This window comes from Streptomyces sp. NPDC059852 (assembly GCF_042731455.1).
Lineage (GTDB): Bacteria > Actinomycetota > Actinomycetes > Streptomycetales > Streptomycetaceae > Streptomyces.
In genome coordinates this window covers 114,555-168,207 of record NZ_JBHWJK010000015.1, presented here as the reverse complement: position 1 = coordinate 168,207, position 53,653 = coordinate 114,555, and the positions used below count along the sequence as shown (strand labels likewise).

The 53,653-nt window shown below is 72.1% G+C and carries 59 protein-coding genes, 1 tRNA gene and 4 pseudogenes (2 of these 64 only partly in view); 30 read left to right on the top strand and 34 right to left on the bottom strand.

Translation table 11 applies throughout. The features are described 5' to 3' along the window. The 4 genes in view from ACFV46_RS20795 to ACFV46_RS20780 are tightly spaced (at most 59 nt apart) and all read left to right on the top strand, a layout consistent with a single transcriptional unit that may run on beyond the window. Positions 1-1,019, top strand: partial view of a transcriptional regulator gene (locus tag ACFV46_RS20795; RefSeq protein ID WP_385499124.1) — the 3' portion only. The gene continues 85 nt to the left of window position 1, outside the view; the window shows 1,019 of its 1,104 coding nt (coding positions 86-1,104); the start codon falls outside the window, past its left edge; its stop codon occupies positions 1,017-1,019. 59 nt (positions 1,020-1,078) lie between these two features. Further along, positions 1,079-2,563 (top strand): PLP-dependent aminotransferase family protein, encoded by a 1,485-nt coding sequence (locus tag ACFV46_RS20790; protein ID WP_385499122.1) that lies wholly within the window; start codon positions 1,079-1,081, stop codon positions 2,561-2,563. Further along, a complete protein-coding gene (locus tag ACFV46_RS20785) occupies positions 2,560-2,847 on the top strand; it encodes a hypothetical protein (RefSeq protein ID WP_376727635.1) in 288 nt (95 codons plus the stop codon). The genes ACFV46_RS20790 and ACFV46_RS20785 overlap by 4 nt, the downstream gene beginning before the upstream one ends. A gap of 58 nt (positions 2,848-2,905) precedes the next feature. Further along, positions 2,906-3,646, top strand: a complete 741-nt coding sequence (locus tag ACFV46_RS20780; protein WP_385499121.1) for a hypothetical protein — start codon at positions 2,906-2,908, stop codon at positions 3,644-3,646. A gap of 55 nt (positions 3,647-3,701) precedes the next feature. Here ACFV46_RS20780 and ACFV46_RS20775 read toward each other — a convergent pair whose 3' ends face one another. Then, on the bottom strand, positions 3,702-4,388 hold the full coding sequence (locus ACFV46_RS20775; protein WP_385499119.1) for a DUF4232 domain-containing protein: 687 nt from the start codon (positions 4,386-4,388) through the stop codon (positions 3,702-3,704). Positions 4,389-4,833: 445 nt separating this feature from the next. Further along, positions 4,834-5,196 carry a hypothetical protein gene (locus ACFV46_RS20770; protein ID WP_385499118.1) on the bottom strand — a complete coding sequence of 121 codons (363 nt, stop codon included), beginning with the start codon at positions 5,194-5,196 and terminating at the stop codon, positions 4,834-4,836. A gap of 233 nt (positions 5,197-5,429) precedes the next feature. Between ACFV46_RS20770 and ACFV46_RS20765 the strand changes: the two genes are divergently transcribed. Continuing rightward, entirely contained in the window at positions 5,430-6,188 is a 759-nt protein-coding gene (locus ACFV46_RS20765) for a DUF6928 family protein (protein WP_385499117.1), read from the top strand. Positions 6,189-6,312: 124 nt separating this feature from the next. On the opposite strand, the gene ACFV46_RS20760 is transcribed toward ACFV46_RS20765, so the two are convergent. Further along, positions 6,313-6,669, bottom strand: coding sequence for a hypothetical protein (locus ACFV46_RS20760; RefSeq protein WP_385499116.1), 357 nt, complete (start codon positions 6,667-6,669; stop codon positions 6,313-6,315). A 349-nt stretch (positions 6,670-7,018) separates the two neighbouring features. Here ACFV46_RS20760 and ACFV46_RS20755 point away from each other — a divergent pair, with 349 nt between their 5' ends. Both ACFV46_RS20755 and ACFV46_RS20750 read left to right on the top strand, forming a co-directional pair. Continuing rightward, the gene (locus ACFV46_RS20755) at positions 7,019-7,315 is read left to right on the top strand and encodes a hypothetical protein (protein WP_385499115.1); all 297 of its coding nucleotides are present in this window, start codon (positions 7,019-7,021) and stop codon (positions 7,313-7,315) included. Between the two features lie 139 nt (positions 7,316-7,454). Continuing rightward, positions 7,455-7,750: pseudogene (locus ACFV46_RS20750) on the top strand (site-specific integrase); the annotation flags it as partial. Positions 7,751-8,224: 474 nt separating this feature from the next. Here ACFV46_RS20750 and ACFV46_RS20745 read toward each other — a convergent pair. Then, positions 8,225-8,794 carry a hypothetical protein gene (locus ACFV46_RS20745; RefSeq protein WP_385499113.1) on the bottom strand — a complete coding sequence of 190 codons (570 nt, stop codon included), beginning with the start codon at positions 8,792-8,794 and terminating at the stop codon, positions 8,225-8,227. A 316-nt stretch (positions 8,795-9,110) separates the two neighbouring features. On the opposite strand from ACFV46_RS20745, the gene ACFV46_RS20740 reads away from it, so the two are divergent. Beyond that, positions 9,111-9,311 carry a hypothetical protein gene (locus tag ACFV46_RS20740; RefSeq protein WP_385499111.1) on the top strand — a complete coding sequence of 67 codons (201 nt, stop codon included), beginning with the start codon at positions 9,111-9,113 and terminating at the stop codon, positions 9,309-9,311. Between the two features lie 95 nt (positions 9,312-9,406). On the opposite strand, the pseudogene ACFV46_RS20735 reads toward ACFV46_RS20740, so the two are convergent. The 3 genes and pseudogenes from ACFV46_RS20735 to ACFV46_RS20725 form a co-directional block, all read right to left on the bottom strand. Continuing rightward, positions 9,407-9,550, bottom strand: a pseudogene (locus ACFV46_RS20735) (IS5/IS1182 family transposase); the annotation flags it as partial. Positions 9,551-9,698: 148 nt separating this feature from the next. After that, entirely contained in the window at positions 9,699-10,727 is a 1,029-nt protein-coding gene (locus tag ACFV46_RS20730; RefSeq protein ID WP_385499110.1) for a pentapeptide repeat-containing protein, read from the bottom strand. A gap of 225 nt (positions 10,728-10,952) precedes the next feature. Continuing rightward, positions 10,953-11,330, bottom strand: a complete 378-nt coding sequence (locus ACFV46_RS20725; protein ID WP_385499108.1) for a hypothetical protein — start codon at positions 11,328-11,330, stop codon at positions 10,953-10,955. Positions 11,331-11,573: 243 nt separating this feature from the next. Between ACFV46_RS20725 and ACFV46_RS20720 the strand changes: the two genes are divergently transcribed. Beyond that, positions 11,574-11,903, top strand: coding sequence for a hypothetical protein (locus ACFV46_RS20720; RefSeq protein ID WP_385499107.1), 330 nt, complete (start codon positions 11,574-11,576; stop codon positions 11,901-11,903). A gap of 337 nt (positions 11,904-12,240) precedes the next feature. Then, positions 12,241-12,528, top strand: a pseudogene (locus ACFV46_RS20715) (site-specific integrase); the annotation flags it as partial. A gap of 49 nt (positions 12,529-12,577) precedes the next feature. Here ACFV46_RS20715 and ACFV46_RS20710 read toward each other — a convergent pair. Next, positions 12,578-12,651, bottom strand: a tRNA-Gly gene (locus tag ACFV46_RS20710). A gap of 526 nt (positions 12,652-13,177) precedes the next feature. Here ACFV46_RS20710 and dcd point away from each other — a divergent pair. Both dcd and ACFV46_RS20700 read left to right on the top strand, forming a co-directional pair. Next, positions 13,178-13,753, top strand: coding sequence for a dCTP deaminase (dcd, locus tag ACFV46_RS20705; RefSeq protein ID WP_055621172.1), 576 nt, complete (start codon positions 13,178-13,180; stop codon positions 13,751-13,753). Positions 13,754-13,760: 7 nt separating this feature from the next. Beyond that, positions 13,761-14,273, top strand: coding sequence for a phosphoribosyltransferase (locus ACFV46_RS20700; protein ID WP_385499105.1), 513 nt, complete (start codon positions 13,761-13,763; stop codon positions 14,271-14,273). Between the two features lie 166 nt (positions 14,274-14,439). On the opposite strand, the gene ACFV46_RS20695 is transcribed toward ACFV46_RS20700, so the two are convergent. The 5 genes from ACFV46_RS20695 to ACFV46_RS20675 all read right to left on the bottom strand — a co-directional run bounded on the left by ACFV46_RS20695 (position 14,440) and on the right by ACFV46_RS20675 (position 20,321). Next, positions 14,440-15,432: a Yip1 family protein gene (locus tag ACFV46_RS20695; RefSeq protein WP_376727626.1), complete on the bottom strand. Its 993-nt coding sequence runs from the start codon at positions 15,430-15,432 to the stop codon at positions 14,440-14,442. A 54-nt stretch (positions 15,433-15,486) separates the two neighbouring features. Next, positions 15,487-16,941: an FG-GAP repeat domain-containing protein gene (locus ACFV46_RS20690; RefSeq protein WP_376727625.1), complete on the bottom strand. Its 1,455-nt coding sequence runs from the start codon at positions 16,939-16,941 to the stop codon at positions 15,487-15,489. A 91-nt stretch (positions 16,942-17,032) separates the two neighbouring features. Continuing rightward, on the bottom strand, positions 17,033-18,466 hold the full coding sequence (locus ACFV46_RS20685) for an FG-GAP and VCBS repeat-containing protein (RefSeq protein WP_376727624.1): 1,434 nt from the start codon (positions 18,464-18,466) through the stop codon (positions 17,033-17,035). Between the two features lie 59 nt (positions 18,467-18,525). Beyond that, complete coding sequence (locus ACFV46_RS20680) at positions 18,526-19,932, bottom strand: hypothetical protein (RefSeq protein ID WP_361929244.1); 1,407 nt, start codon at positions 19,930-19,932, stop codon at positions 18,526-18,528. A 191-nt stretch (positions 19,933-20,123) separates the two neighbouring features. Then, positions 20,124-20,321: a hypothetical protein gene (locus tag ACFV46_RS20675; RefSeq protein WP_385499102.1), complete on the bottom strand. Its 198-nt coding sequence runs from the start codon at positions 20,319-20,321 to the stop codon at positions 20,124-20,126. A gap of 284 nt (positions 20,322-20,605) precedes the next feature. Between ACFV46_RS20675 and ACFV46_RS20670 the strand changes: the two genes are divergently transcribed. Beyond that, complete coding sequence (locus ACFV46_RS20670) at positions 20,606-20,944, top strand: GYD domain-containing protein (protein WP_376727621.1); 339 nt, start codon at positions 20,606-20,608, stop codon at positions 20,942-20,944. A 2-nt stretch (positions 20,945-20,946) separates the two neighbouring features. Here ACFV46_RS20670 and ACFV46_RS20665 read toward each other — a convergent pair whose 3' ends face one another. Beyond that, entirely contained in the window at positions 20,947-21,159 is a 213-nt protein-coding gene (locus tag ACFV46_RS20665; protein ID WP_385499100.1) for a DUF4287 domain-containing protein, read from the bottom strand. Between the two features lie 173 nt (positions 21,160-21,332). Here ACFV46_RS20665 and ACFV46_RS20660 point away from each other — a divergent pair, with 173 nt between their 5' ends. Further along, positions 21,333-21,878: a tellurite resistance TerB family protein gene (locus ACFV46_RS20660; protein WP_385499098.1), complete on the top strand. Its 546-nt coding sequence runs from the start codon at positions 21,333-21,335 to the stop codon at positions 21,876-21,878. Positions 21,879-21,892: 14 nt separating this feature from the next. Here ACFV46_RS20660 and ACFV46_RS20655 read toward each other — a convergent pair whose 3' ends face one another. From ACFV46_RS20655 to ACFV46_RS20630, 6 genes are all read right to left on the bottom strand, one after another. Beyond that, positions 21,893-22,378, bottom strand: coding sequence for a universal stress protein (locus ACFV46_RS20655; protein ID WP_361929256.1), 486 nt, complete (start codon positions 22,376-22,378; stop codon positions 21,893-21,895). Between the two features lie 5 nt (positions 22,379-22,383). Then, positions 22,384-23,643, bottom strand: coding sequence for an SLC13 family permease (locus ACFV46_RS20650; RefSeq protein ID WP_361929575.1), 1,260 nt, complete (start codon positions 23,641-23,643; stop codon positions 22,384-22,386). A gap of 166 nt (positions 23,644-23,809) precedes the next feature. Continuing rightward, positions 23,810-24,349 (bottom strand): hypothetical protein, encoded by a 540-nt coding sequence (locus tag ACFV46_RS20645; protein WP_376727619.1) that lies wholly within the window; start codon positions 24,347-24,349, stop codon positions 23,810-23,812. Further along, on the bottom strand, positions 24,333-24,824 hold the full coding sequence (locus ACFV46_RS20640) for an RNA polymerase sigma factor (RefSeq protein WP_376727618.1): 492 nt from the start codon (positions 24,822-24,824) through the stop codon (positions 24,333-24,335). The genes ACFV46_RS20645 and ACFV46_RS20640 overlap by 17 nt, the downstream gene beginning before the upstream one ends. 116 nt (positions 24,825-24,940) lie before the next feature. After that, positions 24,941-25,570 carry a class F sortase gene (locus ACFV46_RS20635; protein ID WP_385499096.1) on the bottom strand — a complete coding sequence of 210 codons (630 nt, stop codon included), beginning with the start codon at positions 25,568-25,570 and terminating at the stop codon, positions 24,941-24,943. Beyond that, positions 25,567-25,914, bottom strand: coding sequence for a sortase-dependent protein (locus ACFV46_RS20630; protein WP_376727616.1), 348 nt, complete (start codon positions 25,912-25,914; stop codon positions 25,567-25,569). The genes ACFV46_RS20635 and ACFV46_RS20630 overlap by 4 nt, the downstream gene beginning before the upstream one ends. 277 nt (positions 25,915-26,191) lie before the next feature. On the opposite strand from ACFV46_RS20630, the gene ACFV46_RS20625 reads away from it, so the two are divergent. Then, complete coding sequence (locus ACFV46_RS20625) at positions 26,192-26,650, top strand: VOC family protein (RefSeq protein WP_385499094.1); 459 nt, start codon at positions 26,192-26,194, stop codon at positions 26,648-26,650. 31 nt (positions 26,651-26,681) lie between these two features. After that, complete coding sequence (locus ACFV46_RS20620) at positions 26,682-27,044, top strand: DUF6479 family protein (RefSeq protein ID WP_361929270.1); 363 nt, start codon at positions 26,682-26,684, stop codon at positions 27,042-27,044. 32 nt (positions 27,045-27,076) lie between these two features. On the opposite strand, the gene ACFV46_RS20615 is transcribed toward ACFV46_RS20620, so the two are convergent. After that, positions 27,077-27,565 carry a hypothetical protein gene (locus tag ACFV46_RS20615; RefSeq protein ID WP_361929273.1) on the bottom strand — a complete coding sequence of 163 codons (489 nt, stop codon included), beginning with the start codon at positions 27,563-27,565 and terminating at the stop codon, positions 27,077-27,079. Between the two features lie 186 nt (positions 27,566-27,751). Here ACFV46_RS20615 and ACFV46_RS20610 point away from each other — a divergent pair, with 186 nt between their 5' ends. Then, positions 27,752-28,219: an FxLYD domain-containing protein gene (locus ACFV46_RS20610; RefSeq protein ID WP_376727614.1), complete on the top strand. Its 468-nt coding sequence runs from the start codon at positions 27,752-27,754 to the stop codon at positions 28,217-28,219. Between the two features lie 31 nt (positions 28,220-28,250). Here ACFV46_RS20610 and ACFV46_RS20605 read toward each other — a convergent pair whose 3' ends face one another. Further along, a complete protein-coding gene (locus tag ACFV46_RS20605; RefSeq protein WP_361929278.1) occupies positions 28,251-29,006 on the bottom strand; it encodes a carboxypeptidase regulatory-like domain-containing protein in 756 nt (251 codons plus the stop codon). A 221-nt stretch (positions 29,007-29,227) separates the two neighbouring features. After that, positions 29,228-30,892: a glycoside hydrolase family 13 protein gene (locus ACFV46_RS20600; protein ID WP_385499092.1), complete on the bottom strand. Its 1,665-nt coding sequence runs from the start codon at positions 30,890-30,892 to the stop codon at positions 29,228-29,230. 248 nt (positions 30,893-31,140) lie between these two features. Here ACFV46_RS20600 and ACFV46_RS20595 point away from each other — a divergent pair, with 248 nt between their 5' ends. Continuing rightward, entirely contained in the window at positions 31,141-32,079 is a 939-nt protein-coding gene (locus ACFV46_RS20595) for an LAETG motif-containing sortase-dependent surface protein (RefSeq protein WP_361929284.1), read from the top strand. Positions 32,080-32,172: 93 nt separating this feature from the next. On the opposite strand, the gene ACFV46_RS20590 is transcribed toward ACFV46_RS20595, so the two are convergent. After that, entirely contained in the window at positions 32,173-33,144 is a 972-nt protein-coding gene (locus ACFV46_RS20590; protein ID WP_376727612.1) for a nucleoside hydrolase, read from the bottom strand. 285 nt (positions 33,145-33,429) lie between these two features. On the opposite strand from ACFV46_RS20590, the gene ACFV46_RS20585 reads away from it, so the two are divergent. After that, complete coding sequence (locus tag ACFV46_RS20585) at positions 33,430-34,188, top strand: hypothetical protein (RefSeq protein WP_361929290.1); 759 nt, start codon at positions 33,430-33,432, stop codon at positions 34,186-34,188. 19 nt (positions 34,189-34,207) lie between these two features. Here ACFV46_RS20585 and ACFV46_RS20580 read toward each other — a convergent pair whose 3' ends face one another. From ACFV46_RS20580 to ACFV46_RS20570, 3 genes are all read right to left on the bottom strand, one after another. Beyond that, a complete protein-coding gene (locus tag ACFV46_RS20580; protein WP_376727611.1) occupies positions 34,208-34,486 on the bottom strand; it encodes a ribosomal protein L7/L12 in 279 nt (92 codons plus the stop codon). A gap of 32 nt (positions 34,487-34,518) precedes the next feature. Continuing rightward, positions 34,519-35,202: a GAF and ANTAR domain-containing protein gene (locus ACFV46_RS20575; RefSeq protein ID WP_376727610.1), complete on the bottom strand. Its 684-nt coding sequence runs from the start codon at positions 35,200-35,202 to the stop codon at positions 34,519-34,521. Between the two features lie 193 nt (positions 35,203-35,395). Further along, on the bottom strand, positions 35,396-36,745 hold the full coding sequence (locus ACFV46_RS20570) for a helix-turn-helix domain-containing protein (RefSeq protein ID WP_385499089.1): 1,350 nt from the start codon (positions 36,743-36,745) through the stop codon (positions 35,396-35,398). Positions 36,746-36,843: 98 nt separating this feature from the next. On the opposite strand from ACFV46_RS20570, the gene ACFV46_RS20565 reads away from it, so the two are divergent. Beyond that, positions 36,844-37,014, top strand: coding sequence for a hypothetical protein (locus tag ACFV46_RS20565; RefSeq protein ID WP_361929297.1), 171 nt, complete (start codon positions 36,844-36,846; stop codon positions 37,012-37,014). Positions 37,015-37,049: 35 nt separating this feature from the next. On the opposite strand, the gene ACFV46_RS20560 is transcribed toward ACFV46_RS20565, so the two are convergent. Both ACFV46_RS20560 and ACFV46_RS20555 read right to left on the bottom strand, forming a co-directional pair. Further along, positions 37,050-38,114: a hypothetical protein gene (locus ACFV46_RS20560; RefSeq protein ID WP_385499088.1), complete on the bottom strand. Its 1,065-nt coding sequence runs from the start codon at positions 38,112-38,114 to the stop codon at positions 37,050-37,052. 69 nt (positions 38,115-38,183) lie between these two features. Then, positions 38,184-39,380 (bottom strand): PP2C family protein-serine/threonine phosphatase, encoded by a 1,197-nt coding sequence (locus ACFV46_RS20555; RefSeq protein ID WP_385499086.1) that lies wholly within the window; start codon positions 39,378-39,380, stop codon positions 38,184-38,186. A gap of 143 nt (positions 39,381-39,523) precedes the next feature. Between ACFV46_RS20555 and ACFV46_RS20550 the strand changes: the two genes are divergently transcribed. The 3 genes from ACFV46_RS20550 to ACFV46_RS20540 all read left to right on the top strand — a co-directional run bounded on the left by ACFV46_RS20550 (position 39,524) and on the right by ACFV46_RS20540 (position 42,030). Continuing rightward, positions 39,524-39,964, top strand: a complete 441-nt coding sequence (locus ACFV46_RS20550; RefSeq protein ID WP_361929306.1) for a hypothetical protein — start codon at positions 39,524-39,526, stop codon at positions 39,962-39,964. Positions 39,965-40,076: 112 nt separating this feature from the next. After that, positions 40,077-40,991 carry a hypothetical protein gene (locus tag ACFV46_RS20545; protein ID WP_376727606.1) on the top strand — a complete coding sequence of 305 codons (915 nt, stop codon included), beginning with the start codon at positions 40,077-40,079 and terminating at the stop codon, positions 40,989-40,991. Positions 40,992-41,052: 61 nt separating this feature from the next. Beyond that, positions 41,053-42,030 carry an endonuclease/exonuclease/phosphatase family protein gene (locus ACFV46_RS20540; RefSeq protein WP_376727605.1) on the top strand — a complete coding sequence of 326 codons (978 nt, stop codon included), beginning with the start codon at positions 41,053-41,055 and terminating at the stop codon, positions 42,028-42,030. Between the two features lie 70 nt (positions 42,031-42,100). Here ACFV46_RS20540 and snpA read toward each other — a convergent pair whose 3' ends face one another. Continuing rightward, complete coding sequence (snpA, locus tag ACFV46_RS20535; protein WP_376727604.1) at positions 42,101-42,766, bottom strand: snapalysin; 666 nt, start codon at positions 42,764-42,766, stop codon at positions 42,101-42,103. A gap of 172 nt (positions 42,767-42,938) precedes the next feature. Here snpA and ACFV46_RS20530 point away from each other — a divergent pair, with 172 nt between their 5' ends. Beyond that, positions 42,939-43,886: a LysR family transcriptional regulator gene (locus tag ACFV46_RS20530; protein ID WP_361929317.1), complete on the top strand. Its 948-nt coding sequence runs from the start codon at positions 42,939-42,941 to the stop codon at positions 43,884-43,886. A 17-nt stretch (positions 43,887-43,903) separates the two neighbouring features. Here the strand turns inward: ACFV46_RS20530 and ACFV46_RS20525 are convergent, their stop codons facing one another. Next, positions 43,904-45,973, bottom strand: coding sequence for a PhoX family protein (locus ACFV46_RS20525; protein WP_385499083.1), 2,070 nt, complete (start codon positions 45,971-45,973; stop codon positions 43,904-43,906). A 265-nt stretch (positions 45,974-46,238) separates the two neighbouring features. On the opposite strand from ACFV46_RS20525, the gene ACFV46_RS20520 reads away from it, so the two are divergent. Together ACFV46_RS20520 and metG are read left to right on the top strand one after the other, a co-directional pair. Next, positions 46,239-47,753 carry a VWA domain-containing protein gene (locus ACFV46_RS20520; RefSeq protein ID WP_385499082.1) on the top strand — a complete coding sequence of 505 codons (1,515 nt, stop codon included), beginning with the start codon at positions 46,239-46,241 and terminating at the stop codon, positions 47,751-47,753. 156 nt (positions 47,754-47,909) lie between these two features. Further along, positions 47,910-49,619, top strand: a complete 1,710-nt coding sequence (metG, locus tag ACFV46_RS20515; RefSeq protein ID WP_361929325.1) for a methionine--tRNA ligase — start codon at positions 47,910-47,912, stop codon at positions 49,617-49,619. Here the strand turns inward: metG and ACFV46_RS20510 are convergent. Both ACFV46_RS20510 and ACFV46_RS20505 read right to left on the bottom strand, forming a co-directional pair. Then, positions 49,592-49,816, bottom strand: a complete 225-nt coding sequence (locus ACFV46_RS20510) for a DUF397 domain-containing protein (RefSeq protein WP_086871341.1) — start codon at positions 49,814-49,816, stop codon at positions 49,592-49,594. The genes metG and ACFV46_RS20510 overlap by 28 nt on opposite strands. After that, a complete protein-coding gene (locus tag ACFV46_RS20505; RefSeq protein WP_376727599.1) occupies positions 49,813-50,664 on the bottom strand; it encodes a helix-turn-helix domain-containing protein in 852 nt (283 codons plus the stop codon). The genes ACFV46_RS20510 and ACFV46_RS20505 overlap by 4 nt, the downstream gene beginning before the upstream one ends. Positions 50,665-50,820: 156 nt before the next feature. Here ACFV46_RS20505 and ACFV46_RS20500 point away from each other — a divergent pair, with 156 nt between their 5' ends. The 4 genes and pseudogenes from ACFV46_RS20500 to ACFV46_RS20485 all read left to right on the top strand — a co-directional run bounded on the left by ACFV46_RS20500 (position 50,821) and on the right by ACFV46_RS20485 (position 53,074). Further along, positions 50,821-51,366, top strand: coding sequence for an ATP-binding protein (locus ACFV46_RS20500; protein WP_376727598.1), 546 nt, complete (start codon positions 50,821-50,823; stop codon positions 51,364-51,366). 364 nt (positions 51,367-51,730) lie between these two features. Next, positions 51,731-52,207 (top strand): hypothetical protein, encoded by a 477-nt coding sequence (locus tag ACFV46_RS20495; protein ID WP_361929337.1) that lies wholly within the window; start codon positions 51,731-51,733, stop codon positions 52,205-52,207. Next, positions 52,207-52,293: pseudogene (locus tag ACFV46_RS20490) on the top strand (PH domain-containing protein); the annotation flags it as partial. The gene ACFV46_RS20495 and the pseudogene ACFV46_RS20490, both read left to right, overlap by 1 nt. Positions 52,294-52,312: 19 nt before the next feature. Next, complete coding sequence (locus ACFV46_RS20485; protein ID WP_385499079.1) at positions 52,313-53,074, top strand: hypothetical protein; 762 nt, start codon at positions 52,313-52,315, stop codon at positions 53,072-53,074. A 73-nt stretch (positions 53,075-53,147) separates the two neighbouring features. Here ACFV46_RS20485 and aspS read toward each other — a convergent pair whose 3' ends face one another. Then, positions 53,148-53,653 carry the 3' end of an aspartate--tRNA ligase gene (gene aspS, locus ACFV46_RS20480; protein WP_361929342.1) on the bottom strand. It continues 1,258 nt past the right edge of the window, so only the last 506 of its 1,764 coding nucleotides appear in the window; the start codon falls outside the window, past its right edge — the gene reads right to left on this strand; it ends in the stop codon at positions 53,148-53,150.

Below are 53,653 nucleotides of genomic sequence, written 5' to 3'. Positions count from 1 at the left end.
ACCATCTGATCAGGCTCCGGGACCGAGGATTCCTCGACCAGCCCGTCGAGCGCGTACCGATCGCACGACTCGTCGTCGACTTCGAGAACTTCTCGCCCCGCAGTGAGGGCGAGGACGCCGACTACGTACGGATGCTCGCCGAGACGGAGGCGGACTTCCCGCCCATTCTCGTGCACCGCTCCACGATGACCGTGGTCGACGGCGCGCACCGGCTGCGGGCCGCGGGTCTGCGCGGGGCCGAGCACATCGCCGCCCGCTTCTTCGACGGGGACCTCGCCTCGGCCCGGTTGCTCGCCGTGGCCACCAACGTCACCCACGGCAGGCCGCTGACGACGGACGACCGCGTCGCCGCCGCCCGGCGCGTCCTCGCCGTCCACCCGTGCTGGGCGGACCGGGCCGTGGCGTCGCTCACCGGTCTGTCCGCCAAGAAGGTGGCGCAGCTGCGCACTGCCGCCGACACGCAGGCCGGAACGTCCAGGATCGGCCGCGACGGGCGTTGGCGCCCGGTCGACCCGGCACGCCGCCGTGAACTGGCCGGTGAGCTGATCAGAAACAATCCGGACGCCTCCCTGCGGCAGATCGCCGCGTCCGCCGGCCTGGCACCGGCCACCGTCGCCGACGTCCGCGCCCGGATCCGGCGCGGCGAGAGCCCGGTCCCCGGGCGGGCCGGCGACGACCGGGCGGCGCCGCCGCCGCGCGCGGCCGTGGCCCCCGGGCAGCGCCGGGTACCGCCGGCGAGCACGGGCCGGCCCCTCGCGGACAACGACGTGCTGCGTCTCTTCGACGCGCTGCGGCGTGACCCGTCCCTGCGGTTCAGCGACACCGGGCGCAGCGTCCTGCGGATCCTGGACGCCAGCGCCCTGATCGCCCGTGAACGCGACCGCATCGCCGCGACGGTACCGCCCCACTGCCGCGAATCGCTCGCCCAACTCGCCCATGGATACGCCGGGTTGTGGAACGCGCTCGCCGACGATCTGACCGGCGGAGGGAGCGGACGCACCGCGTCACTGGGAGCATGACCCGGCGCGCGGCGCAACGGGTGGACGGGCACGACGACGTGGTCAGGAGGGGGACCGGCGTGGACAGGACGCGGCAGACCGCCGTACCCGGGCTGGCGTCACTGCTCGGCGAATGGCGCGACGGCGACGGCGACGGCAGCGTGTACCGGCAACTCGCGGGAACCCTGCTCGGGCTGATCCGCGACGGCCGCGTCCCGCCCGGCACGCGGCTGCCAGCCGAACGCCGGCTGGCCGCCGACCTGACCGTCAGCCGCACCACGGTCACCGCCGCCTACCGGCTCCTGTGCTCCACCGGTCACGCGGAGAGCCGCCACGGCTCGGGCACGTACACGATCCCGTCGTCGGCCGCACCGCCGCCGCACCACGGCACGGCGGCCCCGTGTCCACCGCCCGGCCGGCGCCGGGCGCGGCCGGGCACCGAGGGACCGGACGACGGCGGTGTCATCGACCTGGTGACCGCCACGCCGCCCGCGCCCGAGCCGTGGCTGTCGGCCGCGGTGGACGCGGCGGCGCGAGAACTCGGACGGCACGCACACGGACACGGCTGTTTTCCGGCGGGGCTGGCCGAGTTGAGGGAAGCCGTCGCCGCCCGGTACACGCGACGGGGTCTGCCCACGGACCCCGGGCAGATACTCGTCACGAGCGGGGCCGCGGACGCCCTCGCACTGGTGCTGCGGGAGCTGGCGGACCCCACCGACCGGGTGGTCGTCGAATCGCCCGCGGACCCCCACCTGGTACGGGCCGTGGAGGCGGCCGGCGCTCACCCCCGCCCCGCCCCGCTGGGCGACGACGGATGGGACATGCCCGCGTGGAACAGCGCGCTGCGCGCCGCCACCCCTCGACTGGCCTGCCTCACCCCCGACTTCCAGCGACCGACCGGCCTGCTGATGCCCGAGGAGCAGCGCCGCGCCCTCGTCGACCTGGCCGCGTCCAGCGGTGTGACCCTGCTGGTGGACGAGACCCTGGCGGACACGTCTCTCGAGCCGTCGGCCCCGGCACCGCCGCGGCTGGCCGCGCTCGACGCGGGCTCGACCGTGATCACCGTGGACTCCGCGACCACCCTGTGGTCAGGACTGCGCGTCGGCTGGCTCCGCGCCACGCCCGAACTCGTCCGCACCCTGGCCGCCCGACGCGCGGGCATCGGCCTCACACCCCCTGTCCTGGAGCAGCTGGTCGTCCGCCGGCTCCTCGACGAGTGTGTGTACGCGGAGATCGTCGCGGCCCGGCGCACCCGCGCCCGTGCCTCGCGGGACGCCCTGGTGACGGCCCTGCGCACCGACCTGCCCGACTGGACCTTCCGCGTCCCGGACGGCGGACTCAGTCTCTGGGTTCGCACCGGAGGCAGAGCGGTACCCGAGGTCGTCGCCGGCGCGGAACGCGACGGCGTGCGCCTGGCGGCGGGCCCCGGCTCGGGCACCGACCGCTTTCTCCGCCTTCCCTTCGTCCTGCCCCCCGAGGCCCTCGCGGAAGCAGTACGCCGTATCGCCGAGCACACGCCCCGCACGAACCCGACCACACCAGGAACATCAGGAGGACCGTCATGAAACCGCAGTCCCGGACCACCACCCGGCACGAGATCTCCGGTGTCGTCGACGCCCTGGTCACCGCCAACCAGGACGCCGAGGGCGGTGTGGCGTTCCACCTGGTGGTCGGTCCCACCGACCGCCCCTCGGAGTGCGACCGCATCGAGTTCGCGCTCGACGCCGAACACGCCGCCGCCCTCTTCGGCACGTCCGCCGCCCGCCCCGCACCGTTCTCCGGCGCGCTGCCGCCCGTACCGTGCCGAGTCGGCGTCGAACTGCACTCCGGATCCCCCGGGCGCCGCTGACGGCGGCCGTGCGCCCTCGCCCATCCGCACTGTCCGACCCACCTGCCATGATCGCCCCATGCCGCTGAAACCGGTGATACCGGGATACGAGGACGGCCCCCTGGTCGAGGGGGACGGCCACCTGGACGATCCCCTCTTCTGGCCGGTGCACCTCGGGAGCTGCCTGCGGGACGAGGCCGCCGAGGAGGCCGCGTTCGGTGCCGACTGGGACGCGGCCATGGAGCTGTACCGCACCCTGTCCGCGGAGCACGCGTGGCCCGTGTTCGACGTGCCGCTGCGCTCGGGCCACACCGTCCACGTCGTCTACCGCAACCTCGACGGGGAGCGGGGCGTGGACTACCTGATCCATCACCCGTCCTGGCCGGCGGCCGAGACGCTCGCCGTGGACGACGGCCACTTCATGGGGCCGGGGACGGCCTGGCACGAACTGGCGGCGGTCGCCGGCCAGTCGACGGCGACGGGCGTCACCGACGCCGACGCCCGTCTGCTGCTGCTCTTCCCCACCCTGGGCGACACGAGCCTCCCCGGCGACGCGGCCCCCCGACTCACGGCCGCGCTCGACGCCCTCACCGCGATCGAGGAGCCCGCCGACGTGGCGGCCATGCTGCTGGAGCACCAGGGGCAGTGGGAACCCGCCCACTGGAGGCGCAGGGACGGCGTCTGGATCAACGACGGCGGCCACTCCTACCGCAACCCGGGCAACCCCTTCGCGCTGCCGGGCGGACGGCTGCGGGAGATCAGTGCCGCGCTGAACGGGGAGGACCGCTCGCGGCGGAGGAGCGGGAGGGTGCCCGCGTGAACGCGGAGGGGGCGGGCCGGTCACCGGCTCGCCCCCGTAGCTGTCGCGGTTCGGTTCAGCTGAACGGAACCGCGTCCTTCGGCGCCGTGTGCCAGTTGGTGACGATCGCCTTGTCGACGGTGATGGTGCCGACCTTCAGGGAGACGGGGTTCGCGTCGGAGTCGTCGACGGCGACGATGATGGAGTCCAGTTCCTTGCCGTCGTTCGTGTTGGTGGTCTTCGGGTTCACCCCGGCGTAGGCGGTCGTGCCCCCGGACAGCTTGATCGGCTCGCCGACGGCCTGCTCCGCGGGGCCCGCCTCGGTGCCGTCGGACCCGAAGGCCACGACCGGGTGGGTGCCGGGCAGGTAGCAGGTGATCCCCGGCTTGGCCTTGGCCATGACCAGGATGTAGCCGCCCGCCTGGCTCTCGGACCGGGTGCTCCATGTGATGTCGTTGGCGCCGCATCCCTGCTCGACCGGCACCCGCGTGCCGTCCCCGGCGTCCACTCCGGACCCGGCACCGGCCGGGTCTCCGTTCCCCTTGCCCTCGCCGTCGCCCTTCGCACCGGAGTCCTTGCCACTGCCCGCTCCCGCCGAACCGGACGGAGCGGCGGACGCACCGGCGCTCGACGCGGGCGCGGAACTCCGCGCGGCACCGGTGTCCTTGGCGGCGTCCCCGTCCTCGCAGGCGGTCATCAGCAGGGTCCCGCCGACGAGGGCGGCGGAGACGAGAAGGGCCTTGCGGTGGTGGGTGCGGAACATCGGATCCCCCTATATGAACAGTGGTCGGTGCGAGTCAGGAAGCCGCTTCCGGCGGCTGCGTGGTCACTCGATCACTATGAGGGCCCCCGGAGCCGGAAGGCTCCGCTCGCGGTCGTTCCAGGACACCGTTGTCACAGACTGCGGACATCGTGAAGGCGAGGTGCGGGAACGTGCCCACCGCGCTGGGGAAGCTGCCGGTGGCCGTTGTGTGTCGCCGCCGTCCGTGCCGTTGATGTCAGGCGTGGATGTCAGCGGAACAGTTCCGGCACCGGGCAGGCCTCGAAAGGCTCGTCCGGCCGGTCGGCCCACTTCCACCAGACGTGCCCACCAGCGCACCTCCACAGCGACCGGCACGCCCGCCGGCCGTCGTCCTCCCGCCGTGAGAGCACAAGGCCATCAGACTTCATGGACTGGCCGCACCCGGGACAGGCCTCGGCACGGCTGATCATGCGGCACCCATGAGATCCATCGCGCCCAGCACGAGACACACCGTGCCGAAGAGAAAGAAGCAGCCCACGACCATCATGACGGCCCCGAGCCTGACGACGCCGACACTCTTGTGCTCTGGCGCCGACAGTGAGCCTGAGATCTTCTGCCCGAGATCCAACATCCCTGGGAGCCGCCCGTTCCGTCGAAGCATCAGTCCGACGCTGATGAGCGCCACGCCGAAGATCAGGGTGAGCGCGCTCGTCCGAAGCTGGTAGACCGGGTCGTAGGCCTGCGAAACCGCGATGATCAATGAAACCCCCCAGATGCCGGGCAGAGTGATGCCCGAGGCAAAAAGCACCCCATCTTGCCGCACCGCCACCCGCGTGCGGAAACGCGTGAGGTCAGGACGCTCTGACTTGGGGTTTCGTGGATGGCGACTCCAACTCGACTGTCACTGTCGGTCGTCCTTGGGCGGCCGCGGGCGCCCTCGCACGGCCCGGAGACGGCGACCCGGAGACGGCCCAGCCGGGCAGGCGAAATGGGTCACCTCCGTTGTCAGAGCGTGTCGCTATGGTGCGTCCGCCATCAAGGGCAACGCTTCGGGGAGGGGCTTTGGGAGCCAAGACGGGACTGCTGGTGTACGCCGACAGCGACGTGCCGGGGTTGCTGCGACGCGTGGGGGCGGCGGACCCTGATCGGACGGTCACGATGATGCGGCGGCTCTACCCGGGCTGGGAGATCGAGGAGTGCGAGGGCTCGACCCTCTGGGATGGCGTGTACCCCCCGAAGGGGACGGCGTACGCGGCCAGCTGGCCCGGCGTGGACGTCGTCGGTGATCAGAGGGTGATGATCGACGCCCCCTCCCAACTCCCCGAGCACCTCGTGGCGGCAAGCGCCGGCCGACGGCTCGTCCTGCACGCCATGCACAGCGTCGTCGACTGGCTGGCATTCGCCGTGTGGGAAGACGGGCGTCTCGTCCGTTCCCTGAGCCTGTCTCCGGACAGCGGCATCATCGAGAACATCGGCGAACCGCTCCCCTTCGAGCTGCCCTACTGGGCCGGAGACCGCCCAGCCGACGTCATCCCCTGGCCGGACGAGGACGAAGAGCCGTACCCGTTGCCGTTCCACCCCTTGGAACTGGGCGAAGACGCACTGCGGGCGCTCTGCGGCTTCATCCAGGAGGGCCACCCCGAGCCGGACGACGTCGACGCAGAGAACATCCGACTGCACGGCTTCCAGGTGCGGGACCCGCACCGCCCTGATCCCGCAGAGCAGGAAGCGCAACTGCGAAGGGCCATGGAAGCCATGGGACCACCACGCGTGTACACGTTCGGCCCCGACGGCTCGCTGATCGAGCAGGACGGCCTTTAGCCCACGACCTCTTGGTCCGGTAGCAAGACGGACACCACGGCCGCTGAGGTCTTCTCGGCCGGTCGGTCGGCCGCTGGGAGCCGCTGACGGTCGGCCCATCACCCTGCCGCGTTCCGGGGGCCTCTCATGGGACGGAGAGGGCGTGACCTCCGAGCACCAGGGCGACGATCAGGCAGACGAAGGTGACGCCGGCGGCCGTGCGCCGCCCCGGAAGAAACCTGCGGGGCAGGCAAAGAACCAGCACCGCACCGGCCCATGCGACGGACACCAGTCGGGGGAGCCATGCCTTGGCCCGGTCGTTGACCAGGTAGCAGTGCTCAGCCTGCGGTCCCTCAACGCCCAAGTAGAAGAGACAGACGTGCCCGAAGTTCTCGGTGAACAGGGCCGTAATTCCCCACCACACGGTGGTGAGGACGGCCGCGGCCAGGGCGACAGCGAGGAACGAGCAGCCGCCAGGGCCACGCGGCGGGAGTGTGTCCATACTCTGTTTTCTCCAGCGAGGCACGGCTCTGAACTGCTCAGATGCGGTGGGCTTCTGTCGTTGTCAGTCGGCGTCAGGTGACTTCGGACGGCCCGGAGGCGGCCCGGGCCCACGTGGTCGTGCAGGAAACCACAGTGCGGCAGCACAAAGCCCTGATCTACGATCACCCTGCCTGCGCCGGCCGGCAGCTGTAGACCCGCAGCACCGGCCCGTTGTGGAGGGGGCCGGCCCGTTCGAGTCGGGCCAGGCGGGCTGACATCCGCTCTGCGTGGCCAAGTGGCAGGGAGCCAACCTGGTGTGGGACGGCGCGTTCTACCGCGTTCGACGTGACGGCTACTAGATCTGCTTCGTGCCCGATGATGGGGTACCACTCGACGACATCGACGACGTCGACATGTGGGTCATCTTCGACAGCGGGGATCGCTGGTCGGGGACGATCTACACCTTGGACAACGTCCGCCGCACGATGGACCGTTGGCAGCGGAGCGGTGAATGCCTTGGCGGCAGCTACTTCCACGTCTGGGACGGGCTGATCGTCCGCGACCGAGGCATTCCCGGGATGGTGGACGTTGTCGACGACCTCGTTCGGAGCGGTGACTACAGAAGAGTCTTCCGCGACGTTGGTCCGGAAGACACGGATGACTGACGCCTTCGTCCCGAAGCGCCTTCGAAGGCGATGCTCACGCTGCCGCCCCCTACAGGAACCACATAGGAGTGCGCTGTGGAGCGTCGACATCTTCTGGCTGTGCCGGCCGCCCTGACCGCTTTGGCCTTCGCAGCCGGCGGACAGCCTGCCGTTCGTCGGGGAGAAGGGTGCACCGTTCCGGAGGAGCACCTTCGGGCGGAAGTGGCGTAAGGAGCGTGAGATCGTCGGAAGGACACGATGGTCCGTGCCGGGCAGTCCTCCGAGGAGGCCGCGCTGATCTATCAGCACTCCGACGACGATCGACAGCAGGAAGTTGCCGACGGACTCGACGCGACCGTACGCAAGGCACGCCAGGAAGCTGCGGCCGGGCCAGAACGACACACCGCTGACCCTGGCGATCAGCGCTCTGGCACGCATCCGGCACGCGGCGAGTGATCACCGCGGACAGCAGAAAGGCCCGGGTCGATGACTTGGGCCTTCTTCATGGAGCGGGTGACGAGAATCGAACTCGCGCTCCTCAGCTTGGGAAGCTTGGGTTCTTGGCGGTGGTTGCTGCGCTGACCTGCGACGAAGTGGCGAGGGGACCTGCCTGACTCTCGACCTGGTCCCCGCCATTCCCCGTGGTTCCCCGCACGATCTGGCACGCACCTGGCACATGGGCCTCGGCCGGTTGCCGCCTCGCGGTCGTTGACCCAAGTGCTTAGAGGACGCGGGCACCGCCCTGTAATGCCTTCTGCTCGGTTGGCGCCACTGCCGTAACCGACTGCTGAGGGCTACCGTTTCCTGCCGCCGTTGCCGTCAGCGCTGCCGTCACTGCATGGGGCTCCGGACAGCTTCCGGCGCGGCCCGCTTGAGCCTCAGCCGACAGCACTCAGTTACGACGGAGGGTGCGCCGACCGATGTTAAGGGCTACTTAACATGCCGATGCTTAGCCAGAATTTCAGCCTGAAGGCAGCGGAACTCCTGTACGAAGCCCGCCGTTCGCCTTGCCCACTCTTTGGCTTCAATGACCTCACTGGCATCCGTCTCCTTCACATACCGCAAGAAATCCTCAATCGCATAGAGGATGTTCATCCAGTCGCTATAGATAGGAGTGATGTCATCCGAGATCGACAGTTTCTCGTTCCAAATCTCGGTGATCCGACTTGCGGGAATCGGAGGTCGTGTGAATGCGGTGAGGATGTGCGGAGACTCCGACCCCATTTCGGCGACTAGGATGTTCAAGGTGCGCATCAGCTCCTTGTGGCCCGACCGCGCCAGCTTGCTCAGAATCTGAAACCTCGTGACCTCCTCCCTTACATGGTTGAGTTGAGGCGGGACATGGAGATTGCGAGTCTCTCCGGGACCGAGCGCTGGAGCAGTTCCATGTTCGACGCCGGGGTTGTCCGAAGGCTTCCGGCGGCTCTCGTGACGGGCGTGATCCAGTCGCCGCAGCCACGTCCCAGGGTTGCCACCCCACTGCACGGCGATCAGCCTCATGGTCTCCTGGCTGGGTAGCCGAGGGCGTGTGGGTGAGACCATGGCCTTGATGGTCGACTCCCCGACCCCGGTGGCCTTGGCCGTCACCCTGTACTGTCCCCTAGCGCCGGCTCCGCGACGGAAGTCCCGCACGGCCGCAGCGAACGCGCGCACCGCGGGCTGAACATCCTCATCTACCAACTGTGCCCCCCCCTCATGAAACGGGTCTCGTCTCGTCTCGCGCCCGTCTCGGTCCGTCTCAGGCCCCAACTATGCCTTTTCCAGTGCTGGATCGTGATCGGCGGAAGTCGACATGACCTAGGAGGAAGACCTGGAGATGAGCAAGATCAATATGCTCATGCTGCTCACCCTGGTAGAGGCGGCTCTGATCGTCGGGCTGGTGAGGATGATCATCGATCTACTCGACGAAGGCGCATCGGGCATGCTCGCGTCACTCAAAGGTGGTAGCGCTGCGGCGTTCTTCGGAACGTTGACGCTGCTGATCACGTTGTTGCTCGCGTTCAAGATGATCAAGTAGCAATTCCTTGAGCCGAAAGCCCCCTCGGCCTATGGCGGAGGGGGTCTCGTGATGTTTTGTACAGGTCAGCAACTTGCGATTCCGACAATGCTCATCACAAACGCAATCGCGGCCAGCACCTCCCGGTCGCCATGCCGACTCCGTCCGCCACCCTGGGGCCACTTAGGCGCCTCGGGCGCCACTCGCTGTAATAACTCCCACAACTCGTCCGGCCCCAGCCGCTCAATGATTCTCACCACGGCCCACGGCCTACCGAGCCAATTTGAAATGACTGGTCAAAGGTCCTGCACGCAGCAGATGGGCTTGGATACGACCGCAAATAGGCCACAATCAGCTGAGCATGGCTGGGGAGTTTCGAGCGGCGACCCTTCCTAGAGGTGGGGCCAGTTATTCCACGTGAGGACGCCATCCCTGCTCGCAGTCTTCCACATGCTTTTGAAGAGCCGCATCGACTTCCAGCTCTCGTGGCAGTCTAGTGCTGCGAGTGATTACGGTGTTCAACAGTTGCTCTTTGGTCAACCCAACGGTGTCACTTAGGTCAGCTCCATCTAAATCAGAGCTGTGCAGTATGGCGTCGGTGAGGTCCGTAGGGTTGGTTAGTTTCCATTTTTTTGCGCTCAACGTTCGAGTGTTGGGTGTCAAGTCTGCATTTGCCAGACATGCCCCCGACAAATCGGCTCCACGGAGTCGAGCTCCATTTAGATGGGCGTTGGTGAGATCAGCATTGCGCAGCATGGCCTCATTCAGCTCAGGGCAAGACCATCTGACGCTGCGCAGTTGGGCTGTGCTGAGGTCGGCGCGGTCCAGCTTTAGATCCTCACCATCCGTGTTGTTTAGTGGGGCACCTCGCAATCGCAGAATCAGACTACGAGGATCGTGGCTGAGATCTCTACGCCCCAGGACTCGCAGTGCGGCATTCACGTCATCTCTTCCGGCTGCCTCTTTGGGTGCGGGAGGATTTCGAATATAAGCAGCTAGGACTTCTGTGACAGTTGGATGATCCCTTGAACTATCACGCGCGATCCTTTCCAGGCTGTAGATCCCTCCAAGACGCTCATGCAACCGGTCAGACGCAAGGAGTTTGATGGCTGCAACATAGCGGTCAGTAACTTGACCTTCCCGCGTAAGTGCAGCCTGCTCGACATCCTTGTCTCGAGTGTGCTTGAACAACCTTTCAGTGTGTCGATGATTTTGATGGCTATAGTAGAGGCCCATTGCTGCGACAGCGCCGGCCCCGAGGGCAACGAGAGCAGTTCGTACGCCAGTGATTACTACTCCGTCGGCGGGTTCGAGGTTTTTACTCCTCAGGTGATCGCCGTCAAGCCACCATGGTCCCTTCCATATGAGCAGGCCGAAACCGACAATTACAGCGACCAGCATGATGGTGTAACCGAGGGCTTTCAGTGCACGCTTCATGGCTAACACCTTGTCCGGAAGAGGAAGGAAACGGAGCACTTTATCTCTGCTTGGACACCGCAACTCGGCTGAGTCCAGGAGTCCGCCAGCCTCCTCTGCCTGCCACGGTGACTACTTCACCCCGAAGCAACTTGGAGGAGGGCTGTGCATTGGGGGGCGTCGGCGGTGTCACGCAGTTAGACACTCACCGTGGGCGCGACTTTGGCTGCGGCGTGGCTACAGTCGTCAGTTCTGCAAGTGATTGGCCCACTCAGCTTTGATCTGCTCGCCCTGCTCAGCAGTGATGACGCCAGCTTCCATCGCCACGGCCACGAGATCGGTGCCGGCCGCAAGCTTGAGGGTCGTGAACGCGTCGTTCATGCGGTCGGAGTTTCGGGGTGTTCCGACGTGCCCCGGCTCCAAGTCACCGGGGAGGAAGTTCGCTACCTCTCCGTCCTGGCCCTCAAACGCGGCTTTGTCCATCCTTACGTGGACCCGTTTGGTGCCTATGGTGACGACGGTCCCGTGTGACCCATGGTGGTACAAGGGCCTGTCACTCGGCACTTTGACCGTGACCTTGTCACCGACCTTGAAGCTGCTCAGGCTTCTCCCGCTGTCGAGCATGCGTGTCCCCCCTCTAGGACATGTGGATCAAGAGGCACTTCATACCGCCCCTCTGCCCTACTTGTACACCTCGTTCTGACACTGCGTGGACAAGATGGCGCGGTTGCAGTGTTAGTGGATCTGCCCCGACTGTGGAACGCTGCCTCATCAGCGTCAGGGGTAGCGGACCTACATACGATGGCAGCGGTCACCTACTTCCCCGATACGCGCCCGCCTCGCGCACGGTAGTGGAATGCTGCGGCCATGCAGAAGGTGACTGAAGCGCTCGTAGGCTGGGTACCGCCAGCCCGGCTCACGTACGACCAGAACTTGTATCCACACCGGTACGCAATCGACTTCCTCATTGGGCCCGGTCGCTCGGTCGTGCCTAAGGAGATTCGCCATCGGATCGATCGGGAGGTCATGGCTAAGCCCAACGCTAAGGGAGAGCAGCGGAAGAAGAGGCATCCTGCGGACTCCATGGCACGGCTGATGTTGAACGCGTGGCTGAAAGAGACCGGTGAGGACGAGGACGCTGCGTACCGGGCGCTGGCGGACAAGTACCTGGACGCCCACGGCATTGTCCGACCCTAGGCGCACGCGCCGTCCCCATCAGCGTCCACAACGTCGGCCGCTACGCCTTGGTCGTCATCACTCGGCCCCGTGGTCATGGGGCCGAGACGATCAAAACAGGTCATTCCCGTTGCGTTGATGCGGTCCCCACGCCCTCAGCTTGGGGGGAGTTGGCCGGCTCAGCGGGCGCACTGCTTCCCCGTGATACCCCGCTGCTTCCCGCCCGATCCGGTGCGTTTGTGGTGCGCCGGGCGGCTCCGTGTGCCAGCTCAACTCTCGGTGGCTCACGCTCGAGGTGGACACGTACCAGCCCTCTGGCGTTGCTCAGTGTGATCGCGTAGCTTCACACAGCAGGTCGATGAGGGGGGCACGGGAAGTCGTCGGTATGCCCGAGGGCTTCCGGTTCTACGACCTCCGGCACACCGGGCACACGCTCTCCACCCGGTCCGGGGCCACCCTCAAGGACACGATGGTCCGCGCCGGGCAGTCGTCCGAAAAGGCGGCGCTGATCTATCAGCACTCCGACGAGAAGCGTCAGGAAGAGGTTGCCGCCGGCCTCGACGCGACCGTCCGGAAGGCTCGGGCCGCCGCCTTCCGAGAGGCCGACGAGAAGCGCTCTGGCACGAATCCGGCACGCGGCGAGTGATCACCGCGGACAGCAGAAAGGCCCGGGTCGATGACCTGGGCCTTCTTCATGGAGCGGGTGACGAGAATCGAACTCGCGCTCTCAGCTTGGGAAGCTGATGTTCTACCATTAAACTACACCCGCGTAAGACGCCCTGTCCGGGGTAACCGGAGGGGGTGTCCGATCGCCTCGTCACTGTACCTCATCTCCGGGCCCGGGCGCTGTCGCGTCGGGGCCTGAGTGCTTTTCAGGGCGTGGACGCGACTGCGGGGCGCAGGAGTTGGGGCGTACCGTGGAGGGGTGGAAGAGGGTCCCGGCGGGGTCGGAGTGCCGCCTGGAGGGCCGTCCCTTTGATCCCGTAATGTGGCCTCGCGTCGCCCGGCAGGCAGCAGCCGGGCGCGGCTCTTGGGGAAGGGACTCTAGGACTTGATGGAGCGCACCGTCGTCCAGTGTGCCGATGGGCACGTGTTCAGCACCGCGTCGTTCCCGATGCAGCAGGCCGACCGGCTCGGCCCCGGCCGGCTCGTCCGATGTCCCCGCTGTGCCCGGCTCCGCAGCGCGGTGCCGGTCCAGGTGGGGAAGCGGTAGCCGGCGGCACGGACAGACCCGGGCGTGGGCGCGCGGACGGTGCGGTTGTGGCCGGTACGCGCGCCTTGCGTATCCTCGGGGCGTGCTTCTCTCAGACAAGGACATCCGGGCCGAGATCGACGCCGGGCGGGTACGGATCGATCCCTACGACCACTCCATGGTGCAGCCGTCCAGCATCGACGTACGGCTGGACCGGTACTTCCGGGTGTTCGAGAACCACCGGTACCCGCACATCGACCCCTCCATCGAGCAGGCGGATCTCACGCGTCTGGTGGAGCCGGAGGGCGACGAGCCGTTCATCCTGCACCCCGGGGAGTTCGTCCTGGCCTCCACGTACGAGGTCATCACGCTGCCCGACGACCTCGCCTCGCGGCTGGAGGGCAAGTCCTCGCTGGGGCGGCTCGGGCTCGTCACGCACTCGACCGCCGGATTCATCGACCCGGGGTTCAGCGGGCACGTCACCCTCGAGCTGTCGAACCTCGCCACGTTGCCGATCAAGCTGTGGCCGGGCATGAAGATCGGGCAGCTGTGCATGTTCCGGCTGACCTCGCCCGCCGAGTTCCCGTACGGCAGCGAGCGGTACGGGTCGCGGTACCAGGGGCAGCGCGGGCCGACCGCGTCCCGGTCCTTCCAGAACTTCCATCGGACCCAGGTGTGAGGACGGCATGAGCGACGCCCCCCGGGAGAACCTGACCTACGAGCGCTTCGGCACCGCCGTCCGCGAGTTGGCGCAGACCATCGCCGACGACGGGTACCAGCCGGACATCGTGCTGAGCATCGCCCGGGGCGGGGTCTTCGTCGCCGGCGGCCTCGCGTACGCGCTCGACTGCAAGAACCTGCACCTGGTGAACGTCGAGTTCTACACCGGCGTCGGCACCACGCTGGACATGCCGGTCATGCTGGCGCCCGTCCCGAACGCGATCGACTTCACCGACAAGAAGGTGCTGATCGCCGACGACGTCGCCGACACCGGCAAGACGCTCAAGCTCGTCCACGACTTCTGCGTCGAGCACGTCGCCGAGGTCCGCTCCGCCGTGATCTACGAGAAGTCCCACTCCCTCGTGAAGTGCGAGTACGTCTGGAAGCGCACGGACGAGTGGATCAACTTCCCGTGGAGCGTTCTGCCTCCGGTACACAAGTCGGGCGACGCGCCGAAGGACAACAAGGAAGCCCTCTGAACGGCCTTTCCGCCGGGAAGCACGCCGGGGCGGTGCTCGGTCGGGAGGCCGGCTCCCAGCAGGGCGACCGCGGCCGAGGAGATGTTCATCGGCCGCCCGGCCCTTCGGGTGGGAAAGGGCCCCTGCCGACGACCGCGGCAGGGGCCCTTTCCGTGGGCTGTGAGGGCTAGAAGGTGCCCAGTTTCACGATCGACAGCAGGGCCACCAGCTGGATGGCGCTCGCGCCCAGGGCCTTCGGCCAGGGGAGGTCGTGGGACTTGGAGACCATCAGGGTGAGCAGGGCGCCGCCCGCCACCCAGGTGGCCCAGCCGAGGATCTGGACGAACGAGGCGTCGCCGCCCGCGAACATCGCGACGACCAGGCGCGGCGCGTCCGACAGGGACATGATCAGCATGGAGAGGCCGACCGTGGGCTGCCAGGCGCCGTCGCCGCCCAGCTGGCGGGCCAGGGTGTGGGTGACGACGCCCAGGACGAAGGCCGACAGGACCATGGCGACGGCGGTGGTCAGGACGATCGGGACGGCGTTGGAGAGGGTCGCGTTGATCGCGTCCTCACGGGCGCCGTCGAAGCCGAAGACCGCGAGCAGGCCGTAGAGGAACGTCACGATCAGGGCGGGGCCCCACATCGCGTAGTCCCGCATCTGCAGGAACGTCTGCTGGGGCGAGAAGATCACGCCGCGCAGCAGGTCCTTCCAGTGCAGACGGGGGCCGATCGGGCCGGCCGGGGCCGTGCCCGCGCGGTAGGTGTCGCCCTGCGTGTACGGGTCCTCGCCGACGGAGAACGCCTGGGTGTGACCGGGGTTGTTCGCCGCGTACGGGTCGGCGGGGGCGTGCGGGTAGCCGCCGTCGCCGAAGTACTCCGGCTCACCGTGGTTCCCGGGGCCGTGTCCGCCGGGGCCGTAGGCGCCGTGCCCGCCGTGCCGGCCGCCGTGCGCCTGCGGCCAGCCGCCTCCGCCGCCCGAGCCGCCGTACGGCTGCTGCGGCGGCGGAGGGTAGCCGTACGACGGTCCCTGGGGCGTCTGCTGCGTCTGCGGGGTGCCGTTGTTCCTGCCGCCCCGTCCGATCCTGAATCCAGCCACGTCTTCGAACGTACCTGGTCCTGGCGAACGGCGTGCCCGGCCCCGGGGTCGGGGCCGGGCTTTGCTGCCGAGCTGTGACATCCCCTAGGGGGTGGCCCCGAGGGGACGTCGTGAGGGGATGCCGCGTAGGTGTCGTCAGCGGAGCATGTCCTGGCCGAGGCGCAGGTAGCCCGAGGGCAGGCCGAGCGAGCCGGGGCCGAAGCTGGTCGCGTTCGTCGTGGTCACGCCGGTGGCGGAGCCGCGCAGGCTGTAGATCGAGCCCGCCGGGTGGTTCTCGCCGTCGGCGCCCACGGACAGGTCGGCCCGGCCGTCGCCGGTCAGGTCGGACAGGCGGACGGAGGAGCCGAAGCGGTCGGCGGACTCGGCGGTGCCGGGGACGCCGGCCGTGTCCTGGGTGAACGTCTTCGCGCCGGTCGCGGTCAGGCCGGCGGCGGAGCCGCGGAGCACGGTGACGCTGCCGGCGATCTCGGCGTCGCCGATCGTCTCGTGGATGGTTCCGACGGCGAGGTCGGCGTAGCCGTCCTTGTCGATGTCGCCGAGGGAGAGCGCGTTGCCGAACCAGTCGCCTTCCTCGTCGGCGCCGGGGACGCCGGCCGTGTCCTGGGTGATCGTCGTCTGGGCGCGGGTGCTGATGCCGTTCGGGGTGCCGAGGTAGGCGCTGATGGAGCCGCCGAGGCTCTTCACGCCGTCGCCGAAGGTCGAGGTGACGATGTCGTCGTAGCCGTCGCCGTTCAGGTCGCCGGTGGCGGCGATCTCGTAGGCGCCGTTGACCAGGAGGGTCTGGCGCTTCAGGCCGGAGGAGGAGCCCAGGTAGACGAAGGTGCCGTCGGCGTAGGTCCCGTCCTGGGTGCCGCTGATGACCAGGTCGTCGGTGCCGTCTCCGTCGACGTCGCCGGCGGCGAGGCTCTGGGAGCCGTAGATGGAGCCGGTGTGCAGGTCGGTGGTGAGGGCCTCGCGGGACGCGGCGCCCGAGGCCTTCAGGAAGCCGCCCTTGTGGATCCAGACGTCCTTGCCGGTGCTGCCGACGGCGAGGTCGGCCTTGCCGTCGCCGGTGAAGTCACCCACGGTCAGGGACATGCCGTACTCGTCGTGGGCGGAGGGGGCGCCGTCGGGGACGGACTGACCGCCGGACAGGCCGTTCTTGCCGCCCCAGACGATCGTGACGGCGCCGCCGTCCACGTCCGAGCCGACGTCCTCGCCGGGGCTGGCGATCACGAGGTCGGCGTAGCCGTCCCGGTTGAGGTCGCCGGAGGCGAGGGCCTTGCCGAAGCGGTCGCCCTGCTCGGCGGTGCCGGGGACGCCCGCGGTGTTCTGCGTGACGATCGTGCGGTTCGAGGCGCTGATGCCGCTCTTGGAACCGTAGGTGACCACGACGGCGCCCGCGTCGGTCTTGCCGCCGACCGGGGTGTACGGCGCCGCCGTCGCGAGGTCGCGGTAGCCGTCGCCGTTGAAGTCGTCCGCGTACTTCGCGGGGGCCGCGGCCGCCGGGGCCGCCGTCAGCAGCGGGGCGGCGGTGAGGGCCGCGGCGACGGTGGCCGTGGCGAGCGCGAGGGAGTGGAGGCGCTTGCGCGTGCGGTGGTGCCGGAGCATGTGGGGTCTCTCCTGCCGTGTCGGGAGGGCCCGAGGGGGCCGGCCGCCGCGGACGGCGGCCGGCCCCGTCGGAGGTCCGGGTGTGGGCGGGTCAGCCGGTCAGGACGTCGCCGAAGTAGGCGAGGCCGGAGGCGCCGCCGAGCGTGGCGCTGCCGAAGGACTTGGCGCCGGTGGCGGTGATGCCGGAGGCGGTGCCGCGCAGCGTCCAGACGGAGCCGGCGCCGTCGTTCTCGCCGCGGGCGCCGACGACCAGCTCGGCGCGGCCGTCCTTGCTGGCGTCGGTGAGCAGCACGGAGTGGCCGAAGTAGTCGTAGGACTCGGCGGTGCCGGGGACGCCGCTGGTGTCCTGCGTGAACGACTTGGAACCGGTGCCGGTCAGGCCGGAGGAGGAGCCGCGCAGGACGACGACGGATCCGGCGTCCCGCTTGCCGCCGAGGTCCTCTTCGGCGACGCCGACCGCGATGTCGGTGTAGCCGTCGCCGTTGGTGTCGCCGGCGTCCAGGCTCCAGCCGAAGGCGTCGTTCTTCTCGGAGGCGCCCGGCACGTTCGCGGTGTCCTGGGTGATGCGGACCGGGGTGCGGGTGCTCAGGCCGCCGGCCGCGCCGTAGGTCACCGTGATGGCGCCGCCGAGGCCGCCGTTGGGCTCGTCGGCGGACTTCTCCATGAAGTTGCCGGTGACGATGTCGCCGTAGCCGTCCTTGTCGACGTCGCCGATGACGGACGCGTAGCCGCCCGCGACCTTGGCGCCGGGGGTGAGGCCGGTGGTGGAGCCCTTGTAGAGGACGCTGCGGGTGCGGTAGCCGCCGCTGTACTCCTCCTGGCCCATGACGAGGAGGTCGGTGCGGCCGTCGCCGGTGACGTCGCCGGAGGTGATCTGGTCGGCGTTGATGCCGGTCTGCTCGTACGTGTCGACGCCGACGAGCGCGGCGGCCTTGCCGGTGCGGGTCAGCGGGCCCTTGAAGACGTTCAGCTCCGGGGCGGCGTGGTTCACCGCGGCGAGGTCGGTGGCCCCGTCGCCGTCGAAGTCACCGGTGGCCACGGACCAGCCGAGCTCGTTGCGGTACTCGGGCAGCGGGGAGGAGACGTCGGTGCCGGACGTGACTCCGTTCGCGCCGCCCCACAGCACGGTCAGGGCGCCGAAGTCGTCGGTCGAGCCGATCCGTTCGCCGTGCACGCCGACGACGATGTCGGTGTAGCCGTCGCCGTCGAGGTCACCGGTGGTGACGCGGTCGCCGAAGTAGTCGCCGCTCTCCGGGACGCCGGGGATGCCGGCGGTGTCCTGGCTGATGATCTGGCGCTTGCCGGTGTTCGGGCCGCTGGAGCTGCCGTAGACGACGGCGACGTAACCGGCCTTGCTCTTGCCGGCGACCTTGGCGAGGGGCGCGGCGATGACGGTGTCGCGGTAGCCGTCGCCGTTGATGTCGCCGGCCAGGCCCGAGGGGGCGGCGGTGGCCGTGGTGGCCGGGAGCGCGGTCAGCAGGCCCGTGGTGAGGGCCGCCGCCAGCAGGACGCTGCGCTTGCGCAAGGTCGTGTCCCCTTTCGGGAAGGAGGGCTTCGGGAGTGCGGGGCTGGGAGCGGGGCGCGTCACTGGGCGATCACCGAGCCGAAGTAGTAGCCCTTCACGGAGACGCCGGCGGCGGTGATGCCCTGGGCGCCGCTGGTGGTCAGGCCGGTGGCGGAGCCGCGCAGGGTCCAGACGCCGCCGGTGCCGTTCTCGTCGACGCCGACGGTGAGGTCGGCCCGGCCGTCCTTGGTGACGTCGGTGAGGTCGACGGCCTGGCCGAAGCGGTCGCCGGTCTCGGCGGTGCCGGGGACGCCCGCGGTGTTCTGCGTGTAGGACTTCGAGCCGGACGTCTTCAGGCCGGACGCCGAGCCGAACAGCACGGTGACCGAGCCCGCGTCCTTCGCCTTGTCGATGTCCTCGCCGGAGGCGCCCACGACGACGTCGGCGTAGCCGTCGCCGTTGATGTCGCCGGTGCTCAGGGCGGAGCCGAAGGAGTCGCCGGTCTCGCCGGAGCCGGGGACGTTCGTCGAGTCCTGGTGGACGACGGTCGGCTGCTGGGCGGGGTCGGGGCCGTTGGGGCCGCCGTACCAGACGGTGATCTGGCCGCCCTTGTGGCCGCCGGGCTTGTCGGCGCTCGGGTCGGAGGAGTCGCCGAGGACGAGGTCGCCGTAGCCGTCGCCGTTGATGTCGGCGATGGAGCCGGTCAGGCCGTCGGCCTGGGCGAGTTCGCCGAACTTGTAGCTCGTGCCGGTCCAGCGGTAGCTGAGGACCGTCCCGCCGGGGTCGCCGTCCACCAGCATCGGGTAGACGCGTTCGGCCGCGCGGTCACCGCTCAGGTCGCCGGCGACGACGTCGTACGTCGTGCCGACCTCGCCGACGCGCTGGTGGCTGAGCGGGCCGCCGGTGCGGGTGAACGGGCCCTGGTAGAGGTGGGTGTGGTTCTGGCCGGTCAGCGTGACGTCGGCGTCGCCGTCGCCGTCGAAGTCGGCGGCCGCGGCACCCCACGAGTAGCCGCCGTACCGGGCGAGACCCGACGGCTGGGGCAGGCCCTTGCCGCCGCTCAGGCCGGACTGGGAGCCCCACAGGACGGTGCCGGAGCCGACGCTCACGTTGGTGCCGACGGTCTCTCCGGACGCGCCGACGACGAGGTCGGAGTAGCCGTCGCGGTCGAGGTCGGCGGCGGCGAGGGAGGAGCCGAAGAGGTCGCCGGACTCGGCGGTGCCGGGGACGCCGGTGGAGTTCTGGGTGATCACGGCCTTGCGGCTCGCGGACAGACCCGAGGAGGAGCCGTACAGCACGATGACGGCGCCCGCGCAGGACTGGGAGCCCACCTGGGCGCACTGGGCGGACACGGCGACGTCACGGTAGCCGTCGCCGTTGAAGTCGCCGGCGAGCTTGGAGGGCGCGGCCGAGGCGCCGGTCGCGGGGAGCGCGGTGAGCAGGCCGGTGGTGAGGGTGGCGACGAGGAGGAGGGGGCGCTTGCGCAAGGTGGGTGCTCCTGGTGGGACGGGTCGGGGGCCGGGCCCGTGGGGACGGTGGGGGACGGGCCCGGCGGGCGGCGGGACGTCCGCGACCGCGCGGGTGACGCGGTGCGGGACGTGGGGTCCGCCGCGGGGGTGGCCGCCGCCCGTCTCCGCCGGTCGGCGGGGAAGGCGGGCGGCCGGTGGCCGGGCGGGGGTCAGGCGGCGGGGAGGGCGCGTGGGCGCGGGCTTCCGGTGGCCCGGGTACGGCGTGCGGTGGCGCGCGGGACGGCCGGGCGGGCGGTGCCGCGCGGAACGGCCCGGTGGCCGGTCCGTACGGCCGCGGCGGCCGTCCCGGGGGCACGGCGTGGACCGGCGTGCCGGCGCGGGTGCGCGGGCGCGTACGCGTGGTGCATGCGGTTCTCCTGCGGCATGCGGGATGCCCGGCGGGGCATCGCAGACGGGGCTGCGACCGGCCTCGTCCAGCTGGCCTTGGCCATGGCTTTACGAAGGGTCGACTCTGAGGAGACCGTCAGCCGGGTCCAAGGGTTGTATGCGAGTTCGCCGAGTTTTCCGGGGCCCTTCGGGTGAAATTCGGGTGGATGCGGACGCGCCGGGTGAGGGGGCCGTGGCGGGACGGGAAGGTCTCGGGCGGAGCGCCCTGCCGGCGCCGTGCCGGCGAGCAGGTCAGGAGTGTCCGATGCCGAAGTTCCTCATCCAGGCCACCTACACGGCCGAGGGCACCCAGGGGCTGCTGGAGGAGGGCGCGAGCGGGCGCCGCGCGGCGGTCGAGCAGGTCGTGTCGGGGCTCGGCGGGACGGTCGAGGCGATGTACTTCGCCTTCGGCGAGTACGACATCGTCCTGATCGTCGACCTGCCCGACGCGTCCGCGATGGCCGCCGCCGGCCTCGCGGTCAAGGCGAGCGGGGCCCTGCACACCCGGGCCACTCCCCTGCTCACCCTGGACGAGGTCGACGAGGCCGCCCGCCGCCAGGTGCGCTTCCGGGCACCCGGCGCGCAGGGGCCCGCCGGAGCCTGAGCTCAGTCGCCGGACGGCTCGGCCAGCGTGTGGGCGACGAGCGCGTTGGCGTGCCCGTGCCCGAGGCCGTGCTCGGTCTTCAGCCAGCCGACCAGCTCCATGTGCCGGGTCAGCGGCGAGATCCGGATGAGGTCCTTCCAGTACGCGACCGGACGGCCGTACTTCTTCTCGATCGCGGGGAAGTAGGAGGCGGGGCCCTTCACCGGTGCGCTCATGTCGTCCCGTCCGTTCAGGTGGCTTGTCGTGTCGTCGATCCAGACCGGTGGCGGCGGCGGAAATCATCGCTCCCGGCGGAACTCCGCGAATGCGGCGGGAGTTCTCCTCGTGACGTGACGTGCGGGAGCGCGCCGACGACCGAGCCGACGGATACGAAGCCGAGGTGGCACGCATGGCGATGTGGGACCGGATCAAGGACCAGGCCAAGGGGTTGCAGCAGCAGGCCCAGGGCCGCGGCTCCGGCGGGCACGGGCGGCCGGGCTCCGGGTCCGGGGGCTCGAAGGCCCAGCTGGTGAGCACGCTGAAGAACCAGCTGACCTCGCTCAAGACGGAGTTGAAGAGCGGCGCCTACCGGGACGCGAGCATGGCCATGTGCGCGCTGGTGGCCGCCGCCGACGGGCACGTCGACCCGGCCGAGCGGCAGCATGTGGAGTCGCTGATCCTGACCAACGACGTCCTGCAGAACTTCCCGTCCGAGCAGCTGCGCCAGCGTTTCAACAAGCACGTCGACCAGCTGGCGGCCAACTTCGCGCAGGGCAGGGCGGACGCGCTCCAGGAGATCGCCAAGGCCGCGAAGAAGCCGACCGAGGCCCGTGCCGTCGTCCAGACCGGCTTCGTCGTGGCGGGCGCGGACGGCTATGTGGCCCCGGCCGAGGAGCAGGTGCTGCGGGAGGCGTGCGGGGTGCTCAACCTGTCGCCGCAGGAGTTCGGTCTCTGACGACGCCGGCGAGGTCAGTGCGGTGGTGGTCCGGGCATCGTCGTGAGGTCCGGTGCCGGTTCGGGCCAGACCAGCAGCAGCGGGCACGGGGCGTGGTCGACGACGAAGCGGCTGGCGGGGCCGAGACTGTGCGGGCCGAGCCGGGTCCGGTCGCCGTCGCGGGCCAGGACGAGCAGGTCGGCGCCGTCCGCCGCGGCGACGACCTCGCGTTCGACGCGGCCGGTGCGCTCGGTACGGGTGCAGGGCCGGCCCAGCCGTTCGGCGGCGGCGCCGAGGAGGGTCTCGGCGGAGGCGGCGGCGAGGTGCTCGACCCGGGTGCCGGGGTCGCGTTCGCGGTGTCCTCGGCCCAGCAGCCCGGCGAACGCGCCGTGCGCGGCGTCGGCCACGTCGTCCCCGGTGACGTGCAGCAGGACGATCTCGGCGTCCTCGGGCGCGTGCCGGCGCGCGGCGTCCACGCAGGCCGGCCAGGTGCCCTCGACGATCCAGACGACCACGGCCATCGGCTTCAGCCTCCTCCGATCACGGCCAGTGAGGCCCACAGTGCCACCACGGCGGCGCACAGGCTCGCGGGTACGGCGTACAGGCCGAGCCGGGTGAACTCGCCCAGCCGTACCTCGGTGTCGTGGGCGTGCACGATACGCCGCCACAGCAGGGTGGCCAGAGACCCCGCGTAGGTCAGGTTCGGCCCGATGTTCACGCCGAGCAGCACCGCGAGGACGGCGCCGGGCCCGGACCCCGCGGTCAGCGGCAGCAGCACCAGGACGGCCGGCAGGTTGTTGATGACGTTGGCGAGGACGGCGGCCAGCGCGGCGACGCCGAACAGGGCGGCCAGTCCGGTGCCGTCGGGGACGAGGCGCCCGAGGGCGGTGTCCAGCCCGTTGTCCACGACCGCGCGGACGACGATCCCGAGGGCGAGGACGAACGCGAGGAACGGCACGGACGCGGCGTTCAGCAGCGCCTTCGCGGTGGTGCGGCGCCGCAGCAGGGCGCGTACGGCGAGCACGGCCGCGCCCGCCAGGGCCGCCCAGGCCGGGTCGACGCCGACGGCGGACGTCACCACGAAACCGGCCAGCGTGCAGGCCACCGTCACCAGGGCGAACAGCGGCAGTTCGGGGGCGTCGCCGCCGGACGGGGCCTGTGCGCCCGCGTCCAGGTCGGTGGCGAAGAAGCGCCGGAAGACCGCGTACTCGACGGCGATGGCCGCCAGCCACGGCAGCGCCATCAGCGCGGCGAACCGGGTGAAGGTCAGCCCGCTCGCCGCGAACGCCAGCAGGTTGGTCAGGTTGGACACCGGCAGCAGCAGGGACGCCGTGTTGGACAGGTGGGTGCAGGCGTAGACGTGCGGTTTGGGGCGGGCGCCGAGCCGGGCGGCGGTGGCGAACACGACGGGGGTGAGCAGGACGACGGTGGCGTCCAGGCTGAGCACGGCCGTGATCGCGGACGCGGCCAGGAACACCTGGCCGAGCAGCCGGCGCGGCCGGCCCGCCGCCGTCCGCGCCATCCACGCCCCGCACGCCTGGAACAGCCCCTCGTCGTCGCAGAGCTGGGCGAGGACCAGCACGGCCGCGAGGAAGCCGATGACCGGGCCGAGGCGTTCGGCCTCGTCCAGCGCGTGGGCGGGGGAGAGAGCACCGGTGGCGACGACCAGGGCCGCGGCCGGCACGGCGGTCACCGCCTCGGGCAGTCCGAAGGGACGGACGACGGCGCCGGCCAGCACGAGCACGAGCAGGGCCACGGACAACGTCTCCGCGAGCGAGGCGTTCAGCTTCCGGTCCTTCCGGGCGGGGCGGAGGGTCCGCCGGTCGTTCTCGCCGCACGGTACTCCGCGCGGACGTCCCTCCGTCCGTCCCACCCCCTGCGGCCCGCCCGATCCCGACCGGGCGGCTCACCAGGGGGGTTCCCTATGCGCACCCGAGGACGCGTCACTCGCCCTAGGACGCGTCCCGCTCCGCCGCCTCGCGGGTGGGCACACGCCGCGGCGCCTCGCCCCGCGCCGACGGGGACGCCGTCGTCTCCGCCGTGGGCCGGGCCGCCACCTCGTCCTCCGGTGCGCGCGTCACACCGTCCTGGGACCTCTCCGTGGGCACCGAGGGGCCCGTCCGTGCCGGGGGCGACGACGGGGTGCGCCGCGGGGACGGCCCGGTGCTGGGCGTCGGCACCGGCGCGGGCACCGGGGTCGCCGGTGCCGAACGGCCGCCCGCGGGAGGCGCGAGCGGCGGAGCGGGGGTCGCCGGCGGGTCGGGGCGCTGCGAGGTGAACGGCAGGGCGGCCAGGAGCGCCACGGCACAGGTGACGCCCACCCCGGCGGCCGTACGCGCCAGGCGCCGGCGGGACGCGCGGCGGCGGATCGCCTCGTAGCGGCCGGGCGGCGGGGCCAGATGCTCGGACGGCGGGCGCAGGACGACGACCAGCGGGTCGTCGTCGGCGAGGGCGCGGCCGTCCGGGTCGTCGCCGTCAATGCGAGTGGTCAAGGCTTCTCCTCAGGTGGACGCGGAGCAGTTCGCGGGCCGCGTGCAGGTCGGCCTTGACGGTTCCTTCCTTGCGCCCGGTCAGCACGGACACCTCCCGGATCGGCATGTCAGCGTAGTAGTGGAGAAGGATGGGGATGCGCAGCCGTTCCGGCAGGGACTGCACCAGCAGCCGGACCGAGGGGTCGGCCTGTTCGAGGTGGGGCGCGACGGCGGCCTCGGTGGTCGCGCGCCGCACGGCCCGGCGTTCGCGCTCCAGTTTGCGCCAGTGGTCGCGGACCAGGTTGGCCGCGGTGACGTAGAGGAAGCCGCGCGGTTCCTCGACGCGGCTCCAGCGGGCCCAGAGCCGGGTGAAGGACTCCGACGCGATCTCGTGCGCCGTCTCGTCGTCGTCGACCAGCCGGCGGCACCAGCCGGCCAGACGGGGGTAGAGGGCGGCGAACAGCTCGGACGCCGCCTCGTCTCGGGACCGTTTCAACGCTCTCCATGGTCGGGCCGGCGACCGGGTGCGGTGGCCGGGGTGTCACGGGGGAGGATGCCGGTACGGCCGCGCGCGTTGCGCGCCCGTACCGGTCTCCGCCCCGGCGGGCCGGTTCAGGGGGACGTGGAGCTGAGCACCGCGAACACGATCACGTTGTCGCGGTACTCCTGTCCCTCCTTGGGGCCGCCGCAGGTGATCAGCCGCAACTCGGGCCGGTCGACGTCCCCGTAGACGTCGTCGGCGGGGAAGTGGGCCTTGGCGACGGTGCGGACCGAGACGACGGTGAACCGCGCGGTGCTGCCGTCCTGCCGGCGCGCCTCGATCGTGTCGCCCTGGCGCAGCCGCACGAGGTCGCGGAACACGCCGTCGCCGAACTCGCCCACATGGACATGGCCGAGGACGACCGACGGGCCGACCTCACCGGGGGTGGGCGAGTGCCGGTACCAGCCCGCGCGGTCGTGGGCGGTGATGGGCGGCACCTCGACGGTGCCGTCCTGCTCCAGCCCGAGCCGGATCAGCGGGGTGTCGACGTCGATGGCGGGGATGCGCAGCCGGACGGGGGCCGAACGCCCCAGGGCGCGTGCGGGGTTCGCGGACGCGTCGGCGGACCGGTCGCCGGTCTGCCGGGTGCCCCGCGTCCGGCGGGCGGGCGCGCTCGCGGGCTCCGAGGTCCCGCCGCCACATCCGACCAGGACCGAGGCGAGCGCGGCCGTGCCGAACGCGCGCCGGGACAGCGGCGTCATGCGCCGTGCGTCCGCCGGCGCCGGACGACGAACGTCGCCGCGCCTCCGGCGAGGAGCACCGCGGCCGCGCCGCCGCCGACCAGGCCGCCCGTGGTGGAGGAGGACGTGTCGGCCACGCCGGTGTCGGGCGCCCCGGACGGGCGGACGGCGACCTGGCCACGCTCGGCCGGCACGGGGGAGGCGGCCTCGTCGGCGGGGCCGGTCGAGGGCACCGGCGAGGCGGCCTCCTCCGCCACGCGGGTGGGCACGGGGCTGGGGGTGGAGCTGTCGGCGAGGGCCGGGGCGGCGCTCGCCAGCAGGGCGGTGCAGGTGAGGGCCAGGGCACTGAACACGGTTCGGCGCATCGGGTCGCTCTCTTTCGTCGTTCGCCCGGCCGGAACGGCGGGCGGGTGGTGACGGGTCGAGCGAAGAGACGACGCGGCCCCCTGCCGGGTTGTAAAGAGATGGCAAAGCCACGGGGGAGGGGGGTTTCCTGGAAGCCTGGAACGCTTGGAACACCTGGAACACCTGGAACACCTGGAACGCGGACCCCCGCGACCGGGCGACAGGAGGCACGGGCCGGGAATTCCCCTACCGGGCCCGCGAGTTGACCGGACACATCCGTCGACGAAGGAGGACGCCATGCCCGAGACCCCCGCCGAGCGGCCCGGCCGGGTGCGTGAACTCCGGCTGGTGGTCACGGCCGAGGACTACGACGAGGCGCTGCGCTTCTACCGGGACGTGCTCGGCCTGCCCGAACAGGCGGCGTTCTCCTCGCCGGACGGCCGGGTCACCATCCTGGACGCGGGCCGGGCCACCCTGGAGCTGACCGATCCGCGCCACGCCGAGTTCATCGACGAGGTCGAGGTGGGCCAGCGGGTCGCCGGACACGTCCGGGTCGCCTTCCAGGTGGACGACACCCCCGAGGTCACCGCCCGGCTCGCGGCGGCCGGCGCCGAGGTGCTGGCCGAGCCGGTCCGCACACCGTGGAACTCCCTGAACTCCCGCCTCGAGGCACCGGGCGCCCTGCAGCTGACGCTGTTCACGGAGCTGGGCGACACGACGGACGATGCGACGCAGGGCGATTCCTCCCAGCCGTAGCCTGTTCGTCCGTTTTGGTGATAATTGAGGCATGAGTACGGCGACGCTTGAACTGGCGGCCACGGCGAGCGAGGTCCTTCGCTGGATCGCCGCCCTGGCAGGTGGCATTTTCATCGCCGGAGCACTGGTGTGGGCGGTGCAGTTCGGCATGCGGGTCCGCGACAAGGAGTCGCCACGGCCCACCCCCGAGGAACAGACGCACCTGCCCGACACGGGTGCCGTCCGCGAGATCCGTGAGGTGCGGGAGCCCGACGAGGTGCCGCACACCACGGGCGCGACCCGTCTTCTGCCGCACGAGCTGCATGCCGCGAGCAGCAGGCGCAGCGAGGACCAGCACCGCAAGCGGTGGGATCCGGGCCACAGCGGGTCGTTCGGCAGCGGCGGCTACCGCTGACCCGGCCACCCCCGCTCCGGCCACCGCGCGGGTCAGGCGGGGTCCGGGGCGAGGGCCAGGGCCAGGATCACGAAGAAGTCCACGGCCACCATGATCACGGACCAGACCGGCGCGTACGGCAGGAAGAGGAAGTGCGCGACCATGCCGAGCGACGCCAGGAAGATGCCGGTGATCCGGGCCCACCAGGCGCCCCTGAGGATGCCGTAGCCCACGCACACGGCGAGCACGCCGAGGGCGAGCAGCACCCAGCCCCAGGTCGTCAGGCTCCCCTTGAAGACGTAGTCCCCGACCCGGGCGTACACGTCGTCGGCGGCGAGGGCGCTGATGCCCTGCAGGATGGCGAGCACCCCGTCGACCAGCATCAGCACACCGGCGAAGACGAGACCGCCGGTCAGCCAGTCGGACGAGCGGCCGGTCCCGGCCGCCGGGGCGGGCCGTGGCGTACGGGGCGCGGACAGACCGGCGGCGCTGTGGGCCGCGTCGGTGGCGTGCGCCTGCGGTGGCTGCTGCTGCTGGGTCATGGCTGCCGTACCCCACTTCTCGCGGTGTCCGCGATCGGTCGTCGAACGGGTGCTGCGGTCGGTACGACGATCCGGGCGCCCGGGGCCGCCCACCAGGGGGCACGGGCCGATCGGGTGACGGCCGGGGTGCGGGCGGACCGGCCGCGCCCTTCACTTGAGGGACCGCCGCAGCCCTCTGGAGCCGTCATGTCCTCTCCCCGCACCCCGTGGACCCGTACCGCCGTCGCGCTGACCGCCGCCGCGCTCACCGCCATGGCCCTCACCTCGTGCTCGGACGACGGCACCCCCTCCTCGGTCTCCTCGGCCGCGAGCAAGGCGGCGTCCGCGTACGCCTCGGCGACGGCGGAGGCGGGCCGCGCGCTGGACGAGATCAAGGGCGGGGTGAACGCCAAGGGCGCCGTACGGGTGGGCGGCACCACGACGGACTCCGACGGCCGCGCGGAGGCGGAGATCACGGTGGAGAACACCACCGACGCGACGAAGTCCTTCGCCGTACAGGTCGACTTCAAGGACGAGGACGGCAACCTGCTGGACGCGGCGGTGGTGACCGTGTCCGACGTGGCGGCGGGGGCCACGGGCAAGGGCACCGCCCGCAGCAACCGCGACCTCGGCGGCCAGGTGCGCGCGGAGGTGGCGCGGGCGGTGCGCTACTGAGCGGTGCCCCGTACGGCTTCCGGTACGGCCGTCAGCCGGCGACGGTGATGTCGATCTGCTCGCTGGTCGCGGACACCCCGTTCAGGGTGGCCGTGGCCTGGAGGCGGCCCGGCCCGGCGGCCAGGGCGACACCCGGAACGCACGACCAGGTGCCGTCCGGTGCGGCGGTCGCCGAGCAGACCTCCTGCTCCAGCGCGTCCACCACCGTGACCTGGGCGCCCGGGTAGGCGGTGCCCGAGGTCTCGGGCGAGCCGCCCAGCGCCACTCCTGAGTCGGGGCGGGACAGGGTGGGCGCGGGCAGGCCGACCGTCACCGCGCAGCCGCCGCGCTGGTGGACCGTGCCCTTGGCGTCCCGCAGCTCCAGGGAGCAGTCGGGGAGCCGGGTGCCCGGTTCGGCGTCCGGCGACACCGTCAGCGTGAAGGGGAAGGTACGGCCGTGCCAGGCCCCGGCGGCGGCCGTCCCCTCGAAGGCGTACGAGGCGCTGTGGCCACCGGCGGCCACCGTGCCCCGGAAGCCGGCCGCCGCGAACGGCACACCCGTCACGCGGGTGCCGGCCGGTGCCGTCAGCGTCAGCACGCTGCCCGCGCCGAGCGGCGCGCCCTCGTAGCCGCCGACCTGGACGATGCCCGCGCGGCCGGGCTCGATCGTGGCGGACGCCCACAGCTCGTGGCCCACGGGGTCGGGTGAGCCGCCGGCCGCCTGTGCCGTGCCCGGCGGGCCGGCCGCGAACAGTGCGCCGGCGGCGGCCAGCGTGGCGAGGATCGTCGTCTTGAAGGTCCTGCTCATCGTCGGGGGAGCTCCTCACATACCTCGGCGGTACCCCACCCTCGCCCGCGATTCTCGCGGCCGGCACCCCGCCCGGCCCGCGCTCGGCGGCCGGACGGGGCCGGAGGGAGGACGCCGACCACCCGTCCGGGCGCGGCGGCGTGCCCGGGTGGATGGAGGCGAGACCTCCGAACACGCCCAAGGTCGTGTCCGCAAAGTCCCGCCTGCCGAGCGGACACGCCCTAGTCGAGCCAGGCCGTCGTGTCCGGGGCGAGCCGGCCCGACTCCAGGGGGGCGCTGGTGAGCAGGACCTCCCCCGGTGGCAGGTCGACGGCCTCGGCGGAGAGGTTGGCCACGCAGCGCCAGCCGTCGGAGCGGCGGAAGTGCAGCACCCCGGCCGGGGTGTCCGGCATCCAGCGCAGGTCCTCGCCGTCCAGGAGCTTGCGGCGCAGCCGCAGGGCCCGGCGGTACAGCTCCAGGGTCGAGCCCTCCACGCCGTCCTGCGCCTCGACGGCGTACGCCGCGAAGCGCTCCGGCTGCGGCAGCCAGGCCCCGCCCGCGCCGAAGCCGTACGAGGGGCCGGTCGTCGTCCACGGCAGGGGCACCCGGCAGCCGTCGCGGCCCTTGCGCACCCGCCCGGTCTGCTCCCACACCGGGTCCTGGAGGACCTCGACGGGCAGGTCGGCGACCTCGGGGAGTCCGAGCTCCTCGCCCTGGTAGAGGTACGACGAGCCGGGCAGCGCCAGCATGAGCAGGGTGGCGGCGCGGGCGCGGCGCAGGCCCGCCTCCTCGTCGACCTCGGGGGCGTGCCCGCCGGACAGCAGCCAGGCGTTGTCGTCGGTGCCGGGCGGCAGCATCAGCCGGGAGGGGTGCCGGACGACGTCGTGGTTGGACAGCACCCAGGTGGCGGACGCGCCGGCCGAGCGGGCCGTGGCGAGGGAGTCGGTGATGATCCGGCGCAGCTCGTCGGCGTCCCAGCGGGCCTGGAGGTACTCGAAGTTGAACGCCTGGCCGAGTTCGTCCGGACGGGCGTACAGGGCGCGGCGGGCGCTCGGGTTCACCCAGGCCTCGGCGACCGCCATGCGGGGCGGGCGGTAGGAGTCGAGGATCTTGCGCCAGTCGCGGTAGATCTCGTGGACCTCGTCGCGGTCGTAGAAGGGGTGGCTGCCGGGCGGGAGGCCGGGGAGCGCGTCCTCGCGGCTCAGCTCGGGTGTGCCGAGGTCGCGCAGCGGTTCGCCGAGGTCCTTGGCTAGGGCGTGGGCGACGTCGACGCGGAAGCCGTCGACGCCCCGGTCGGACCAGAACCGCAGCGTGGTCCGGAAGTCGGCGCGGACCTCCTCGTTCCCCCAGTCGAGGTCGGGCTGCTGCGGGGTGAACAGGTGCAGGTACCACTGCCCGTCGGGCACCCGCTGCCAGGCGCTGCCGCCGAACACGGACTGCCAGTCGGTGGGCGGGAGTTCGCCGTGCGCGCCGCGTCCGTCACGGAAGACGTAGCGCTCGCGGGCGGCCGAGCCGGGTCCGGCGCGCAGGGCCTCCTGGAACCAGACGTGCTGGTGCGAGGTGTGGTTGGGGACGAGGTCGACGATGACCTTCAGGCCGAGGCGGTGGGCCTCGGCGACGAGGACGTCGAAGTCGTCCAGGGTGCCGAGGCGCGGGTCGACGTCCCGGTAGTCGGCGACGTCGTAGCCGCCGTCGGCCAGCTCGGACGGGTAGAAGGGGCTCAGCCACAGGGCGTCGGCGCCGAGGGCGGCGATGTGGCCGAGGCGCTGGGCGACGCCCTTCAGGTCCCCGAGCCCGTCGCCGTCGCCGTCGGCGAAGCTGCGCGGGTACACCTGGTAGATGACGGCCTGGCGCCACCAGTCGGGGTTGCTGGACGAGAGGTCGGGCGTGGTGGTGCGGACAGTCACGCGGTCTCCTCGTGGATGGGTACGGCGACATCACCATGACTGTCCACTTGGCCCGGAAAGCGAACACCGCGCAGAGCGGATCGAATCATTCCTCGTGTGACGAGATTGTGATGACCGTTTGAACTTCCCTTGTGTTTCCGCAGGTTGACACGAGTGATCCACCCCAAGACGATGTGCTCACGCTGTGGCGCATGTGACCAGTGGGCCCAGTGTTCTTCGACCACTCTCCACCCCACGAGGGGATACGCATGTCCATAGCGAGACGTGTCACCGGACGGCGCCTGCTGGGGGCGGGCGCCGCGTCGCTCGCCCTGTGCGCCGCCACCGTCGCCTCCGCCTCCGGCGCCTGGGCCCACGGCTCGGGCGGGGACGGCTGGAACTCCGGCGGCAGCTACCGGCCGGGCACCGGCGCCGGCACCCGGACCGCCACCGACCGCTGCGAGTTCTCGCTCGACGGCACGCACTTCACGGCCTCCGTGAAGGTCGACGACCAGAACCTGAAGGTCACCGGCGACGGCAAGGCCCACATCACCGTGCGCGCCGCCTCCGACGCCTCGACCTGCACCGCCTCGCTCGCGTCCTACCTCGCCCACGGCTCGACCTTCGCCACCTCCGGCGAGCAGGTCTTCGTCGACTTCGACACGGTCACGGTGAAGCCGGGCGCCACCGACACCCTCGACATCGCCGTCCCGGACGCCGGCTGCTTCGCGCAGATCGACCTGTACCGCGGGGCCGTGAAGTTCGACGGCCGGCACGACGCGAACGACGGCTTCGAGCACGGCGACCTGCCCAAGGGCCCGGACCGCCCGGTCATCAAGGACAAGCTGATCGCCGCCTGGAACGGCGGCACGAAGGACTGCACGGCCGAACCGCCGGCCACCGAGGAGCCCCCCGCCACCGAGCCGCCGGCCACCGAGCCCGGCACGCCCTCGGAGCCCGCGCCGTCCACCCCGGCCGAGGAGACGGCCCCGCCCGCCTCCGAGACGCCCGGTGACGAGTCGCCGGCCCCGGAGCCGTCCGGTTCGACGAGCGCGCCGGCGCCGAAGCCCCAGGGCGGCGGCGGTGACCTCGCGGAGACCGGTGGCAGCAGCGCGACCGGCCCGATCGCGCTCGGCGCCGTGGTGCTGGTCGCGGGCGGCGCGGCGTTCGTCGTCGCTTCCAAGCGGCGCCGCTCGGCCCGCTCCTGAGCGAGGACGCCGACGGGGGCCCGGGGTTCACCACCCCGGGCCCCCGTGCGCGTGGAGAAGGAGCCGACGGACGCGCAGGGGACCGACGGGCCGTCAGACGCCCGCGACCGTCTCCAGGTAGAGCTTCACGAACCGGTCCACGTCCACGTCGAGGGCCACGTCGACCAGGGACTGCTCGCGCAGCCCGGCGTGGATCTCGGACTCGCCGGGGCGGACGCGGCGGTCCACGAGGGTCTGGCCGCGGGTGGGGCCCGGCGCCAGGGAGACCTCCACCGGGAGCAGCCGGGTCGTGAGGCCCGCCGGGTCCACGACCGTGCAGACCGCGCCCGCGTCCCCGATGCCGCCCGCCTCCGGGTCGCCGTCGACGTCCGGCGCGGCGGGCCGGTGCGCGAGCAGGTTTCCGGCGAGCCGGGCTCCCGGTTCCGTGCTCTCCCGCAGCCGGCGGACGTCCGCGCCCGGCACCACGACCCGCTGGAAGACGTCCAGGCCGTACATGGTGATCGGCACCCCGGCGGTGAGCAGGATCGCCGCGGCCTCCGGGTCGTGCCACACGTTGAACTCCGCGACCGGCGTGGCGTTTCCGCAGGCCACCGCGCCGCCCATGAAGACGATCCGCTCGATGCCGTCCGTCACCTCGGGGTGGGTGCGCAGCAGCAGGGCGATGTTGGTGAGGGGCGCCGTCGGGATCAGGGTCACCGGGCGCGGGGACGCCAGGATCTCCCGCCGCAGCAGGTCCACCGCGCCGAGGTCGGCCGGGGCGCGGGTCGGGGCGGGCAGGCTCATGTCGCCCATGCCGTCGTCGCCGTGCACGTGCCGGGCCGAGCGGGACGGCTCGATCAGCGGGCGGGCGGCGCCGCGGGCGACCGGGATGTCCGGGGCGCCGGCCACCTCCAGCACGGTCAGGGTGTTGCGCACGACGCCGTCCACGTCCGTGTTGCCGGCCACGCAGGTCACCGCGCGCAGGTCCAGCCCCGGATGGCGTACCGCGAACAGCAGCGCGAGGGCGTCGTCCACGCCCGTGTCACAGTCGATGATCACCGGGATCGGCCGGCCGTCGTTCGTCACGGCGGTTCTCCTGTCTGGAGCAGTGCGGTGGCGGGCCCTACGAACCGACCTTACGGTGTCGTACAGGTGGAGTGCGTCGCCGTATGGCGTCGCCACGCGGAGGCGCGTGCGCGGCGTCATGCGGCGTCTCCGCTGTTCGGGGCGGGTGGCGTGCGCGGCGGGCCACGCGGCCGTGGTGTCACCCGGACGGCCCGGCGCGCTGGTGGGGCGGGGCCCGCGGTGGTGCCTTGGGAACACGTGCCGATCTTGAGCGCGTCCCTCACCCCAGACCAGGGAGGCCCTGCGATGCCCCGTACCCCGGCCCGTGCACTCGTCGCCCCGGCGCTCTCGGCCGCCGCCCTGCTGTCCGTCTCCGCGTGCGCGCTCGCCGGTCAGGAACAGGCCGCGCCGCCGCCCGTGAACGTCCCCGCCTCGCAGTCCCCGGCCGCCGCCCCGACGCTCACCGAGGCGCAGGCCAGGGCCGCGCTCGTCACCGAGGCCGACCTCGGGGAGTCGTGGGTGCCCACGCGGGGCTTCGCGACCTGGCGGGAGGCCATGCTGAAGGCGACCGCCGAGCCCGCGGAGTGCGGGGACCTGCTCGACGCGCTGTACGCGGACGAGGTCTTCGGCCCCGACGCCACCACGCGGGCGGCCGTCGGGCTGGACGACGAGTGGGGCGGCGCCCAGCTGCGCTACCAGGTCGTCGCCCACCGCCCGGACGCCCTGGACCAGGCGCTGCGGCGGCTCGGGGACGTGCCGGAGCGGTGCGGGTCGTTCACCGCCACCGCGGCGGGCGGGCCGCTGTCCGTGGAGGTCAGGGCGGTCGGCCTGCCGGAGATCGGGGACGCCCGGCAGGCGCTGCGGATCGTCGTCGGCGCCGTCTCCGAGTACGAGGACGCGCCGCGGCTCACGCTGGACGTGGCCGCCGTCCGGGTGGGCGACGACGCGATCGCCGTCACCAACGGCGGCCTCGGCGAGGTGCCGTCCGACGCCACGCTGGCCGCCGTCGAGCTGGGCACGAGCCGGCTGGAGGAGGTCAGGAAGCGGGGCCGGGCCGAGGTGTGAGTCCCGCTGGGGGTGCTGGTCAGGCCATGCGCTCCACGGCGTCCTTGGCCTCCGCGAGACCGGCGCCGGTGATCTCCCGGTAGACCTTGATCGCCTGGATCTTCTTGTCGTCCCGCAGCAGCGCCGCCACCTCGGCCAGGCGCGGGTCCTCCTCCCGCAGCCCCAGGTGCCCGAGGATCAGGTCGAGCTTGTGCTCGAGCCGGGCCGCACGCCGCTCCGCCTGGGACATCCGGCTCTGCATGCTCAGCAGGAGCAGGACGCCGGCGGCCACCGCGAGGATCACTGCCATCGTCTCCATGCCGTGGAGGACGCCGTCCGGGGCGCCCGGGTTCACTCGGTGTCGAAGCGCAGCCGGTGGGCCACCACGTCCTGGGAGACGTCGAGGGCGGTACGGCCCTGCGCGAACGCGTGCGCCCGCAGCCGGGCCAGCGCCTCGTCCGTGCCGACGGCGAGCTGGGCCATGATCATGCCGGTGGCCTGGTAGAGCGGGTCGTGACCGGCGGCGAGGCCGCCCAGCCACACCTCCTCGCTCCGCTCACCCGTGATCTCGCCGTGCGGGAGCTCCATCAGGGCCAGCGTCAGCATCCCGGCGACCAGCCGGGCCGTGCGCAGGTCCGGGCCGGACAGCTCGCCGGGGGTGTCGCCGTAGAGGTCGAGGGTGCCGACGCAGACATGGGCGTCACCGAGGGGCAGCGAGTACACCGCCCGCACTCCGGCCGCGGTGGCCTGCTCGGCGAAGACGGGCCAGCGTGCCGCGTCCCGTCCTGCGGTCAGATCGCCGGCGAGCACGGGGGCGCGGCTGCGGGCGGCCCCCTGGCAGGGACCGTCGCCCAAGGTGGCCTGGATCTCCGTCACATACGCGGCCCGTGGGCCGGTCGCACCGAGCTGGAGGGGCATCCCGTCGTGGTGCAGCGACACGCTGGCGCCTGTCACGGGCAGCAGGTCGACGGCGGCCCGGCACAGCCGCACCGGCGCCTCGCCGGGCCCGGCGCCGCGCATCCTCTCGGCGATCACGTCCGCGGCACGCCGCTCCGGCCCCGGTCCACGATGATCTTCTCCGCGCCGCACGGATGCCTCCCGGTGTGGCGACGGGCAGAGGTCCGAAGGCTCCCGACCACCCGCCCCCGGACCAGCCCCGACTACCCGGCCCCCACCCCCCGAAACCCGGTACGCGCGCTCCCACCAGGCAGCCACCGTTCCACCCCCGTCACAACGGTGGCTGCGCCGGCGCCGGCCCCAGTGTGGTCGTGCCGGGGGCCGTGCGGTGGCCCAGGCCGGTGCGGTAGGCGTCCAGGGCCGCCTCGACGCGACCGGTGCGGCGGAGCAGGTCGCCCAGCAGGCGGCACAGGTCGGCCAGGTCGCCGGCCGCGCCCGCGCGTTCCAGCAGGCTCAGGGCACGGACGTAGTGCTCCTCGGCGGTGTCGGTCTCGCGGGCGTCCTCGGCGATGATGCCGAGCAGCCGGTGGGCGGCGGCGGAGTGCAGGGCGCCGCGCTCGGAGCTGAGGTCGCTGAGGACCTCGTGGAGCAGAGCGGCGGCCTCGGCGGACTTGCCGCGCCGGTGCAGCACGTCGGCGAGTTCGACGGCGACCTGGCTGGTGTACAGGGCGGCGCGCTGGGCCGTCAGCATGGTCTGCGCCTCGCGCATCTCCGCCTCGGCGCGCTCCAGGTCGCCGTTCTGGGCGTAGATGTAGCCGCGCATCCAGTGGCAGTTGGCGAGCTCGGTGCGGATCTGGAGCTGCCGGTACAGCTCGGCGGCCTTGGCGAGCGAGGCGTCGGCCTCGGCGATCCGGCCCTCGGCGAGCAGGGTGCGGGCCACGGACCGGTGCATCCGGGCCACCAGCGCGGGGTCGCCGGCCTGCGGGGCGAGGGCCAGGGCGTACTCGGCGGCCTGGGCGGCCCGCGCGTGGGCGCCCATGTCCATGTAGGGCCCGATGACGCTGGCGTACAGCAGCAGAAGGGCGTCCGGGTCGTGCAGTCCGCCGCGGTTCAGCTCGTCGAGGGCGGACTCCAGGAGGTAGACGGCGTACCGCAGTTCACCGGTGAGGTAGTGCGAGACGGCGCGCCCGCGCACGGCCGGCGCCCGGGCGGGCAGTGGCGCCCCGGCCGCCGTGAGCACCTGCTCGGCCTGCTCGAAGTGGCCGCGCGCGGCGTCCAGTTCACCGGCGTCGAGGCCGCAGTCGCCGAGCCCGATCAGCGCGGCGGCCCGCTCCTCGGCGAGGTCGTGGGCCGTCGCCTCGGCGAGCAGGTCGGTGAACTGGACGGCCGCCGCGTCGGTGTCGCCGGTGGCGAGGACGCGCTGGGCCTCGGTGAGCCGCAGCCGCAGATCGGTGACGAGATGGGCGGGCCGGCCGGTGGCCAGCTCCTCGAAGGCGACCCCGAGCCGGTCGGCGATGTGCCGCAGCGCCTCGTCGGAGGCGCGCACCCGGCCCGCCTCCAGGGTCGAGATGTAGGCGGGGGTGTACGCCGGTTCGGCCAACTGCCGCTGGGTCAGGCCCCGGTCGGCGCGCAACTGCTGCACCCGGCGTCCGATGGTCCCCGGATCATCACGGTCCGACACGCTCAACTCCCCCTGGTGCCCTTGCCGTTCCACTGCGACAGCCCCTAGGTTAAACCGCGTATTAAACGTGGTTAACCCTTGGCTGTTGCGAGGTCGCCGTGCAGCAACGCACCAGCACCACCGAGCGCTACACCCGGGGCGTCGCCGCCGCGGTGGTCGCCGTGACGACCCTGATCCTGGCGGCCAACGCGGGTCCGGCGAGAGCGATGGAGCCGAAACCGGAACAGCAGCGGACTCAGCATGTCATTCCGCAGGCCCGCACGCGGTAGGTCTCACGGAATCGCCACGCGCCCGGCCCCGGCGCTCACCCGCTGACCTGGAGCTGCCGCAGCTGCCGGTGCACGTTCTCCAGGGCGCCCCGCCGGCGGCCCGGCACCCGGCTGCGCAGTTCCACCAGGATCGGGCCGAGCTCACGCGCGAGCGCCGGGTCGTCGATCCGGCGCCACTGGTGATGGGCGTGGTCGACCGCCGACTCCACCGCGGGCGCGTCCGGGGACTGCCCGGCGGTCAGCCGCGCCGAGGCGACCGTCAGCCAGGTGCGGCAGCTGCGCACCGGGTCCCCCGCCAGCATCGCCAGGTCCGCGCGGACCTCGATCCAGTGCAGGGCCTGCTCCGAGGCGGGCCCGTGGGTGTGCACGGCCGTCCTCTCGTGCCCGGCGGCCAGCGCGTCCGCCTCCGCGTGCCGCCCGGCCCGCGCGGCTTCGGAGATCGCGGCGTGCGGGTCGCCCGGCGCGGGCGGGTACGCGGTCAGCACCAGGTCGACGCCCACTCCGGCCTCCGGCGCGATCCGTGCCAGCGCCTGCTCGTGGAGCCGGTCCAGCGGCGGCCGGAGCCCGCTGCGCAGCAGCGTGGCCACCGCCTTCATGTACACGGGGCCGGCCGGCGCCCTGCGGCCCGGAGGCGGGGCGATCCGGCCGAGGACGGTGCTGCCGCGGCCGCAGTCCAGGGGGTGGGCGCGCAGCCACTCCCAGGTCTCGGCGTCGGCGTGCAGGTCGAGGAGGAGGGACGTCGACCCCGGTGGCCGCAGACGCAGTTCGTCCCGGAACCAGTGCCACGGAAGACCCGAGTAGCGGATCGTGGCCGGCGTCGAGCGGGCCAGCGCGAGATGCGGCAGGCGCTGGCGCCGGTCCAGGTGCAGCTGGCCGGTGACGAACACGGTGAGCGGGCCGGGGGAGACGGCGGCGGCCCGCAGCCGGGTCAGGACGGCCTGCGGCTCCAGCGGGTCGGCGAGCTCCACGACGTTCGCGGTGTCGGTGCCGGACAGCACGGGCGGCGGCACGGCGGCCAGCACCGGGAGCACGGACGCGGCGTCCACCAGACGCCCCCGGCCGGCCGGAGCTGCGGCGAGCAGCAGCACTGTTCCGGGCATCGGTCCCTCCCCGTCCCCGTCGATCACGTACGGCAGCACCGTAACCGCTGTGCGTGGGGGAAGGGGATCTCAGGCGGGTGAACGTCCGTCCCCCCGCCGCCCCTTCCCCGCCGGGGGGATGCGGCGGACCGCGAACACCGTGGTGTCGTCGCCGAGATGCCCGCCGCTGTGCCGCAGCGTGCTCTCCCGGACGAAGTCGACCAGCCGGCCCGGCCGCGCCAGCCCGGGATCGGCGGCGACGGCGTCGGCGACCGTGCCGGCCAGCGGGAAGAAGGCGCCGCGGCCGTCCCGTGCCTCGGTGACCCCGTCGGTCGTCAGCAGCAGCGTCTCGCCGTACCGCAGCGGCGCCCGCAGCACCTGCGGCGGCCCCGCGGACGGGTCGAGTCCGCCCATCCCGACGGGGAGGCGGGCGGTGCGGCACCGCACCTCCCGTACCCCGTCGGGCCCGACGACGAGAGGGCTGTGGTGCCCGAGCACCAGGGCCTCGATGGTCTCCGGCTCGGCGTCCGGGAACCCGACCAGGACGACCGTCGCGAACCGGTCGTCGTCCTCCCGGCCGAGCGCGGCCCGCATCCGCACATGCCGCTCGAGCCGCACCTCCAGCCGGGCGGCGATCGTCGGCAGGTCCGGCTCGTGGTAGCCGGCCTCCCGGAACGTGCTGAGCAGCGCGGCGGCCACCTCGACCGCGCCGAGCCCCTTGCCCTGGACGTCGCCGAGGATGACGCGCGTGCCGTGCAGCCCGGTCTGGATGTCGTAGAAGTCGCCGCCGACCCGGGCCTCGCTGTCGGAGGCGAGATAGACGGCCGCGTGCTCCAGGCCGCCCCAGCCGGGCGGCAGCGGGCGCAGCACGGTGCGCCGGATGGTGGCCGCCACGTCCTCGATGTGCAGTATCCGCTCCTCGCCGCGCACCCGGACCGCGCAGGCCAGCGTGGCGAGGACACCGCCGATCGCGGCCAGGATCAGGTCGGGCAGCCCCGCCTGGAACTGGTGCGGCAGGACCGCGTCGGCCGCGATGTACGTCAGGGGCGCGAGGACGGCGTACGCGGCCGTCCCCCACACCCCGCAGATCGCGGCCGCGGTGCCGGGCACCAGCACGATCCAGGACAGGATGCGGAAGTCGCGGCCGGTCCAGAAGTCCACGGCCACGATGCCGACGAGGAGCAGCAGCGGCGGCACCCAGGCCACGCTCCTGCCGCGCACGCGCAGGGGCCGCGCCCGGCGCATGTCACCCAGCGGGCTGACCTCACCGTCGCTGACGGCCCTCATGCGCCTCAGCGAAACACGGCGTCCGGTGGGCCGCATCCGGGTACCCGAGCCGGCGACACCGAGCCGGCGCACGGCGCCGACTTGCCAGGCCGCCGCCCCAGGTGTGCTCTGGAGGGCGGGGGCGGAGAGGAAGGAGTGCTCCCATGGCTCATGCGGCACCCGCGTCCCGGCGGCGCACGGCGAGCGCACGCCCGGCGACCGACATCCTCAGCCCGCGCGCGCACCGCGTCGCGCACGTGGCGGTCCCCGTAGTCCTCGGTCTGATCTACGGCTTCTGGGTGGCGGCCGACCGCCGTGCCGGCGGCGAGATCACCGGCTGGAACCTGCTTCTGGGCTTCGTCTCCGCGGCGGTGTTCATGCTGCTGTTCGTCGCCGTCCGGGCCGTCTCCGGCCAGATGCGGCGCGAGATGCACGCGATCCTGTGGGCCGCCTTCACCGGCAGCGCGGTCGGGTTCCTGTACAGCCAGACCGGCCACAGCGTCGTCAGGTCGTCCCTGATGGGGCTCGCGCTCGGCGCGGCCTGTTTCGTCGTGCTGTTCTACCGCTACTACACGCACGAGGACGCCGAGGGCCGGCGGACCTGACACACCCGTTCGGGTGAACGCTGCACCGGAGCCTCCACCGGAGAGGGGAACCGTGCGCCCGGATGCAGGCACCCGGCGGGCGCCCCGGGCCGTGCCGTCCTTCGCTTGAGGGGTGTCCACCCGGCTGCGTGACGGTCTGTCGGCGGCGCTGATCGCGCTGTCGTGCCTCCTCCTGCCGTTCGGCGCGTCGGCGGCCTGGGCCGCGTACGGGCTCGCCGACACCGGCCGCTACGTCACGGCCATGGCGCCGCTCGCCTCCGACCCGGCCGTACGGCGGGCGGCCGCCGACGCCCTGGGCACCGGGATCATGCGCGAGGTCGACCGCCGGCTGGCCGGGTCGCCCGCGGCGCCCGCACCCGGCACGGTCCGCCCCTTCGTCCGGGACGCGGCCGACTCCTTCACCCGCACCGCGACCTTCCGCACCGCCTGGGACGCCGGCAACCGGGCGGTCCACGACGCCCTCCTGGACGCCCTGCGCGACGGCCGCGCGGGCCCCGTCACCGTCGACCTCGCGCCGATCACCGCGCAGGTCAAGGAGCGGCTGCTGGACGACCACGTGACCGTCGCCCGGCACATCCCGGTCGAGCACACCGAGGTGCCCGTGCTCGGCGCCGACGAGCTGGCCCGGCTCAGGAGGGGGTACGACGTGCTGGAGGTCGCCGGGTTCTGGCTGCCCGTGGCCGCCGCCGTGCTCGCGGCGGCCGGGATCGCCGTCGCCGCCTGCCGCCGCCGCGCGGTCACCGCGACCGCGCTCGGCACGGCCCTGGGGGGCGCGCTCCTGGTCCTCGCCGTGTCCCTCGGCCGCCGGCTGACGCTCGCCGACCTGCCCGAGGCCGCCCACCGCCCGGCCGCCGGAGCCGTCTACGACGCGCTGACCCAGCCGCTGCGCTCGGTGGCCTGGTCCCTGGTCGCCCTCGGCCTGGCCGTGGCCCTCGCGGCCCGCCTCACCGGCCACCTGGCCCGGCGCCGGGAGGCCGCCCGGCCCGCCACGGACCCCGCCCGCCCGCCGACGCGCGCCCGCGTCTGACGGGACGCGGGGGACCCGGCGCTCCTGGCATCCGCGCGCCCCACCTCGTAACGTCGTCGCCGTGACAGACCGGGGGAACCAGAACGGACGCCGACGCCACAGGGCCGGGCGGTGGCTCGCCGCGCTGCTCCTGCTCGCCGTCACCGTCGTCGTCGCCTGCCGGGCCGCCGACACCGACGCCCTGACCCCCGTCCCGCAGCTGCTGGCCTTCCTGCCCTGGCTGCTCGTGCCCACCGTGGCCGGACTGCTGCTCGCCCTGCTCGCCCGCTGGTGGACCGGCCTGGTCTGGGCGGTCGCGCTGCTCGGCCTGCTGGCCTGGTTCATCGAGCCGTACGGCAGGAGCGGGCGGCCGGAAGGACCACCGCTGGCCTCCGTGCGCGTCCTGACCTCGAACGTCGAGTTCGGGCACGCGGCCGGCGCGCTGGCCGCCGCCGTCCGCCGCGAGCGACCGGACCTCGTGTTCGTCCAGGAGTGCGAGCAGACCTGCGACGCCGTCCTGCGCCGGGAACTCGGCTCCGCCTATCCGCACCGGGTGGCGGAGGTGGCCGCCGGGTCCCACGGCTCGGTCCTGCTCAGCCGGTTCCCGCTCGCCCCCGCCGAGGGCGTCGACGGCACCATGGCCATGCCGGGCGCCGTCGCCGACGTCCGGGGGCGGCCGGTACGGCTCCAGCTCGCGCACCCCATGCCGCCGCTGCCCGGCAGGACCGGGCCCTGGCGCCGCGAACTCGGGCGGCTGCGCGACCTCTCCGCCGGGCGCGGCCGCGCCCCGCTCGTGCTCGCCGGGGACTTCAACGCCTCCCAGGACCACGCGGCCTTCCGCCGCGTCCTCGACACCGGTCTGCGGGACGCGGCCCGGCTCGGCGGCCACGACCGCACCCCGAGCTGGCCGTCCCGCACGGCACCCCCGTTCGGCGCCCAGATCGACCACGTGCTGCTCTCCCGGGACTTCTCGGTGCGCGCCACCCGCTTCCTGGACCTGCCCGGCACCGACCACCGCGCCCTGCTCGCCGACATCACCCTGCACCGGCCGCCCGGCTGACGACATGGGCGCGGCCGCCCTGTGCAGGAGGGCGGCCGCGTCATGTGGGGGGTGGAACGGGGGAACCGCCCTACCGGCGGGCTCCCTTGTCGAGGGCCTTGTCGAGCGCGGCGGCGAACCCGTTGGCCCACAGCTGCTCGACCCGGGCCCGCTCGTTGGAGTCCGGCTGGGAGTTGGTGCACGACGGGCCGGGGCCACCGCCCGACATGAGCTCGCTGCAAGGGCCCTCGTAGTGGTCCGGCAGCCCGAGGACGTGACCCGTCTCGTGCGTGGTGACGCGGGTGGAGTCGTACTGCTGGTTCTGCTGGTAGTCGAGGAAGACGTACCCGTTGCCGTGCCCGTCCGTCGAGGCGTACGAGCCACGCGAGTCGTTGCCCTCGCGGTAGGTGAAGTCGGCGTTCGAACCGGACTGGAGCTTGACGTTGGAGACCGAGCTGTTCCAGATCTGGGCGCTGCGGGCTATCTGCGCGCTGAACGTGGGCGCGCCCGAGGCGTCGTAGACGACGGTGACGGCCGCGGCGGCCGTCGGACGGGCCGCCTGCTTCTCGGCGACCGACTTCAGCACGGCCTGGAAGAAGGCCTCCGAGGCGTCGGAGCCGGCCGGACCGGCGGTGAAGCCGGCCTGGACGGGAGCCGGGGCCGCGGTCGCCGGGGCGACCATGCCGAGGCCGAGGGCCGCGACACCGAGAGCGGCCGCCGCCGTCGTACGGGCGGACAGGACGAAGGACATGCGCATCGATGACTCCTAGGTGGGGGGTGAGTCGTCAAGGCGAGTGTCCGCGTCCGAAAAGCCGCTGTGATGATGGCAATCGGCGATAGCACGGGCCTATCAGGGCCCCGATTCGCCGTGTTCGGAGGGGATTTGGGTGGCTGGTGAAACCAGTCCTTCCGCTTTAGTCTCCCAGGGCATGGAGCTCGAGGTGAGACACCTCCGCGCGCTGTGCGCGATAGCCGACACCGGCAGTCTGCACCGGGCCGCGCGGCAACTGGGCGTCGCCCAGCCATCGTTGAGCACACAACTGCGCCGCATCGAGCAGGAGCTCGGCGGCCCGCTGTTCCTGCGGGCCCGGACCGGCTGCCGGCCCACCCCGCTGGGCCGTCTCGTCCTCAGCCGCGCCCGCCCCCTGGTGTCCGAGATGCGCGCCCTCGTCACCGAGGCACGGGCCGCCGCGATGGGCGGCGCCGCCCTGCGGGTCGGCTCGACCGCGAGCAAGGCCCTGGCGGGCTGGCTGCGCCGGCTGCGCCGCCACGGGCAGGACCCCAGCCTCCACATGAACGTCTCCCCCAACGCCCTGCTGCGCATGGTCGCCGACGGGCAGCTGGACGTCGCCTTCGTGCACGAGGTGGAGGGATGCCCCCTGCGTATCCCGCCGGAGCTGCGGCTGCGCGTGCTGATGGACCGCGAACCGCAGTTCGTGTCCCTGCCCACCGACCACCCGGCCGCCGCCCGGCGCGAGGTCGACCTCCGCGACCTCGCCGGCGACCGCTGGATGGTCGACCCCACCGTCGACGGCGAATGGGACGCCGTCCAGCGGATGTTCCGCGCGGCCGGCGTCAGCCCGCGGGTCCTGCACGGCGACTACTACACCGCCGACGCCCTGGTGGCCACCGGTGAGGTCGTCACCGTCTGCCAGCCCACCCACGCCGACAGCCCCACCATGGCCGTACGCCGGCTGCGGGGCGACCCCCTCGGCGTACGGCTGCTGCTGGCCGCCCGCGCGGAGACCGACCTCGACGGCGTCTACCCCGCGCTGGAGGAGGCGTACTGGGAGGCGGCCCGGCAGGCACCGGCGTACCGGGACTGGCTGGAACACGACGGCGAACGGCGTCCGCGGCGCGTTCCAGCCCTCCCCTGACCGGCGTCCGACCGGCCTCAGACGCCGATGTCCCGCCCGTCCCGGCGCCACACCGCCACCACCGCGGGCCGGTTGATCCGGCCGGGCCCGTCGGGCCAGGCGCTCAGCGGCTTCTCGGCCGTCGCCCCGTCGATCTCCCCCGGATGCTGCACGGAGACGAGCACCCGCCGGTCCTGGACGAGCGGACCGCAGGTCTCGGCTCCCTTCGGCATCGTCAGGAACTGCTTGAGCTCGCCGCGCCGCTCCCCGCGCGTGGCGACGCCGAAGAGGCCGTCGTGGTGGCCCAGGGCGTTGCCGTCCGTGGAGATCCACAGGTTGCCGTGGGGGTCGAAGGCCACGTTGTCCGGGCAGGAGATCGGCGAGACCTGGTCCTTCGGGAACCCGGCGAAGTAGGTCGCCGGGTCGTCCGGGTCGCCCGCCACCAGGAACAGCGACCAGGCGAACCGCTCGCTGTCGGCCCGGCCGCGGTGCTCGGTCAGCTCCAGGATCTGGCCGTGCTTGTTGGCGCGGCGCGGGTTGGCCTCGTCCGGCCCGGGGTTGGACCCGACGCCCCGGTTGCTGTTGTTGGTCAGGGCCACGTACACCTTGCCGGTGTGCGGGTTGGGCTCGATGTCCTCGGGCCGGTCCATCTTGGTGGCGCCCACCTTGTCCCCGGCGAGCCGCGTGAAGACGAACACCTCCTCCGCGCTCATCCCCTCGACGTGCGAGACGGCCCCGTGCGCGGTGGCGGTGGCCAGCGGGATCCACTCGCCACCGCCGTCGAACTCCCCGTCAGCGGGCAGCTTCCCGGTCCCGTCGATCTCGATGGCGGGGGAGTCGCCGCTGAGCCGGGCGACATACAACGTCCCCTCGTCCAGCAGCGACAGATTGTGCTCCCGGACGGCCCGGCCCGCCCCCTTCCGCATCCGCTTGCTGCCGACGAACTTGTAGAAGTAGTCGAAGCGCTCGTCGTCCCCGGAGTACACGACCGGCCGCCCGTCGTCGGTCAGCCGCACGGTCGCGCCCTCGTGCTTGAACCGGCCCAGCGCGGTGCGCTTGCGGGGCGCGGCCGTCGGGTCGTACGGGTCCAGCTCGACGACCCAGCCGAAGCGGTGCGGCTCGTTGGGCTCCCGGGCCACGTCGAAGCGCCGGTCGAACCGCTCCCACTTGCGCTCGGTCGCGCCACTGCCCAGCCCGTACCGCTTGTCGGTGGCGCGGGTGGCGCCCGCGAAGTACTGGTTGAAGTTCTCCTCGCCGTGCAGCGTGGTGCCCCACGGGGTGACGCCGCCGGAGCAGTTGTTGAGGGTGCCGAGCACCTTCCGGCCGGTCGGGTCGGCGGAGGTCTTCAGCAGGTCGGACCCGGCGGCCGGCCCGGTCACCCGGAACTCGGTGGTCGCCGTCACGCGCCGGTTCAGCGGATGCCGGGGCACCGGCGTGAGCCTCCCGGACCGCCGGTCCTCCTCCACGACCACGGCGGACAGCCCATGGGCCGCCCAGGCGACCTCGACCTGCTGCCGGGTCGGGTTCTCGGGGTCGTACCCCCGGAACATCAGCACCTCGTCGGTGTACTCGTGGTTGGCGACGAGGACCTGCCGGTGGGGCTCGCCGTGCAGCGGGAGCAGGGCGAGGAAGTCGTTGTTGTAGCCGAACTGCTTCGCCTGCGCCTCGGCGGTCTGCCGGTCCGGGTCGAAGGCGGGCGCCCCGCGCAGGATGGGCTCGCCCCAGCGGATGACGACGTTCTGGGCGTACCCGTCCGGGATCGTCACGGTGTCGGCGGTGTTGGGCGCGACGGGCGTGAACCGCAGCCCGCGCGCGCCCCGGGAGCCGTGGGAGGCGTGGGAGGCGCGCGCTTCCGCCGCGCTCGCCCGCGGCGCCGCGACGGTCGCGGAGACCCCGGCCGCGGCGGCCGCGGTGACGACGGCGGCGGCCCGCATCACGGTACGGCGGCTGAGGGCGCCGGCGACGACGTCCCCGACGTACGGGTTGGCGCTGGTGTTCGGGACCTCGTGGAAACAGGCGTCCCCGCACCGGAAACGGCAGGTCAGGGCGGCCCTGCCCCCGTGGTGCGCGGCGCCGTCGACGCTGATGATCGGCAACTGGATACGCATGGCTGCTGGTTCTCCCCTTGCTTCCCCTTGAAGTGCGGCGTGGGGGACGGTAGGGGTGCGTGCGAGCGGCAGCGGGGCGCGAGCGTGAACGAGGAGTGAACCGAGGGTGGCTGTACGGGACGCCGACGGGCGGCTCGATGCGACCTTGACGGACGGAAGAGCCTGTGTTCACCCCTCCCCAAGATCACCACCGGGGGCCGCTAACCTTACGTGTCCGTCCTGGCCAGGGATCTACGGGCATCAACTCACGCGAAGGGTTGCGCACATGGGCATTCTCACTCTCCTGCGGAACGCGTTCGGCCGGTCACGCAAGGGGCGGACCGCCGAGGCGGAGGGTGCGACTCCTTCGCAGGAACCGCAGCCGACCGCCACGACCACCGCTACCGCGACGGTCCCGGAGCCCCGCTCCGCCGAGCCGGAGAAGCCGGACACCGAGAACGAGCACGACCTGGTCTCGGCGGCCTTCGACAACGTGACGGTCCCCAAGCAGACGCCTCCGGCGGCGGAACCGGCGACGTCCGAGCCGGAGCCGACCCCGGCCCCCGAGCCGACCACCCAGGTCGAAGAACCGGCCACGGAGCCGGCACCGGTGGCCGAGGCGGCCACGGAGGCCCCGAAGCCCGAGGAGCCGGCGACCGAGGAGCCGAAGGCCGAGGCGGAGCAGCAGCTGGAGCCCGCCCCCGAGCCCGAGCCCGAACCGGCCGCCGAGGTGGAGCCCGCCCCCGAGCCGGAGCCCGAACCGGCCGCCGAGGTGGAGCCCGCCGCTGAGCCGGAGCCCGAACCGACCCCGGAGCCCGAGGCCGCCCCCGAGCCGGCCGCGGAAGCCGACCAGTCGGAGGCCCCCAAGGCCGAGGAGCAGCCCGAGCCCGCCACCGAGCCCGAGCCGGCCGCCGAGCCCGAGCCCGAGACCGCGCCCGAGCAGGAGCCGGTCGCCGAGGCCGCCCCGGAGCCGGAGGCCGAGGAGCCGGAGGCTCCGAAGGTCGAGGAAGAGCCGGAACCCGCCGCAGCCGCCGACGGCGAGGAAGCCCCGCAGGGGCCACCCGCACCCGACGACGAAAGCAGCACGGGTGATGCGGGTGGGAACACCCAGGCCGAAGGCGAAGCCGAGGCCTCCGACCCCACCGGCGCAGCCGCAGCCGACACAGCCGTCCCGGCAAACCTCCGCACCGCCCACACCGCCGCCGCCAAGGCCCTCGCCACCCACAACCTCACCGGCACCCGCGCCAAGACCTACCTCGTCCTCGACCGCTCCGCCTCCATGCGGCCGTACTACAAGGACGGCTCCGCCCAGGCCCTCGCCGAGCAGACCCTCGCCCTCGCCGCCCACCTGGACGACAAGGACCCGACGGTCCACGTCGTCTTCTTCTCCACCGAACTCGACGGCACCGGCGAACTCACCCTCACCGAGCACGAGAACAAGATCGACGAGCTCCACGCCGCCCTCGGCCGCATGGGCCGTACCAGCTACCACGTCGCCGTGGAGGAGGTCGTCGCCCACCACGCCAAGACGGCCCCCGACACCCCGGCCCTGGTCGTGTTCCAGACGGACGGCGCCCCCGACGCCAAGACCCCGGCCAACCAGGCCCTCACGGACGCGGCGAAGAAGCACCCGAACGTCTTCTTCTCGATCGTCGCCTTCGGAGACCCCGAGCAGAAGGCGTTCGACTACCTCCGCAAGCTGAAGACCGGCAACACCGCGACGTTCTTCGCGGGAGAGTCCCCCCTGGAGCTCACGGACGACCAGCTCTACGACGGCATCCTGTCGTCCTGGCGCCCGTAGGACCCCCAGGCACCCGAGCCGCCCGCTTCCCACCCCTCAAAACGGGAGGCGGGCGGCTCGCCCGTGTCGGCTACGATTTCAAGGTTCGAAAGTGACGGCAGCGGCCGCGAAACCCGGCACCCGTCACCCCACGTAACGACCTGGGAGCAGCCCGCGATGGCTCGACACCTCATCACCAGCGCCCTTCCGTACATCAACGGGATCAAGCACCTGGGCAACATGGTGGGGTCCATGCTCCCGGCGGACGTGTACTCCCGGTACCTCCGCCAGCGTGGCCACGACGTCCTGTACATCTGCGCCACCGACGAGCACGGCACCCCGGCCGAGCTGGCGGCGAAGGAGCAGGGCCTCCCCGTGGACGCGTTCTGCGCCCAGGCGCACGACGCGCAGAAGGCGGTCTACGACGGCTTCTCGCTGGCCTTCGACCACTTCGGCCGCAGCTCCAGCCAGGAGAACGTCGAGATCACCCAGCACTTCGCCCGCAAGCTGCACGAGAACGGCTTCATCGAAGAGCGCGCGATCCGCCAGGTCTACAGCCCGGCCGACGGCCGCTTCCTGCCGGACCGCTACGTCGAGGGCACCTGCCCGCACTGCGGCTACGACAAGGCCCGCGGCGACCAGTGCGAGAACTGCACGCGCGTCCTGGACCCGACCGACCTGATCGAGCCGCGCTCGGCGATCTCCGGCTCCACGGACCTGGAGGTCCGCGAGACCAAGCACCTCTTCCTCCTCCAGTCCAAGCTGCAGAACGAGGTCGCGGAGTGGGTGTCCCGCCACGACGGCGTCTGGCCGCACCTGGCCTCCTCCATCGCCCACAAGTGGCTGACGGAGGGCCTGCACGACCGGGCGATCACCCGTGACCTGGACTGGGGTGTGCCCGTCCCGGCGGACACCTGGCCGGAGCTGGCGGCCGAGGGCAAGGTCTTCTACGTGTGGTTCGACGCCCCGATCGAGTACCTGGGGTCGACGAAGGAGTGGGCCGACCAGGACCCGGAGAACCGCGACTGGAAGTCGTGGTGGTACGACGTCGACACCGACGTCCGCTACACGCAGTTCATGGCGAAGGACAACGTCCCCTTCCACACCGTGATGTTCCCGGCGACCGAGCTGGGCATCCGGGAGCCGTGGAAGAAGGTCGACTTCGTCAAGGCGTTCAACTGGCTGACGTACTACGGCGGGAAGTTCTCGACCTCCCAGAAGCGCGGTGTCTTCACGGACCAGGCGCTGGAGATCCTGCCCGCCGACTACTGGCGCTACTTCCTGATCGCCAACGCCCCCGAGTCGGACGACGCGTCCTTCACCTGGGAGCACTTCATCGCGACGGTGAACAAGGACCTCGCCGACACCCTGGGCAACTTCGTCAACCGCGTCCTGTCCTTCTCGAAGAAGCGCTTCGGCGAGGAGGTCCCGGCGGGCGGCGAGCCCGGCGAGGCGGAGACGAGGCTGGGCGGGCAGATCGCGGAGCTGCTGGCCGAGTACGAGTCGCACATGGAGTCGCTGCAGTTCCGCAAGGCGGCGGCGGCCCTGCGGGCGCTGTGGTCGGCGGGCAACTCCTACCTGGAGGAGAAGGCCCCCTGGCTGGAGATCAAGACCGACAAGGACGCGGCGGCGCTGACGCTGCGCACGGCGATGAACCTGATCCACCTGTACGCGGTGGTGTCGGAGCCGTTCATCCCGACGACGTCGAAGGCGATGCGTCAGGCGTTCTCCCTGCCGGACGACACGGCGACCTGGGTCACCCCGGACGAGGCCCGCTCCCTGACCGCCGTCCCGGTCGGCACCCCCTTCATCGTCCCGCCGGTCCTCTTCGCCAAGCTGACGGACGACGACCTGGAGCTCTACAAGGAGCGCTTCGGCGGCGAGTAGTCCGACGCCGGCCACCCGACGAAGCCGGCCCACGCCTCCGCCCCGAGCGCGAGGCGGGGGCCGGCGTCGCCGTACTTGGAGTCACGGACGTGCACGGTGCCGGGGGCGAGGGCGAGCTCGACACAGGAGTTGCCGTCCGTGCCGCTGCTGTAGCTGCTCTTGAACCACTCCAGCTCGGCAGGGGTCTCGCGGGTCATGTCTCTCCCAGCAGTCTCTCGATGAAGGCCAGCGACTCCCTGGGAGGGAGTGCCTGCGCCCGGATCGTGCCATACCGCAGCTCAAGGATGCGCAGCTGTTTCGGATCCCCGGTCGGCCTCCCGCTGAACGCCCCGTCGGAGCGTCCCAGTGCCGTGCCGTCCGGGAACTTCAGCAGCTCGATCTTGCCGTCCACGCCTGGGTGAGCGTCCGTGTTCGTCGGCATGACCTGGAGCGTGACGCTGTTCAACCGCCCCACCTCCAACAGGCGTTCGAGCTGCCGTTGCCACACCATTGTGCCCCCGACCTGCCGGCGTACCGGTGCCTCTTCCAGGACGAAGTGCAGCGACGGCGCAGGGTCGCGTTCGAAGACGGACTGACGGGCCAGTCGCGCGGCCACCATGCGTTCCACGTCGCCCGCCGAGTAGGGCGGCTGGGCCGCCTCCATCAGGGCCCGGGCGTGGTCCGGAGTCTGCAACAGCCCGTGCACGCTGTTGCATTCGTACACCCCGATCTCCACCGCCCTCGCCTCCAGCTCCCCCAGTTCGCGCACGCGCTTCGGGTACCGGACCTTGGCCACGTCCTCCTTCATCGCCGCGAGCAGCCCACCCGCCCCCAGCACCTCGTCCGCCCTGTCCAGATACTCCTGCCGGGGAATCCGCTTACCGCTCTCGATCTTGTAGACGAGGTCCTCGCCGTACCCCACCGCCCTGCCGAACTCCCCGGCCCGCATCCCCACCGCCTCGCGCCGGAGCTTCAACTGCCGTCCCACGGTGGCGACCACGGCCACGCCCCACTCGTCGTCCGGGTCGACCTCCCACCCCGGTTCGTCCGCCTCCGTCCTCAGCATGCGCACCCCTCCGTCGTACCGCCTCGTACCAGCGACGCCCTACCCGTGCGCAACGACCCGACAGGCCCGGACAGCACCGGACAACGACCGGACAGTCACCGTACGCAACCATGGCGTCACTCCCCACGGTAGGCACATGCGGCCACTCTGAGTGACGTGAATCAGAAGCTCGTCGCCCCCGAACACGCCATCCGCGACTTCAGCGTCCTGCTGTCCCCCACGCCCCGGGGTGCCCGCCTCGCCCGCCTGCTCGCCACCCAGCAACTGCTCGCCTGGGGCCTGCCGTTGGACCCGGCCCAGCTCATCGTGGCCGAGCTGGCGAACAACGCGGCCAGCCACGGACGCGTCCCCGGCCGGAACTTCCAGCTCCTGCTCTACGTCGTCGGCGGCACGCTCCGCATCGAGGTCACGGACACGCGCGGTGACGACATCCCGTGCCACCGGCCCTCCGACCCGACCTCCGAGTCCGGCCGCGGACTGACCCTCGTGACCGCCCTCGCCGACCGCTGGGGCGTCTCCCGCAGCCTGCCACCCCGCAAGACCGTCTGGGCCGAGGTCACCCTCGCCGCCTCTCAGGCACCGGAACGTGAAACCCCACACTCCGGTCCCACCTGCGGTCCCTATGCACCACCCACGGGGGAGAAAGCACCCCGCCAAGCCCCACTCCTCCCTCCCGCCGGGCAAACTCACTCCGGCGAGTGAATATGCCCAAGTGGGCTGAAATCGGGACCGGTTGCCTGCCGTACGCTCAGCGCCAGCAGCACGAGACAACCCCCAGACATGCGACGGCCCTCGCCGGGACTGGCATTCCCAAGGCGAGGGCCTGACCACCGAGGAAAAGCGACTTCCCGATGGACACCGAAAACCCTAGCGCGCCCGCGCGCCCCCAGTCCCGTATCCCGGGCAAGAACCACCCCGACGGGCACCGGATCGCCGGCGCCCCCCTATGAAGAAGGACCCGAGACCCACACCAACTCGGGACCATAGAGAAGATTTGGCCAACCACTCGGCAACGATCGGACCCCACCGCCACCACCACCCCCGGAACGACCGTATGGTTTTCGCCATGGCAGTCCCAGAGGTCATTCCGATCGCCTACGAGCCCCACGGCCGCACCGAGGCGATCGGCTGTTACGAAGACGGGCAGTTCATGGGGTCCGTCACCTACGCCTTCCCCAAGGGCTTCGAGCTCGGTCCCGGCTGGGAAGAACAGAAACGCCTCTACGCGGTGCTGCACACCTTCGACACCGACGGGACGTACCGCGACTCGGAGATCTGGTGCGCGGGCACCTGGGCCGAGCAGCAGCGCGACCCCGACGGTCCTGGCTCCGTGCTCTCCCGGGCCCGCGTCCACCTCGCGACCCGGCTGCGCGGCCTCCCGCGGCGCACGTACACGGACATCGCGGTGCGGCCCTTCCAACTCACCGTCGACAACGTTTTGTTCGGTCTCGTGACCGGGGAGGACGACGGGGAGGGCTGGGCCGAGCTGTACCCGGACCACCTGGGCTTCGGCGAGCCGTGGGACGGCTCCTACGACACCTGATCTCCTCGGCCGGCACCTTTGACCTCGACGCCGAGCTGAAGATCTACGAGGTGCAGGCGATCCTGACGCAGTTCGTCGCCCAGTAGGGGCCATAATCGGCGGATCATGATCCCCAGCCGCCGCCATCTCACCGACGACGTCCTGACCGTGGGCGCCCGCTTCGCGCTCGTCCTGGCCGGCGAGTGCGCCGTACGCGCCCACGGGCTCGCCCCCGCCCCGCGGCGGGAGGCACCCCCGCGCGCGGAGGCGCTGGAACTGCCGGGCGCGGAGGACCACCGGCGTCGGCGCGGGCCGCGCCGCCCGCGTCCGCTGGAGGTCGCCACCCAGACCGCCGAACCCATGGACCGGATCGCGGCCGTGCTCCGCGCCGGTCTCGCCGAACGCGGCTGGGAGGTACGCCCGGTGGAGACCGACCCGCTCTCGGCGCGGCTGCTCGTCACCGACCCGGACACCGGCGAGGAGCGCACGGTCGACGTCGTCAAGGAGACCTTCTGGCGGCCCCCGGTCACCACCGACCTGGGCCCGGCGCTCGCCCTGGAGGACGTCATCGGCACGAAGGTCCGCGCCCTGGCCGACCGCGGCACCGCCCGGGACGTCGTCGACGTGTACCTGACCGCGCCCGGCTGGACCTTCCCCGATCTGGAGGAGCAGGGCCGACGGCACGCCTGGGACACGTTCGACCTCGCCGACCTGCAGTCCCGGCTGGAGGCGACGGACCTCCTGGACGACCGGGAGTTCACCGCCCGGGGGCTTCCCGAGGACGCCGCACCGGCGCTGCGCCGCTGGATCCGCGCCTGGGCCGACGACATCGCCGAGCGCCTGCTGGAGGAGGAGGCCCTCCGGCCACCACCCGAGCCCGAGGAGTGACCGGAGGACATCCACGAAGGGCGGTGGCCCGGAACCCTGTCGGTTCCGGGCCACCGCCCTTCGTGCGTTCCGCCTACTTCGGCTGGGGCTTGCGCACCGACAGGTGCAGCTCCTTCAGCCGGGCCTCCTCCAGCTCCGTCGGCGCGCCCATCATCAGGTCCTGGGCGTTGCCGTTGAGCGGGAAGGCGATCGTCTCGCGGATGTTCGGCTCGTCGGCGAGGAGCATCACGATGCGGTCGACGCCGGGGGCGATGCCGCCGTGCGGCGGGGCGCCGAAGCGGAAGGCGCGCAGCATGCCGGCGAACTTCTCCTCGACCGTCTCGCGGTCGTAGCCGGCGATCTCGAACGCCTTGAGCATGATCTCCGGCTCGTGGTTCCGGATGGCACCGGAGGACAGCTCGACGCCGTTGCAGACGATGTCGTACTGCCAGCCCAGGATGTCCAGCGGGTCCTGGGTCTCCAGGGCCTCCAGGCCGCCCTGCGGCATCGAGAAGGGGTTGTGCGAGAAGTCGATCGCGCCGGTCTCCTCGTCCTTCTCGTACATCGGGAAGTCGACGATCCAGCAGAAGCGGAAGACGT

What these genes read in the sequence shown, in the direction of transcription:
- ACFV46_RS20785 (WP_376727635.1), top strand. Translation starts at nt 2,560, where the DNA reads ATGAAACCGCAGTCCCGGACCACCACCCGGCACGAGATCTCCGGTGTC.
- ACFV46_RS20780 (WP_385499121.1), top strand. Translation starts at nt 2,906, where the DNA reads ATGCCGCTGAAACCGGTGATACCGGGATACGAGGACGGCCCCCTGGTC.
- ACFV46_RS20775 (WP_385499119.1), bottom strand. Translation starts at nt 4,388, where the DNA reads ATGTTCCGCACCCACCACCGCAAGGCCCTTCTCGTCTCCGCCGCCCTC.
- ACFV46_RS20760 (WP_385499116.1), bottom strand. Translation starts at nt 6,669, where the DNA reads ATGGACACACTCCCGCCGCGTGGCCCTGGCGGCTGCTCGTTCCTCGCT.
- ACFV46_RS20745 (WP_385499113.1), bottom strand. Translation starts at nt 8,794, where the DNA reads ATGAGGCTGATCGCCGTGCAGTGGGGTGGCAACCCTGGGACGTGGCTG.
- ACFV46_RS20740 (WP_385499111.1), top strand. Translation starts at nt 9,111, where the DNA reads ATGAGCAAGATCAATATGCTCATGCTGCTCACCCTGGTAGAGGCGGCT.
- ACFV46_RS20730 (WP_385499110.1), bottom strand. Translation starts at nt 10,727, where the DNA reads ATGAAGCGTGCACTGAAAGCCCTCGGTTACACCATCATGCTGGTCGCT.
- ACFV46_RS20725 (WP_385499108.1), bottom strand. Translation starts at nt 11,330, where the DNA reads ATGCTCGACAGCGGGAGAAGCCTGAGCAGCTTCAAGGTCGGTGACAAG.
- ACFV46_RS20720 (WP_385499107.1), top strand. Translation starts at nt 11,574, where the DNA reads ATGCAGAAGGTGACTGAAGCGCTCGTAGGCTGGGTACCGCCAGCCCGG.
- ACFV46_RS20700 (WP_385499105.1), top strand. Translation starts at nt 13,761, where the DNA reads ATGAGCGACGCCCCCCGGGAGAACCTGACCTACGAGCGCTTCGGCACC.
- ACFV46_RS20695 (WP_376727626.1), bottom strand. Translation starts at nt 15,432, where the DNA reads ATGTCACAGCTCGGCAGCAAAGCCCGGCCCCGACCCCGGGGCCGGGCA.
- ACFV46_RS20690 (WP_376727625.1), bottom strand. Translation starts at nt 16,941, where the DNA reads ATGCTCCGGCACCACCGCACGCGCAAGCGCCTCCACTCCCTCGCGCTC.
- ACFV46_RS20675 (WP_385499102.1), bottom strand. Translation starts at nt 20,321, where the DNA reads ATGCACCACGCGTACGCGCCCGCGCACCCGCGCCGGCACGCCGGTCCA.
- ACFV46_RS20670 (WP_376727621.1), top strand. Translation starts at nt 20,606, where the DNA reads ATGCCGAAGTTCCTCATCCAGGCCACCTACACGGCCGAGGGCACCCAG.
- ACFV46_RS20665 (WP_385499100.1), bottom strand. Translation starts at nt 21,159, where the DNA reads ATGAGCGCACCGGTGAAGGGCCCCGCCTCCTACTTCCCCGCGATCGAG.
- ACFV46_RS20660 (WP_385499098.1), top strand. Translation starts at nt 21,333, where the DNA reads ATGGCGATGTGGGACCGGATCAAGGACCAGGCCAAGGGGTTGCAGCAG.
- ACFV46_RS20655 (WP_361929256.1), bottom strand. Translation starts at nt 22,378, where the DNA reads ATGGCCGTGGTCGTCTGGATCGTCGAGGGCACCTGGCCGGCCTGCGTG.
- ACFV46_RS20635 (WP_385499096.1), bottom strand. Translation starts at nt 25,570, where the DNA reads ATGACGCCGCTGTCCCGGCGCGCGTTCGGCACGGCCGCGCTCGCCTCG.
- ACFV46_RS20630 (WP_376727616.1), bottom strand. Translation starts at nt 25,914, where the DNA reads ATGCGCCGAACCGTGTTCAGTGCCCTGGCCCTCACCTGCACCGCCCTG.
- ACFV46_RS20625 (WP_385499094.1), top strand. Translation starts at nt 26,192, where the DNA reads ATGCCCGAGACCCCCGCCGAGCGGCCCGGCCGGGTGCGTGAACTCCGG.
- ACFV46_RS20620 (WP_361929270.1), top strand. Translation starts at nt 26,682, where the DNA reads ATGAGTACGGCGACGCTTGAACTGGCGGCCACGGCGAGCGAGGTCCTT.
- ACFV46_RS20615 (WP_361929273.1), bottom strand. Translation starts at nt 27,565, where the DNA reads ATGACCCAGCAGCAGCAGCCACCGCAGGCGCACGCCACCGACGCGGCC.
- ACFV46_RS20610 (WP_376727614.1), top strand. Translation starts at nt 27,752, where the DNA reads ATGTCCTCTCCCCGCACCCCGTGGACCCGTACCGCCGTCGCGCTGACC.
- ACFV46_RS20605 (WP_361929278.1), bottom strand. Translation starts at nt 29,006, where the DNA reads ATGAGCAGGACCTTCAAGACGACGATCCTCGCCACGCTGGCCGCCGCC.
- ACFV46_RS20595 (WP_361929284.1), top strand. Translation starts at nt 31,141, where the DNA reads ATGTCCATAGCGAGACGTGTCACCGGACGGCGCCTGCTGGGGGCGGGC.
- ACFV46_RS20585 (WP_361929290.1), top strand. Translation starts at nt 33,430, where the DNA reads ATGCCCCGTACCCCGGCCCGTGCACTCGTCGCCCCGGCGCTCTCGGCC.
- ACFV46_RS20580 (WP_376727611.1), bottom strand. Translation starts at nt 34,486, where the DNA reads ATGGAGACGATGGCAGTGATCCTCGCGGTGGCCGCCGGCGTCCTGCTC.
- ACFV46_RS20560 (WP_385499088.1), bottom strand. Translation starts at nt 38,114, where the DNA reads ATGCCCGGAACAGTGCTGCTGCTCGCCGCAGCTCCGGCCGGCCGGGGG.
- ACFV46_RS20555 (WP_385499086.1), bottom strand. Translation starts at nt 39,380, where the DNA reads ATGAGGGCCGTCAGCGACGGTGAGGTCAGCCCGCTGGGTGACATGCGC.
- ACFV46_RS20550 (WP_361929306.1), top strand. Translation starts at nt 39,524, where the DNA reads ATGGCTCATGCGGCACCCGCGTCCCGGCGGCGCACGGCGAGCGCACGC.
- snpA (WP_376727604.1), bottom strand. Translation starts at nt 42,766, where the DNA reads ATGCGCATGTCCTTCGTCCTGTCCGCCCGTACGACGGCGGCGGCCGCT.
- ACFV46_RS20530 (WP_361929317.1), top strand. Translation starts at nt 42,939, where the DNA reads ATGGAGCTCGAGGTGAGACACCTCCGCGCGCTGTGCGCGATAGCCGAC.
- ACFV46_RS20525 (WP_385499083.1), bottom strand. Translation starts at nt 45,973, where the DNA reads ATGCGTATCCAGTTGCCGATCATCAGCGTCGACGGCGCCGCGCACCAC.
- ACFV46_RS20520 (WP_385499082.1), top strand. Translation starts at nt 46,239, where the DNA reads ATGGGCATTCTCACTCTCCTGCGGAACGCGTTCGGCCGGTCACGCAAG.
- metG (WP_361929325.1), top strand. Translation starts at nt 47,910, where the DNA reads ATGGCTCGACACCTCATCACCAGCGCCCTTCCGTACATCAACGGGATC.
- ACFV46_RS20510 (WP_086871341.1), bottom strand. Translation starts at nt 49,816, where the DNA reads ATGACCCGCGAGACCCCTGCCGAGCTGGAGTGGTTCAAGAGCAGCTAC.
- ACFV46_RS20505 (WP_376727599.1), bottom strand. Translation starts at nt 50,664, where the DNA reads ATGCTGAGGACGGAGGCGGACGAACCGGGGTGGGAGGTCGACCCGGAC.
- ACFV46_RS20495 (WP_361929337.1), top strand. Translation starts at nt 51,731, where the DNA reads ATGGCAGTCCCAGAGGTCATTCCGATCGCCTACGAGCCCCACGGCCGC.
- ACFV46_RS20485 (WP_385499079.1), top strand. Translation starts at nt 52,313, where the DNA reads ATGATCCCCAGCCGCCGCCATCTCACCGACGACGTCCTGACCGTGGGC.